The sequence below is a fragment of the Thiobacillus denitrificans ATCC 25259 genome, from assembly GCF_000012745.1.
Classification (GTDB): Bacteria; Pseudomonadota; Gammaproteobacteria; order Burkholderiales; family Thiobacillaceae; genus Thiobacillus; species Thiobacillus denitrificans_B.
Window position 1 is genome coordinate 2,813,737 of the sequence record NC_007404.1, and the last position, 56,794, is coordinate 2,870,530.

58 protein-coding genes (2 of these 58 running past the window's edge) are annotated in these 56,794 nt (G+C 68.8%); 34 read left to right on the forward strand and 24 right to left on the reverse strand.

What is annotated here, in order from left to right; genetic code table 11:
• From TBD_RS14375 to TBD_RS13745, 10 genes are all read right to left on the reverse strand, one after another.
• Window positions 1-509: the 5' portion of a type IV pili methyl-accepting chemotaxis transducer N-terminal domain-containing protein gene (locus tag TBD_RS14375; RefSeq protein ID WP_011313244.1), read on the reverse strand. The gene continues 403 nt to the left of window position 1, outside the view; the window shows 509 of its 912 coding nt (coding positions 1-509); it begins with the start codon at window positions 507-509; the stop codon falls past the left edge of the window.
• 617 nt (window positions 510-1,126) lie between these two features.
• The gene (locus TBD_RS13705; protein ID WP_041432800.1) at window positions 1,127-2,311 is read right to left on the reverse strand and encodes an MFS transporter; all 1,185 of its coding nucleotides are present in this window, start codon (window positions 2,309-2,311) and stop codon (window positions 1,127-1,129) included.
• A gap of 34 nt (window positions 2,312-2,345) precedes the next feature.
• Complete coding sequence (locus tag TBD_RS13710) at window positions 2,346-2,651, reverse strand: hypothetical protein (protein ID WP_148203065.1); 306 nt, start codon at window positions 2,649-2,651, stop codon at window positions 2,346-2,348.
• 11 nt (window positions 2,652-2,662) lie between these two features.
• Complete coding sequence (locus TBD_RS13715; protein ID WP_011313247.1) at window positions 2,663-3,463, reverse strand: sulfite exporter TauE/SafE family protein; 801 nt, start codon at window positions 3,461-3,463, stop codon at window positions 2,663-2,665.
• An 89-nt stretch (window positions 3,464-3,552) separates the two neighbouring features.
• Window positions 3,553-4,236: an ArsR/SmtB family transcription factor gene (locus TBD_RS13720; protein WP_011313248.1), complete on the reverse strand. Its 684-nt coding sequence runs from the start codon at window positions 4,234-4,236 to the stop codon at window positions 3,553-3,555.
• 185 nt (window positions 4,237-4,421) lie between these two features.
• Window positions 4,422-5,729, reverse strand: a complete 1,308-nt coding sequence (locus TBD_RS13725) for an MFS transporter (protein ID WP_011313249.1) — start codon at window positions 5,727-5,729, stop codon at window positions 4,422-4,424.
• A 1-nt stretch (window position 5,730) separates the two neighbouring features.
• Window positions 5,731-6,462, reverse strand: coding sequence for an MBL fold metallo-hydrolase (locus TBD_RS13730; RefSeq protein ID WP_011313250.1), 732 nt, complete (start codon window positions 6,460-6,462; stop codon window positions 5,731-5,733).
• Between the two features lie 40 nt (window positions 6,463-6,502).
• On the reverse strand, window positions 6,503-7,165 hold the full coding sequence (locus TBD_RS13735; protein ID WP_011313251.1) for an ArsR/SmtB family transcription factor: 663 nt from the start codon (window positions 7,163-7,165) through the stop codon (window positions 6,503-6,505).
• A 109-nt stretch (window positions 7,166-7,274) separates the two neighbouring features.
• Complete coding sequence (locus TBD_RS13740) at window positions 7,275-9,344, reverse strand: copper-translocating P-type ATPase (protein ID WP_011313252.1); 2,070 nt, start codon at window positions 9,342-9,344, stop codon at window positions 7,275-7,277.
• Between the two features lie 32 nt (window positions 9,345-9,376).
• Complete coding sequence (locus TBD_RS13745; RefSeq protein WP_011313253.1) at window positions 9,377-9,613, reverse strand: SHOCT domain-containing protein; 237 nt, start codon at window positions 9,611-9,613, stop codon at window positions 9,377-9,379.
• A 273-nt stretch (window positions 9,614-9,886) separates the two neighbouring features.
• Here TBD_RS13745 and TBD_RS13750 point away from each other — a divergent pair, with 273 nt between their 5' ends.
• The 16 genes from TBD_RS13750 (at window position 9,887) to TBD_RS13825 (ending at window position 23,535) form a co-directional block, all read left to right on the forward strand.
• Window positions 9,887-10,213: a four-helix bundle copper-binding protein gene (locus TBD_RS13750; RefSeq protein WP_011313254.1), complete on the forward strand. Its 327-nt coding sequence runs from the start codon at window positions 9,887-9,889 to the stop codon at window positions 10,211-10,213.
• Between the two features lie 84 nt (window positions 10,214-10,297).
• Window positions 10,298-10,906, forward strand: coding sequence for a hypothetical protein (locus TBD_RS13755; protein ID WP_011313255.1), 609 nt, complete (start codon window positions 10,298-10,300; stop codon window positions 10,904-10,906).
• Between the two features lie 84 nt (window positions 10,907-10,990).
• A complete protein-coding gene (locus tag TBD_RS13760; RefSeq protein WP_011313256.1) occupies window positions 10,991-11,260 on the forward strand; it encodes a phosphopantetheine-binding protein in 270 nt (89 codons plus the stop codon).
• A complete protein-coding gene (locus TBD_RS13765) occupies window positions 11,257-11,916 on the forward strand; it encodes a hypothetical protein (RefSeq protein WP_011313257.1) in 660 nt (219 codons plus the stop codon). Before TBD_RS13760 ends, TBD_RS13765 begins: the two co-directional genes overlap by 4 nt.
• 13 nt (window positions 11,917-11,929) lie before the next feature.
• Complete coding sequence (locus TBD_RS13770; protein ID WP_011313258.1) at window positions 11,930-13,261, forward strand: AMP-binding protein; 1,332 nt, start codon at window positions 11,930-11,932, stop codon at window positions 13,259-13,261.
• Entirely contained in the window at window positions 13,258-13,575 is a 318-nt protein-coding gene (locus tag TBD_RS15050) for a hypothetical protein (protein WP_011313259.1), read from the forward strand. Before TBD_RS13770 ends, TBD_RS15050 begins: the two co-directional genes overlap by 4 nt.
• A complete protein-coding gene (locus TBD_RS13780; RefSeq protein WP_011313260.1) occupies window positions 13,572-14,504 on the forward strand; it encodes an acyl-CoA synthetase in 933 nt (310 codons plus the stop codon). Before TBD_RS15050 ends, TBD_RS13780 begins: the two co-directional genes overlap by 4 nt.
• Window positions 14,501-15,085, forward strand: coding sequence for a LolA-related protein (locus TBD_RS13785; RefSeq protein ID WP_011313261.1), 585 nt, complete (start codon window positions 14,501-14,503; stop codon window positions 15,083-15,085). Before TBD_RS13780 ends, TBD_RS13785 begins: the two co-directional genes overlap by 4 nt.
• Window positions 15,082-17,403 (forward strand): MMPL family transporter, encoded by a 2,322-nt coding sequence (locus TBD_RS13790; RefSeq protein ID WP_011313262.1) that lies wholly within the window; start codon window positions 15,082-15,084, stop codon window positions 17,401-17,403. Before TBD_RS13785 ends, TBD_RS13790 begins: the two co-directional genes overlap by 4 nt.
• Before the next feature lie 62 nt (window positions 17,404-17,465).
• Window positions 17,466-18,251 (forward strand): polysaccharide deacetylase family protein, encoded by a 786-nt coding sequence (locus TBD_RS13795; protein ID WP_238376462.1) that lies wholly within the window; start codon window positions 17,466-17,468, stop codon window positions 18,249-18,251.
• Window positions 18,229-18,963, forward strand: a complete 735-nt coding sequence (locus TBD_RS13800) for a class I SAM-dependent methyltransferase (protein ID WP_011313264.1) — start codon at window positions 18,229-18,231, stop codon at window positions 18,961-18,963. Before TBD_RS13795 ends, TBD_RS13800 begins: the two co-directional genes overlap by 23 nt.
• 32 nt (window positions 18,964-18,995) lie before the next feature.
• A complete protein-coding gene (locus TBD_RS13805; protein WP_041432804.1) occupies window positions 18,996-20,192 on the forward strand; it encodes a beta-ketoacyl-[acyl-carrier-protein] synthase family protein in 1,197 nt (398 codons plus the stop codon).
• 1 nt (window position 20,193) lies between these two features.
• Window positions 20,194-21,003, forward strand: coding sequence for a beta-ketoacyl synthase chain length factor (locus TBD_RS13810; protein WP_011313266.1), 810 nt, complete (start codon window positions 20,194-20,196; stop codon window positions 21,001-21,003).
• Window positions 21,000-21,467, forward strand: a complete 468-nt coding sequence (locus tag TBD_RS13815) for a hypothetical protein (protein WP_011313267.1) — start codon at window positions 21,000-21,002, stop codon at window positions 21,465-21,467. The genes TBD_RS13810 and TBD_RS13815 overlap by 4 nt, the downstream gene beginning before the upstream one ends.
• The gene (gene fabG / locus TBD_RS13820; protein ID WP_011313268.1) at window positions 21,464-22,183 is read left to right on the forward strand and encodes a 3-oxoacyl-ACP reductase FabG; all 720 of its coding nucleotides are present in this window, start codon (window positions 21,464-21,466) and stop codon (window positions 22,181-22,183) included. Before TBD_RS13815 ends, fabG begins: the two co-directional genes overlap by 4 nt.
• 23 nt (window positions 22,184-22,206) lie before the next feature.
• Complete coding sequence (locus tag TBD_RS13825; protein WP_011313269.1) at window positions 22,207-23,535, forward strand: cation:proton antiporter; 1,329 nt, start codon at window positions 22,207-22,209, stop codon at window positions 23,533-23,535.
• Between the two features lie 15 nt (window positions 23,536-23,550).
• On the opposite strand, the gene TBD_RS13830 is transcribed toward TBD_RS13825, so the two are convergent.
• The 9 genes from TBD_RS13830 to TBD_RS13870 all read right to left on the reverse strand — a co-directional run bounded on the left by TBD_RS13830 (window position 23,551) and on the right by TBD_RS13870 (window position 31,320).
• Entirely contained in the window at window positions 23,551-24,291 is a 741-nt protein-coding gene (locus TBD_RS13830; protein ID WP_238376463.1) for a class I SAM-dependent methyltransferase, read from the reverse strand.
• Between the two features lie 26 nt (window positions 24,292-24,317).
• A complete protein-coding gene (locus TBD_RS13835; protein WP_011313271.1) occupies window positions 24,318-25,100 on the reverse strand; it encodes a glycosyltransferase family 2 protein in 783 nt (260 codons plus the stop codon).
• Window positions 25,097-25,903, reverse strand: coding sequence for a lysophospholipid acyltransferase family protein (locus tag TBD_RS13840; protein WP_238376464.1), 807 nt, complete (start codon window positions 25,901-25,903; stop codon window positions 25,097-25,099). Before TBD_RS13840 ends, TBD_RS13835 begins: the two co-directional genes overlap by 4 nt.
• Window positions 25,904-25,923: 20 nt before the next feature.
• Window positions 25,924-26,763, reverse strand: coding sequence for a MipA/OmpV family protein (locus TBD_RS14910; RefSeq protein WP_011313273.1), 840 nt, complete (start codon window positions 26,761-26,763; stop codon window positions 25,924-25,926).
• Entirely contained in the window at window positions 26,742-27,803 is a 1,062-nt protein-coding gene (locus TBD_RS14915; RefSeq protein ID WP_011313274.1) for a hypothetical protein, read from the reverse strand. Before TBD_RS14915 ends, TBD_RS14910 begins: the two co-directional genes overlap by 22 nt.
• Window positions 27,804-27,811: 8 nt before the next feature.
• Entirely contained in the window at window positions 27,812-29,149 is a 1,338-nt protein-coding gene (locus TBD_RS13855) for an NAD(P)/FAD-dependent oxidoreductase (protein ID WP_011313275.1), read from the reverse strand.
• Window positions 29,150-29,266: 117 nt separating this feature from the next.
• Window positions 29,267-29,785, reverse strand: a complete 519-nt coding sequence (locus TBD_RS13860; RefSeq protein ID WP_011313276.1) for a DUF421 domain-containing protein — start codon at window positions 29,783-29,785, stop codon at window positions 29,267-29,269.
• A gap of 9 nt (window positions 29,786-29,794) precedes the next feature.
• Window positions 29,795-30,292, reverse strand: coding sequence for a hypothetical protein (locus tag TBD_RS13865; protein ID WP_011313277.1), 498 nt, complete (start codon window positions 30,290-30,292; stop codon window positions 29,795-29,797).
• Between the two features lie 182 nt (window positions 30,293-30,474).
• Window positions 30,475-31,320, reverse strand: a complete 846-nt coding sequence (locus TBD_RS13870; protein WP_011313278.1) for an endonuclease/exonuclease/phosphatase family protein — start codon at window positions 31,318-31,320, stop codon at window positions 30,475-30,477.
• 242 nt (window positions 31,321-31,562) lie between these two features.
• Between TBD_RS13870 and gltB the strand changes: the two genes are divergently transcribed.
• From gltB to TBD_RS13910, 8 genes are all read left to right on the forward strand, one after another.
• Window positions 31,563-36,047, forward strand: coding sequence for a glutamate synthase large subunit (gene gltB, locus TBD_RS13875; RefSeq protein WP_011313279.1), 4,485 nt, complete (start codon window positions 31,563-31,565; stop codon window positions 36,045-36,047).
• On the forward strand, window positions 36,047-37,492 hold the full coding sequence (locus TBD_RS13880) for an FAD-dependent oxidoreductase (RefSeq protein WP_011313280.1): 1,446 nt from the start codon (window positions 36,047-36,049) through the stop codon (window positions 37,490-37,492). Before gltB ends, TBD_RS13880 begins: the two co-directional genes overlap by 1 nt.
• 73 nt (window positions 37,493-37,565) lie before the next feature.
• Entirely contained in the window at window positions 37,566-38,999 is a 1,434-nt protein-coding gene (locus TBD_RS13885) for a sensor histidine kinase (protein ID WP_041432807.1), read from the forward strand.
• On the forward strand, window positions 38,996-39,553 hold the full coding sequence (locus tag TBD_RS13890) for a hypothetical protein (RefSeq protein WP_011313282.1): 558 nt from the start codon (window positions 38,996-38,998) through the stop codon (window positions 39,551-39,553). The genes TBD_RS13885 and TBD_RS13890 overlap by 4 nt, the downstream gene beginning before the upstream one ends.
• Complete coding sequence (locus TBD_RS13895) at window positions 39,550-40,899, forward strand: sigma 54-interacting transcriptional regulator (RefSeq protein WP_011313283.1); 1,350 nt, start codon at window positions 39,550-39,552, stop codon at window positions 40,897-40,899. Before TBD_RS13890 ends, TBD_RS13895 begins: the two co-directional genes overlap by 4 nt.
• A gap of 160 nt (window positions 40,900-41,059) precedes the next feature.
• The gene (locus TBD_RS14680) at window positions 41,060-41,227 is read left to right on the forward strand and encodes a DUF1328 domain-containing protein (RefSeq protein WP_011313284.1); all 168 of its coding nucleotides are present in this window, start codon (window positions 41,060-41,062) and stop codon (window positions 41,225-41,227) included.
• Window positions 41,228-41,533: 306 nt separating this feature from the next.
• Window positions 41,534-41,920 (forward strand): hypothetical protein, encoded by a 387-nt coding sequence (locus tag TBD_RS14380; protein WP_011313286.1) that lies wholly within the window; start codon window positions 41,534-41,536, stop codon window positions 41,918-41,920.
• A gap of 230 nt (window positions 41,921-42,150) precedes the next feature.
• Window positions 42,151-42,471 (forward strand): hypothetical protein, encoded by a 321-nt coding sequence (locus TBD_RS13910; protein ID WP_011313287.1) that lies wholly within the window; start codon window positions 42,151-42,153, stop codon window positions 42,469-42,471.
• Between the two features lie 78 nt (window positions 42,472-42,549).
• Here the strand turns inward: TBD_RS13910 and TBD_RS13915 are convergent, their stop codons facing one another.
• Window positions 42,550-43,704 carry an OmpP1/FadL family transporter gene (locus TBD_RS13915; protein ID WP_011313288.1) on the reverse strand — a complete coding sequence of 385 codons (1,155 nt, stop codon included), beginning with the start codon at window positions 43,702-43,704 and terminating at the stop codon, window positions 42,550-42,552.
• A gap of 245 nt (window positions 43,705-43,949) precedes the next feature.
• On the opposite strand from TBD_RS13915, the gene TBD_RS14385 reads away from it, so the two are divergent.
• From TBD_RS14385 to TBD_RS13965, 10 genes are all read left to right on the forward strand, one after another.
• Complete coding sequence (locus TBD_RS14385) at window positions 43,950-44,345, forward strand: hypothetical protein (RefSeq protein ID WP_011313289.1); 396 nt, start codon at window positions 43,950-43,952, stop codon at window positions 44,343-44,345.
• 27 nt (window positions 44,346-44,372) lie between these two features.
• Window positions 44,373-44,927 carry a glycine zipper 2TM domain-containing protein gene (locus TBD_RS13925; RefSeq protein WP_011313290.1) on the forward strand — a complete coding sequence of 185 codons (555 nt, stop codon included), beginning with the start codon at window positions 44,373-44,375 and terminating at the stop codon, window positions 44,925-44,927.
• 83 nt (window positions 44,928-45,010) lie between these two features.
• Window positions 45,011-46,081 (forward strand): uroporphyrinogen decarboxylase, encoded by a 1,071-nt coding sequence (gene hemE / locus TBD_RS13930; protein ID WP_011313291.1) that lies wholly within the window; start codon window positions 45,011-45,013, stop codon window positions 46,079-46,081.
• A gap of 109 nt (window positions 46,082-46,190) precedes the next feature.
• Complete coding sequence (locus TBD_RS13935) at window positions 46,191-47,012, forward strand: Tim44 domain-containing protein (RefSeq protein WP_011313292.1); 822 nt, start codon at window positions 46,191-46,193, stop codon at window positions 47,010-47,012.
• A 409-nt stretch (window positions 47,013-47,421) separates the two neighbouring features.
• Window positions 47,422-49,581, forward strand: a complete 2,160-nt coding sequence (locus tag TBD_RS13940) for a primosomal protein N' (RefSeq protein ID WP_011313293.1) — start codon at window positions 47,422-47,424, stop codon at window positions 49,579-49,581.
• 110 nt (window positions 49,582-49,691) lie between these two features.
• Complete coding sequence (argS, locus tag TBD_RS13945) at window positions 49,692-51,365, forward strand: arginine--tRNA ligase (protein ID WP_011313294.1); 1,674 nt, start codon at window positions 49,692-49,694, stop codon at window positions 51,363-51,365.
• Between the two features lie 2 nt (window positions 51,366-51,367).
• Entirely contained in the window at window positions 51,368-51,898 is a 531-nt protein-coding gene (locus tag TBD_RS13950) for an SPOR domain-containing protein (protein ID WP_011313295.1), read from the forward strand.
• The gene (locus TBD_RS13955; RefSeq protein ID WP_011313296.1) at window positions 51,898-52,548 is read left to right on the forward strand and encodes a thiol:disulfide interchange protein DsbA/DsbL; all 651 of its coding nucleotides are present in this window, start codon (window positions 51,898-51,900) and stop codon (window positions 52,546-52,548) included. The genes TBD_RS13950 and TBD_RS13955 overlap by 1 nt, the downstream gene beginning before the upstream one ends.
• A gap of 4 nt (window positions 52,549-52,552) precedes the next feature.
• Window positions 52,553-53,317, forward strand: coding sequence for an SDR family oxidoreductase (locus tag TBD_RS13960; RefSeq protein WP_011313297.1), 765 nt, complete (start codon window positions 52,553-52,555; stop codon window positions 53,315-53,317).
• Between the two features lie 55 nt (window positions 53,318-53,372).
• A complete protein-coding gene (locus TBD_RS13965; protein WP_238376465.1) occupies window positions 53,373-53,993 on the forward strand; it encodes a LuxR C-terminal-related transcriptional regulator in 621 nt (206 codons plus the stop codon).
• An 86-nt stretch (window positions 53,994-54,079) separates the two neighbouring features.
• Here TBD_RS13965 and dsbG read toward each other — a convergent pair whose 3' ends face one another.
• The 4 genes in view from dsbG to dsbD are tightly spaced (at most 47 nt apart) and all read right to left on the reverse strand, a layout consistent with a single transcriptional unit that may run on beyond the window.
• Window positions 54,080-54,844 carry a thiol:disulfide interchange protein DsbG gene (gene dsbG, locus TBD_RS13970; protein WP_011313299.1) on the reverse strand — a complete coding sequence of 255 codons (765 nt, stop codon included), beginning with the start codon at window positions 54,842-54,844 and terminating at the stop codon, window positions 54,080-54,082.
• Window positions 54,837-55,373 carry a TlpA family protein disulfide reductase gene (locus tag TBD_RS13975; protein WP_049750263.1) on the reverse strand — a complete coding sequence of 179 codons (537 nt, stop codon included), beginning with the start codon at window positions 55,371-55,373 and terminating at the stop codon, window positions 54,837-54,839. The genes dsbG and TBD_RS13975 overlap by 8 nt, the downstream gene beginning before the upstream one ends.
• A gap of 47 nt (window positions 55,374-55,420) precedes the next feature.
• A complete protein-coding gene (locus TBD_RS13980) occupies window positions 55,421-56,230 on the reverse strand; it encodes a TlpA disulfide reductase family protein (RefSeq protein WP_011313301.1) in 810 nt (269 codons plus the stop codon).
• 2 nt (window positions 56,231-56,232) lie between these two features.
• Window positions 56,233-56,794 carry the end of a protein-disulfide reductase DsbD gene (gene dsbD, locus TBD_RS13985; RefSeq protein WP_011313302.1) on the reverse strand. 1,208 nt of this gene lie beyond the right edge of the window, so 562 of the gene's 1,770 nt are visible here — the last part of the coding sequence; the start codon falls outside the window, past its right edge; it ends in the stop codon at window positions 56,233-56,235.

The window sequence follows — 56,794 nt, forward strand, 5'->3', positions numbered from 1 at the left end:
CTGTGCGCTGCCTCCTGTAGCGCCTCGTTGGCATCGTAGAATTCGACTGCATTCGCCTTGCTCGGTGCAGCCGCCAGCAGCGGCTTGCATTTCGTCCACACGCCTTCCAGCTTAGCGAGTGCGCTCCGCACGCTCGGGGTCGGCTGCTGAAACGCTTTCAGCCTTGCGAGATTGGATTCGAACTCCGTGATCGATTCCCGCAGGATCGTGCGGGCGTCGTCGGCCGCGACGCCCTGGCCCAGCATGAGATATGCCTTGGCCATGCGCTGCGAGAGCATGCGTTGACGTCCCGCCACATTCACAGCCGAGGTAGTTTCTACTCTGGTCGTCGCCGGCGTCGGCGCTTCGGCGTGGGCAGGCGATAGCGGTCCCGCAACGGTCAGCCGTATCGAGGGCGGTCCGGATTCGTCAGAACGACCGCCGACCATGAACAACAGGAGAAAAGCAGCTGCGCCGGTCAACACCCTTCCACCAAGGATTCCAGGGCGATCTTGTCGAGCGAATTCCATGGCTCTCCCCTGCAAAGGACGCGCGGGTGCGTGGGTGATTTCAAAGTAAGGACGTCGGATTAAGTGCTTCTTACGCAGCATCGACCGCGGCAAGCAGCGCCCGACCTCGAAGGCCAGCCGATTGGCAGCGCTTGGCCAAAGCAGCACTGAATACGTGTCTGGCTAAAAGATAGCAAAACACCATAGCGATATGAATCATGGGCCGCTGATCGTGCAAAAAAATCATCGGCTGCACGGGCCGTCCGACGGCCTCCCGAAACGGATTGATGGCCGCTCCCCCGGACGTAATGGATCACCGCGCCGCCCTCGTTTCTTCGTCACGCCTATCGCGCGAGCACTCAGACGCGCCGCCAACGGGTGCAGTGCGGGCTATTCAACCGCCGGTCAGCGTGCAGACGGGGTTCGGATCGACGCCGGCGACGACAGACCGTCGGCGGCCGCGCGGCGGCTGAAGCCGGCCGGTGCCGCAACCGACGTCGAGCAGGATTTGGCCGAGGTTCACATCGAGACCACGGACCGCGAGACGGTATGCGGCTGCCGGTCCAGCGCCCCGTGCGGCGTGGCGAATCAGGCGTCGAGTCGGCCGGGGCGACGACGTCAGCGAACTCGGCTGCCGGTCAGGTGGCGAGGGCCGCGCGCCGGAACTGCCGCTCGATCGCGATCGCCGCGAGCAAGGCCGCGAGCAGAAGCGGAATCACCGCGACGTTGAGCACGGCCCAGCCGAAGCGGTCGTAGAGCCAGCCCGCCGAGAGTGTCGCCAGCGCGGCGAAGCCGAAGACCGCGAACTCGTTGACCGCCTGCACCTTGAGCCGCTCGGCCGGGCGATAGCTCTGGGTCAGCAGCGTGGTGCCGCCGATGAACGCGAAATTCCAGCCGACGCCGAGCAGGACCAAGCCCGACAGGAAGTGCAGGAACTCGACCCCCGAGAGGACCAGGGCGACGTGGCCGAGCAGCAGGACGAAGCCCGCCTGCATGACGCGCGGTGCGCCGAAGCGCGCGATCAGCGCGCCGGTGAAGAAGGACGGCGCGAACATGCCGACGACGTGCCACTGGATCACCGGCGCGACGTCCGACTCGGGCAGGCCGCAGCCCAGGATCGCGAGCGGCGTCGCGGTCATCACCATGATCATGACCGCGTAGCCGATCGCCGCGCCGAAGATCGCGACGCCGAGCACGGGCTGGCGCAGGATGTCGGCGAGCGGGCGCGCGTGGCCGGTGTCCTGCTGCGCCTCCGGGGGCAGGCGCAGCAGCAGCAGCAGCGCGAAGGCGACGAGACTTAAGCCTGCCTGCGCCAGATACGAACCGACGAAGATCTGCCCCGCGACCCAGTCGCGCCCCCACACACCGAGCTGGGGGCCGAGGAAGGCCGCGACGACGCCGCCCGCGACGACCATGGAAATCGCCTTGCCGGCCCGCGCGGGCCCCGCGGCCTCGACGGCGGCGAAGCGGTAGTAGTTGGCGAAGCCCTGGTAGCTGCCGAGCAGGAAATTGCCGCCGACGAACACGGCGAAGTCGCTCTCGTAAAGCCCAAGCGCGCAGAGCAGGCTGCCGCCAATGCCGAGCAGCGCGCCGATCAGGAACCCGGGCCGGCGGCCCATGCGGCGCATGAGCATCGACGCCGGCATCGACGCGAACGCGGTGCCGACGACCATCGCTGCGACCGGCAGCGTCGCGAGCCCCCTGTCGGGCGCGAGCATGGCACCGAGCACCGCCGCGAGCGTCATCGACAGAACGATGGCCGACAGCATCAAGGCCTGGCTCGACGCGAGGATCAGGAGGTTGGCGCGGGAGGGGGTCTGCATGGGGCGACGGGGGTTCGAGGTGGACGGGCGGAGCTTACGCGCCCGCCAGCATGCGTTCCAGCGGCGCGTCGAGCGCATCGGCCAGTCGATCGAGGATCGCGTCGTCGACCCCGAGCGCTGTCAAGCGTGCGCATAGATCGGCGGGCATCAGGATGACCCCGTCGGCCGGCTGCACGGCCTGTCCGTTCATGAGCAGCGAAGGAAAACCCGCACCGTGGGCATCGCGGCGGGTGCTGAAGACCACTTCGGTGCGCGCCGCCAGATGCGTGGCAAGAACCTCCGCGTAGTCGGCGTAGAGCGCGCAGCGTCCGCCCGCCGGCCGCTGTGAGATGACACGCACGTCGAGATCCATCATTGAGCTCCGATCACGCTTTTCAGCAGGATATACGTGGCGACGAACAGCAGGAACACCGAGAAGGTGCGCTTGAGCATGTCCTGCGAAAAGCGGTGAGCGAGTCGCGTGCCGGCAAAGCTCGCGACGACGGTGACCGCGGTAAACCCGGCCATCAAGCCCCAGTTGATCGGAACAGCGCCGGTATAGCCGGCAAAGCCCGCGTAGGACTTCGCGGCGACGATGGCGAGCGAGGTGCCGACCGCGGTCTTCATCGGGATGCGCGAGAGCAGCACCAGCGCCGGAACGATCAGGAAACCGCCGCCGACACCGACCAGGCCGGTGAGTACGCCGACCCCGATGCCGTGCAGGGCCATATGCCCCATACAGGGAGAAAACAGCCCGCTGCAGGGCAGCGCCGCCGCACCGGCCGAGACGGAAAGATCGCCCGACGCGACGGCCGGGAGTCGGGCCGGCTTGAGCATGCGCCAGGCCGCGGCGTACATCACCAGAGCGAACACCGCGAGCTGGATCGCCACCGGCGTGACGACGCCGATCCGCGCCCCGGCATAGGTGCCGAGGACGCCGAACAAACCGAATACGGCGGCGACCGATACGTCCACATTGCCGCGCCGCCAGTTGTCGAGCGCGGCGATCGTCGCGGTCACGGCGACGATGCCGAGGCTCATGGCGATCGCCGACTTCGGTTCGACGTCGAGCAGGTAGAGAAGCGCCGGAGTCGCGATGATCGACCCGCCGCTGCCGAAGAGACCCAATACGATGCCGGTGGCCGCCCCGGCGACGCCCGCGAGGAAGTCCATACCCGCCCCCTTTTTAACTATTCAAACGACTATTTGAATAGTGCCGGCAACCCGGCGTCGCGTCAACCCGATGCGCGATGCCGGGGCGATCAGGGCTCCGCGTCGGGCGTTCCGGTGTCGACGGGGAAGCTCTCGGCCTTCCACTCGGGGAAACCGTCTTCGAGGCGGCGCGCCTGATAGCCGGCCTGACGCAGGGTCGCCACGGCGTCGAAGGCGAGCATGCAATAGGGGCCGCGGCAGTAGGCGACGATTTCCTGGCCCTGCGGCAGGGCCTCGAGGTGATGCGGCAACTCGTCGATCGGGATGTTGACCGCGCCGGGAATGTGTCCCGCCTGGTATTCGGCGGCAGGGCGTACGTCGATGACCATAGCCCCCCCGTCCTTGACCCGCGCCAGCAGTTCGCTGCGTCCGACGGGCGTGAGTGTGTCGCGCACGTCGAAATGCTCGCGCACGATACGGTCCACCTCGGCGAGGTGTTTCTCGGCGATGCGGCTGATGCTGCCCAGCAAGACCGGAATCTGATCGTCCGACAGGCGATAGATCACCTGCAAGCCTTCCTTGCGCGATTCCGCCAAGCCCGAATCGCGCAGGATCTGGAGGTGATGCGAGGTATTGGCGACCGACATGCCGGTCGCCTGCGCGAGGGCATCGACGCTCCGCTCGCCTTGGGCGAGTGCCTCGAGCAGTTCCAGTCGATTCGAACTCGCCAGCGACTTCGCGACGCGAGCGAACTGCTCGAAGAGTTTCTTCTTGGGGGTCATGGATGGAGACATTGGCGCGTGGCGGTAGCCGCGGAGCGGCCAGTGTACTGAACAAGCCGGCGCGGCGGGTCGAAGTTGGAACTGGCCGAACAAGGCGCCGACTCCGCGGGGATTAGCCTGCGTAGAGGCGCCGCCCGCAGCGACCAGACGGGGCGAGCGCGTCGAGGCTTCGTTTCATGGGGTTTCGCCCAGAGGCGTCAGTCAGCAGCAGGATTGAGCCTCGGATGAGTCTCCTCGCACGCCAGCAAGACGATGGCGCCCGAAACGAACATCGCGGCCGCGGTGAACCAGAAGCCCGCCTCGATCCCGCCCGCGAGGGCTGCAACCGCGCCGAGCAGCAGCGCGCCGATGCCGTAGCCGAGGTCGCGCCAGAAGCGGTAGATGCCGATCGCCGAGCCGCGCCAGTTGGGGTGGGCGATGTCGGACACCGCGGCCGAGAGCGTCGGATACAGCAGCGCCATGCCGAAGCCCATGACCGCGGCAGCGAAGGACCACCACAGCTCGCCCTCGCCCAGCAGAACGAGCGCGACGCCCGCGCCGCACAGCCACATGCCGGCGACGATCGGCTTCTTGCGGCCGATGCGGTCGGAGAGATGACCGGTGAGGAATTGCGCAATGCCCCAGACGAAGCCGTAAACGCCGACGACCCAGCCGATGCCGGCGAGCGAAAGGCCCTGCTGGTAGAGATAAACCGGAAAGAACACCCACACCAGCGCGTCGACGAATTTCTCGACCAGGCCGGCCTGGCTCACCGACGCGAGACGCGCGTCGCGCCACGACATCAGCGTGAACACCTCCCAGGTGCCGGGCTTGTCGGAGATGTTGGCCGGATAGCGCGGCTTCGGCCCATTCATCAAGCCGGCCGCGTGCTTCTTGCCTTCGGCCTGCGCCCAGGGCAGTGTGTCCTTGACCCACAAGAGCGTCAGCAGGCCGGCGAGCGCGACCACCGTCAGGCCGAAGAGCATCAGACCGTCGCGCGGTCCGTAGGCAGTCGCGAGGTAGCCGGTGACGATGCCGGCCACCGCGACGCCGAAGTAGCCGGAGAATTCGTTGAGGCCGATCGTCAGACCGCGCTGGTCGGCGCTCGTGAGGTCGAGCTTGGACGTCTGCGTCATCGACCAGGCCAGGCCCTGGTTGACGCCGAGCAGCACGGTCGCCGCGACGATCCAGCTCCACGACGGCGCGTAGAGGATCATGAACGGGATCGGCACCGCAGCGAGCCAGCCGAGGACCAGGACCTTTTTCCGCCCGATGCGCTCGGACAGCCGACCGGCGACGAAATTGAGCGTGCCCTTGACGAAGCCGAAGGCGGTGACGAAGGCCATCAGCATCATGAACGAGCCGCGGGCGACGCCGAACTCGGTCTCGGCGAGCGCCGGCACGACGGTGCGGAACATGCCGATCGTGAGCCCCACGAAGAACACCTGCACCAGCTGGTGGGCGAACTGGGCAAGGTTGTCGCGGATGCCGTAGCGGTAGTCCACGGCGTCGTGAACGGCCAGCATCTCAGCGGCCGAGGTTGAAGGCGACCATGCGATCCATTTCCGCCGGGCGCGGCGGGATCGATTCGGTCAGTGCGGCGACGAAGGCCGCGCGGTCCAGCGCGAGCATCGGATTCCAGCGCTTCTCGAAGCCGATCGTCGACATGGGCTTGCCCGACATGCCGGCGCCGCAGGCGCTGCCCGAGGTGTGACCCGGATAGAGCTCGACTTCGGCAGGCAGGCTCAGCAGGCGTTCGTGCACGGTGTCGTGGATCTGGCCGGCCATCTCGGCTTCCTTGCCGGCGAGGTCCGGACGGCCGGCGCTACCGACGAAGAGCGTGTCGCCGGTGAGCACGAACCACGGCGTTTCGGTACGCCGCTTGTCGGTCACGAGCAGGCAGACCGAGTCGGGCGTGTGGCCTGGGGTGTGGAGCACGTCGACGTAGACGTTGCCGACGTCGATGCGCTGGCCGTCCTTCAGGGGCGTGAACGGATAGGCGACCCGACCGGCATTCGACGCGTGCAGGCAGTAGGACGCGCCGCTCAGTTCGGCGAGCTTGCGGCCGCCCGAGAAATGATCGGCGTGCACGTGGGTGTCGATGACGTGGCTGATCTTCACGTCCTGCTTGGCGGCTTCGTCGAGGAACCACTGCTCGTCGCCGAGCACGGGGTCGACCGCGACGCCGACGTGGCAGGAGCCGCAGCCGAAGAGATACGAGAGCGTGGCGTCCTTGGCCAGCAGTTGACGGAAAAACATGGAGGTCTCCTTGGAATCGGTCTTGGGGACGGGCGAAGGCTCAGGATTCCGCGAGCGGCAGCCCCGCGGCCTGCCATTCGGGAACGCCGTCGGCGATCTTGTGTGCGCGGTAGCCGTGCTCCTTGAGCAAGGCCACGGCCTCCGCCGACATCATGCAGAACGGCCCGCGGCAGTAGGCGACGATGTCGCGGTCGGCGGGCAATTCCTTCAGGCGCTGGCGGATTTCCTCGAGCGGCATCGAACGCGCGAAGGGGAGATGGCCGGTGGCGTATTCGGCCGCGGGGCGCACGTCGATGACGACGACGTCGCCGCGCCGCGCCTTGGCGAGTAGCGAACGCCGCGTCTCGACGTCGAGTTTTTCCGGTGCGGCAAAGATGCGCTCCATCTCGACCTTGAGCTCGACCAGATGCTCCTCGGCGACCGTGCGCAGATCGACCCAGAGCGCGCTGACGTCGTCGCCGCTCAGCCGGTAGGCGACGAAGCGGCCTTCGCGCCGCGTCTCGACCAGGCGCGCTTCCTTGAGCACCTTGAGGTGGGCGCTCGCGAGCTTGACGTCGATCGCGGCCTCGCTCGCGAGCACTTCCACGGTCTTCTCGCCCTGCGCGAGGATTTCGAGCAGCTCGAGGCGCTTCGGGCTCGACACGGCGCGGCCGATGCGGGCCACCTGTTCGTAGAGCAGGTTCTTGAGTTCGCGTTTTTGCATGAATCGGATGTTCTAACGAACATTAGAATGTGTCAAGCAGCGGCTGCGGATCACCCCAACCGAGGTTCCGGCGCCCAGGGCGGAAGCCTTGCGAGCGGCTGTCGGCCCCTCAGGGCCGTAGTAACTTGGCGTTGATCGCGACGATCACGGTGCTCGCCGACATGAACACGGCCCCGACCGCAGGCGTGAGCAGCAGGCCCCAGGCGGCGCCGACCCCGGCCGCGAGCGGAATCGCGAAGCTGTTGTAGCCGGTCGCCCAGAGCAGGTTCTGGATCATCTTCGCGTAGGTCTTGCGCGACAGGCCAAGGATCGCGGCGACGTCGCGCGGGTCGTTGCTCACGAGCACGATGTCCGCGGCCTCGATCGCCACGTCGGTGCCGGCGCCGATCGCGACGCCGAGATCCGATTCGACGAGCGCCGGCGCGTCGTTGACACCATCGCCGACCATCGCGACGGTGAGTCCACGGGCCTTCACCTCGCGGATCTTTTCGGCTTTCTGCTCGGGCAGCACTTCGGCGAAATAGTCGTCGAGGCCGAGCTGCGCGGCGACGGTCTGCGCGACCGCACGCGAGTCGCCGGTCAGCATCATGCATTGCATGCCCATCGCCTTGAGCCGCGCGACCGCCGCCTTCGACTCGGCGCGGACGACGTCGGCGAGTCCGAACGCCGCGACCGCGCTTCCGTCGACGACGAGGAAGACCGTGGTCTTGCCCGCTGCGGCGAGCGCATCGAGCCGCGCATCGCGCGCCGCGATGCCGTGTTCGCGGAGGTAGCCCGGACTCACGACCTTGACGTCGCGGCCCTCGACCGTGGCCTGCGCACCGCGGCCGGTGAGGTTGCGGAAAGCGTCGGCCGGCGGCCATGCGAGCCCGCGCTCCTTCGCCGCGCGCACGATGCCCGCCGCGATCGGGTGCTCGGACTGGCTCTCGAGCGCCGCGGCCAGACGCAGCGCGGCGGCTTCGTCGAGGTCCGCCAGCAGCACTATGTCGGCGACGCCGAAGCGGCCTTCGGTCAGCGTGCCGGTCTTGTCGAAGACGACTGCGTCGAGCTTGCGCGCGCGCTCGAACGCCGCACGGTCCCGGACGAGCAGGCCGTGCGAGGCCGACATGCTCGTGCTCACCGCGACGACGAGCGGCACGGCCAGGCCGAGCGCGTGCGGACAGGCGATCACCATCACCGTGACTGCGCGCTCCATCGCGAAGGCGAAGTCACGGCCGAGCGCGAGCCACGCGAACAGCGTCGCGAGGCCGCCGCCGAGCGCGATCGCGGTCAGCCACTGCGCAGCGCGGTTGGCCAGGTCCTGGGTGCGCGAGCGCGATTCCTGCGCGCGGCGCACCAGGTCCATGACCTGCGACAGATAGGTCTGGCCGCCGGTTTTGCGGACCTCGAGCGTGATCGCACCGGCGCCGTTGACCGAGCCGCCGATCGCTTCGGCGCCATCGCCTTTCTCGACCGGCTTCGACTCGCCCGTCAGCATCGATTCGTCGAGGCTCGTCTCGCCCGCGACGATGATGCCGTCGGTCGGCACGCGTTCGCCGGGCTTGACCAGGATGCGGTCGCCGGGCGCGATGTCGCCGACCGGGATGTCCTCGCTTTGCCCTTCCGGCCCGAGGCGGTGCGCCTGGGCGGGCAGCAACCGCACCAGCGCCTCGAGCGCCCCCGACGCGCCGAGCACCGACTTCATTTCGATCCAGTGGCCGAGCAGCATGATGTCGATCAGGGTCGCGAGCTCCCAATAGAAGCCCATGCCCGGCAGGCCGAAGGTCACCGCGCTCGAATAGAAGTAGGCCGCGCTGATCGCCACCGCGATCAGCGTCATCATGCCGGGCCTGCGTTGCCGCAGTTCGTCGCCGAAGCCGCGGAGGAACGGCCAGCCGCCGTAGAAGTAGACGACGCTGGAAAACAGGAACAGAACGTAGCGATCGCCGCGAAAGCGCAGCGGGGCGGCAAGGCCGAGCATGTCCCAGAGGTCGGCCGACAAGGCCAGAATGGGCAGCGTCAGCACGAGCGCGACCCAGAAGCGGGTCCTGAAGTCGCTGACCATGCGCGCGTGATCGGCGTGGCCGCCATGCGCGACGCCGTGCCCGGCGTGCGCGCCGCCCCCATGCGGCGACGGGTGCACGTGACTCGCGGCCGCGTGCGTGGCAACCGCCCTTGCGTCGTTGGCGTGTTCGTCCATCTGCTTCTCCGGCCGTCGACCGAGGTCGCGCGCTATGCCGTCAGGTCGCGCTTCTTCTTCTCGAATTCCTGCTCGTCGATCTCGCCGCGCGCATAGCGCTCCCGGAGGATGTCGAGCGCGGGATCGCGGCCCGTACTCGAGCCGCGCTGGGGTGCTTTCGTCAACCACAGCACGAGCACGACGATCCCGGCCACCACCAGTACCCACCACAAGATCATGAAGATCCCCCCGAATCCGTAGCCGTGCATGAACCCATAATCGCCCCACATGAGCGTCTCCCGCCGCCGTTTCCTTCGTTCTAGCACCGGGAGCGCGTGACGTGGCTAGCGGTGCAAAAAGCACAGGGCAGCCGTGTAGAACTTGCACGCGTGCGATTCGCACGCGGTCTGCGCGAACGATTCCTGTCGCGCCGGGATCGCGGTGGCGCGCTGCGAGAGCGGTATCGCGGCGAAAGGCGGTCGGTTCGTTGATGCGGCGCGACGAGCCGGAACGCGATTTGCGGTGCGGAAACTCGGCGTCTCGCCGAGCCTCAGGGGAATCCCATGCATACCGAGTTTGCAAGCTGTATCAAGGCCTGTGACGAATGCGCCGCCGCCTGCGACCACTGCGCGACGGCCTGCCTCCAGGAAGCCGACCCCAAACCGATGGCGCGCTGCATCGCGCTCGACATCGACTGCGCCGCGATCTGCCGGCTCGCGTCGGGCTACATGGCGCGCGGCAGCGAATTCGCCCGCCGCATGTGCGCGATCTGCGCCGAGGTCTGCGAGGCCTGCGGCGCCGAATGCGCGAAGCATCAGCACGACCATTGCCAGGAATGCGCGCAGGCCTGCCGGCGCTGCGCCGAGGAGTGCCGCCGGATGGCCGCCTAGGCTGTCGGAAGCGGGCCCCGCAGGTCGCTCGCTTGCCGCGAGCGCGGCCTCCCCCTACCATGGCGCCCTCAAGGGAGGTAAACCATGAAAAAAATCGATACGCTCGTCTCGAGCGTTGCGCTCGCTGCTGCGCTCGCGACCCCGCATGCCCAAGCCTTCGACCTCTTCGGTCGCAAGGACGAAGCGCCGTTGCGCGAAGGCTATACCTGCTGCAACTTCCACTACGAGGACGACTGGATCAGCGACTCGAACTACGGTTCGCTGCCCTTCATCCCCGCGGGCACGCCGGTCAAGCTCAAGAGCTACGGCCGCTACCGCATGCACGTCGACATGGATGGCAAAGCCATGCGCATCGGCCAGGACTACGGCCGCGCCCAGGAGACGCTCGAGCAGTTCGCCGAAAAGATGATCGTCACCGCGGACCCGAAGGCCAAGATCGCCAAATATCCGGCGAACGTCCGCGCGGCGATCCGCCAAGGACAGATTGTGCCGGGCATGACCAAGGAACAGACGATCATCGCAGTCGGCTATCCGCAGACCGACGAGACGGTGTCGCTCGACGCGCCGATCTGGAACTACTGGGCGTCGAGCTTCGCCCCCTACCGCGTCGTCTGGGGCAAGGACGGCCGCATCAAGGCCATCCACACCGACCCGGTCACCGAATCGCGCATGGTCTACGCCAAGCCTGAATAAGGGGACGGGTATGGATGCGCAGCGAATATAATCGGGGGGCGCCCGACCCGTGCGGGCCCTCCCCAAGCAAACCGATGTCCAGTCATGTCTGAAGTCAACCAGGAATTGCAGAACGAGGTAGCCGAGCTGATCGTCTCGGCCCTCAACCTCGACACCCGTCCCGACGAAATCGCAGCCGACGCGCCGCTCTACGGCGAGGGCCTGGGGCTCGATTCGATCGACATCCTGGAAGTGGCGCTGGTCGTTTCCAAACGCTACGGCTTCCAGTTGCGCGCGGACAACGCGGACAACGTCCGCATCTTCAGTTCGCTCGCCAACCTGACCCGGCACATCGCGGCGAATCGCAGCAAATGAGGATCACGCCGGCCCGCGCCGCGCGCGGCGTCGCCATCGCGGGCGCGGTGATCGGCTACCCGGTGGCCGCGCACTACAGCACGACCGTGCCGGCCGCGCCGGCCGCGCTAGGCGTCGCGGTGTCGCTGCTGCCGTCGCTGCTGATTCTCGTGGCCCTCGCGTGGCGTTCGCCGCGGCGCGGTGCGGCGCTGCTCGTCTGCGGAGCGGTCGCGGCGCTGCTGTGGGGCTTCTGGGGCGCGCTCGAGCGCAATTTCAACTGGGTCTATTTCCTGCAGCACGCGGGCACCAACGTCATGCTTGCGCTGGCCTTCGGCGCGACGCTCGCGCGCGGGCGAAAGGCCTTGTGCACCCACTTCGCCGAAGCCGTGCACGGCGGCGCGCTCACGCCCGAGGTGCTGCGCTATACCCGCCAGGTCACCGCGGCCTGGACGCTGTTCTTCGTCGCGCTGAGCGTCGTTTCGAGCGTGCTTTTCTTCTTTTTCAGCATCGAGGCCTGGTCGGTCTTCGCCAACTTCCTGACCCTGCCGCTGGTGTTGCTGATGTTCGCGGCCGAATACGGCGTGCGGGTGCTCAAGCTGCCGAAGGTCGAACGCCACGGCATCCTGGACGGCATCCTCGCTTTCTGGAAAACGCCGCCGGGCACGTCCCCGCGCTGAGCGCCCCGACGCGATGCCGAGCCTGCCGCTTGTCGCCCACCGCCCCGACGCCGTTGTGGCATGGCGCGGCGCCACGCCGGTCACGGCCGCGCAGTTTGCCGGCGAGGTCGCCGCGCTCGCTGCGGCGCTGCCGCCCGGACGGCACGTCCTCAACCTCTGTCGCGACCGCTACCGTTTCGCCGTCGCCTTCGCGGCGTCGATCGTGAGCGCGCGCGTCAGCCTGCTGCCGCCGACCCATACGCCAGAGATGGTGCGCCAGATGCACGCGCGGGCGTCGGACTGCTTCTGCATCGTCGACCACGACGCGGACGTCGGCGCGATGCCGGTCTTCCGCTACCCCGAACTCGCTGCCGCCCCACCCGCCCAGGTTCCCGAAATCGACGTCACACAGGTCGTCGCCGAGGTCTTTACCTCGGGGTCGACCGGCACGCCGCTGCCGCACCCGAAACGCTGGGGCCCCCTCGTCGAGAACGTGCGCGCGGAGGCTGCGCGGCTCGGTGTCGGCCCCGGCCACGCGCTCGTCGGCACGGTCCCGCCGCAGCACATGTACGGGCTCGAGTCGACCGTGCTGATGCCGCTGCAGAGCGGGGCCGCCTTCCACGCCGGCCACCCGTTCTATCCGGCCGACGTCGCTGCCGCGCTCGCCGAATTGCCGCGGCCGCGCGCGCTCGTCACGACGCCTTATCACCTGCGCGCCCTGCTCGCAGCCGACGAGGTACTGCCCGCCGCCGATCTGCTCGTCTCCGCGACCGCGCCGCTGTCGGCGACGGTCGCGGCCGAGGCCGAGGCGCGTTTCGGCGCGCCGCTGTTCGAGATCTACGGCTGCACCGAGACCGGCCAGCTCGCGTCGCGCCGCCCCGCACTCGACGCGGCGTGGCAGACCCTCGGCGCGGTGCGCCTGCGGCGAGACGGCGAGTCGGCGTGGGCCGAGGGCGGTCACGTCGAACGCCCGACCCGTCTCGGCGACGTCGTCGAACTCGCGGACGAAGACGGGCGCCGTTTCCTGCTCCACGGCCGCCACGCCGACCTCGTCAACATCGCCGGCAAGCGCACGTCGCTCGCCTACCTGAATCACCAGCTTCACGCGATTCCGGGCGTGCGCGACGGCGCCTTCGTGCTGCCGCCGGACGACGCCGAGGCCAACCCCGAACGCGTACGACGCCTGAGCGCGCTCGTCGTCGCCCCCGACCTCACCCCGGCGGCGCTGATGCAAGCCTTGCGCGCGCGCATCGACCCGCTCTTTCTGCCGCGCCCGCTCGTCTTCGTCGACGCGCTGCCGCGCAACACCACGGGCAAGCTCGCGGCCGCCGCCGCACAAGCCCTGGTCGCGGAGGCCGGCGCGTGAGCGAGCACTCACTACCGCTGGCGATCGCGGCCGACCACGCGGCCTACGCCGGGCATTTCCCGGGCCGTCCGATCCTGCCCGGCGTCGTGCTGCTCGACGAGGCGCTGCACGCGCTCGCCGTGGCCGACGGGCGCAAGGCTGCGACCGGCCAGATCCGTGCGGCCAAATTCCTCAGCCCGGTCACGCCGGGCGAGGGCTTGCGTCTCGATTACGCCGAGACCGCGCCGGGCGTTTTCCGCTTCACGGTCGCGGCCGGCACGCGCACGGTCGCGAGCGGCGTCTTCGCGTTCGACGACCCCGGGAGCGCGGCATGAGCACGCCGGATCTGGCCGCTCGCGTCGAGTGGGCGCGACGTGGCGAGCGCAGCAACATGGCGATGCTGCGGATCATGACGTGGATTTCGCTGCGCCTCGGGCGACGCGTCGCGCGCGTCGTGCTGCGCGGCATCAGCGTTTATTTTCTGCTCTTCGCGCACGCCGCGCGGCGCGCGTCGCGCATCTATCTGGCACGCGCGCTCGGCCGGCCGCCGACGCTGCGTGACGTGTTCCGCCATTTCCACAGCTTTGCCGCGTGCATCCACGACCGCGTCTACCTCCTCAACGACCGCTTCGATCTGTTCGAGATCGAAATCCACGGCCGCGAGGCGATCGACGCCGTGCTCGCGCAGGGGCGCGGCGCCTTCCTGATGGGTGCACACCTCGGCAGCTTCGAGGTCCTGCGCGCGGCCGGCCGCCACCAGGCCGGGCTGCGCGTCGCGATGGTCATGTACGAAGACAACGCCCGCAAGATCAACCGCGCGCTCGCGGCGATCAACCCGGCCGCAGTGCGGGATGTGATCCCGCTCGGCCGGCTCGACTCGATGTTGCAGGTCGAAGCCGCGCTCGACGCCGGTGGCGTGCTCGGCATGCTCGGCGACCGCTCGCTCGACGCCGGCGCGACGCTCGCGCTGCCGTTTCTCGGACACAGCGCCGAATTCCCGCTCGGCGCGATGCGGCTCGCCGCGGTGCTCAAGCGTCCGGTCCTGCTCATGGCCGGGCTTTATCTGGGCGGCAACCGCTACGCGATCCATTTCGAGCCGCTCGCCGATTTCACCGCGCTCGCACGCGCCGACCGCGAGCGCGCCGTGAACCGGGCGGTCGCCGACTACGCCGCCTGCCTCGAGCGGCACTGCCGCGCGGCGCCCTACAACTGGTTCAATTTCTTCGATTTCTGGCGGCCGCCCGCCGAGCGAGGCCGCGCATGAAACTTTCCCGCCAGGCCCGGCGTCTGCTCGCCGCGGCCGTACTGGCCCTCGGCTGCGTCGGCGAGGTCGCGGCGCTCGACGTCGGCGAGCTCATGACGACGCTCGCGCACAGCACGCACGGCGCAGCGACCTTCACGGAAAAGAAATATCTCGCGATCCTCGACGCCCCGGTCGAGTCGTCGGGCGAACTGCGGTTCGTTCCGCCGGCGCGCCTCGAAAAGCTGACGTTGAAACCGAGCCGCGAACGCCTCGTGCTCGACGGCGACGTGCTTACGGTCGAACGCGGGCGGCGCACGCACGTGCTCGCGCTCAAGGACTACCCCGAGGTCGCGGGCATGATCGAAAGCATCCGCGCGACGCTCGCCGGCGACCGCAGCGCGCTCGAGCGCGTCTACCGGCTGAGCGTCTCCGGCAGCCGTGCGCGCTGGTCGCTCGCGCTCGTTCCGCTCGACGTCCGGATAGCCCGCGTCGTCGCGCGTATCCGCATCGACGGCGCCGAGGGTGAGGTCCGCACGGTCGAGATCGTGCAGGCCGACGGCGACCGCTCGGTCATGACGGTCGAGAAGGCGGCCGCCCCTTGAGCCGCAGCGGGCGACTCGCGCTTGCCGTGTGGCTCGTTTTCCTCGCGGCCTGCGGCTGGCTCGCGACCCGCGCCGACTACACGGCCGACCTCTCGGCCTTCCTGCCGCGCGCGCCGACGCCCGAACAGCAATTGCTCGTCGACCAGCTGAAGTCGGGCGTCGCCTCGCGCCTGATCCTGATCGGCATCGAAGGCGGCGACAGCACCGCGCGCGCGCGCGCCTCGCGCGAACTCGCGGCGAGGCTGCGCGCCGACCCGCGTTTCCTGCACATCGCGAACGGCGAGACGCCGGCACTGCAACGCGATCGCGAAATCCTGTTCGCGCATCGCTACGTGCTGAGCCCGGCGGTGGACGCCGGGCGCTTCACGGCCGAAGGGCTGCGCGCCGGCGTCGAGGACAGCCTCGGCCTGCTCGCAACCTCGACCGGGCTCGTCAGCAAGGCCTTGTTGCCGCGCGACCCGACCGGCGAATTCCTCCAGGTGCTCGACGCGCTCGAAGACGGACAGCAGCCCCGCCTTGTCGACGGGACGTGGGCCTCGCGCGACGGCACGCGCGCGCTGCTCCTCGCACGCACCCGCGCCGAAGGCGCCGACACCGATGGACAGGAGCAGGCTGTCGACGCCATCCGCAGCGCATTCGCGGCCGTAGGCGCGCCGCCGCTGCGCCTCGCGATGACCGGCCCCGGACCGTTCTCGGTAACCGCGCGCGCGACGATCAAGGACGAGGTCACGCTGCTCTCGGGCCTCGGCGCCCTTGCGATCGTCAGCCTGCTGCTCGCGGTGTATCGCTCGCCGCACGCGCTGCTGCTGAGTCTCGTGCCCGTGGTCTCGGGGGCGCTCGCCGGGGTCGCCGCGGTGAGCCTCGGCTTCGGCGTCGTGCACGGCGTCACGCTCGGCTTCGGCACGGCGCTGATCGGCGAAGCGGTCGACTATGCGATCTACCTGCTCATGCAATCGCGGCAGGCAGCGGCAGACCCGCGCGCGTCGACGAAGGCATTCTGGCCGACGGTGCGGATCGGCGTGCTGACCTCGGTCTTCGGCTTCGCCTCGCTGCTTTTCTCCGGCTTTCCCGGCCTCGCCCAGCTCGGCCTTTACGCGATCGCAGGGCTCGCCGCGGCCGCACTCGTCACGCGCTTCGTGCTGCCTCATCTGGTACCGGCGACGCTCGAGCCGCCCGCCGTCGATCGGCTCGGGCAGCGCCTGCTCGGCTGGAGCGAACGGGCACCACGGCTGCGCGGCATCGTGCTCGCTCTCTTCGTCGCCGCCTGTGGCGTCATCGCATTCGAGCACGGCGGTATGTGGAACCGCGAGCTCGCGGCCCTGAGCCCGGTTCCGGCCGCCGACCAGGCGCTCGATGCAGCGATGCGGGCCGACCTCGGTGCCCCCGACGTCGCCCACCTCGTGATCGTGAGCGCGCCGAGCGCGGAGGCCGCGCTCGCGGCGAGCGAACGCGCGGCGCGCGCGCTCGACGCGCTCGTCGCCGCCGGCACGATCGCGGGCTACGAAAGCCCGGCGCGCTACCTGCCGAGCGCGGCGACGCAGCGCGCGCGGCTGGCCGCGCTGCCGGACGACGCACAATTGCGCCAGCGCTTCGCCGCCGCGGCGGCCGGCCTGCCGCTGCGCGCCGAGCGTTTCGAGCCTTTCTTCGCGGACGTCGCGGCTGCGCGGCACGCGGCGTCCTTGACCCGTAGCGATCTCGAAGGCAGCGCGCTGGCCGCAGGCGTCGACGCCCTCCTGGTGCGCTCGTCCGGCGGCTGGACCGCCCTCATGCCCCTGCGCGCCGCGAACGGCGCGCTCGACGCAGCCGCGGTCAAGGCCGCGCTCGCCGCGGCCGGCGCCCACGACGCCCATTTCGTCGATCTCAAGCGCGAGTCCGATCGCCTGCACAGCGGCTATCTGCGCGAAGCGAGCCTGCTGTCGCTCGCTGGCCTCGCGGCGATCCTCGCGCTGCTCGGGGTCGTCACGCGTTCGCCGCGCCGCGTGTTCCATATCGTCGCGCCGCTCGCGGCGGCCGTCGCCGTCGTCGTCGCCGGCCTCGTGCTTGCCGGGCGGCCGCTCATCATCCTGCACCTGGTCGGCATGCTGCTGGTGGTCGCGGTCGGCTCGAACTACGCCCTGTTCTTCGACCAGGGTGCCGCCGCGGGCGGTGTCCAGGCGCGCACGCTGGTTTCGCTCTTGCTCGCCAGCGCGACGACGGTCGCGGGCTTCGGCGTGCTGGCGTTTTCGAGCGTGCCGGTGCTCAACGCGATCGGCACGACGGTCGGCCCCGGGGTGGTCCTCGCCCTGGTCTTTTCCGCGATCCTCGCGCGCCGCCCATGAACCCGCCGCCGCTCCATGCTCCACGTTCCTGGCGCCCGGCGCCGCTTCTGTGGACGACTTTCATGCTGCACGGCGGCGTCATCGGCTGGCTGCTCGCGGCGCCGCAGCATTGGCCCTGGGCGCTCGGTACGCTCGCGGTCAACCATCTGGCCTTGACCCTCGCCGGGTTGCTGCCGCGCAACGGCGCGCTCGGCCTCAACTGGTGGCGCCTGCCGCGCGCCGCATCCGCCGGACACGTCGCACTCACGATCGACGACGGTCCCGATCCCGAGGTCACCCCGCAGATCCTCGACCTGCTCGACCGCTACGCGGCGCGCGCGAGCTTTTTCTGCATCGGCGAAAAGGCGCTGCGCCACCCGGAGCTGTGCCGCGAGATCGTGCGCCGCGGCCACGCGATCGAGAACCACAGCCAGCACCACCGTCATCATTTTTCGCTGTTCGGCCCGCGGCGCATGGCGCGTGAAGTCGACGACGGCCAGGAGACCCTCGCCGCGCTGACCGGCGAGCGCCCGCTGTTCTTCCGTCCGACCGCCGGCCTGCGCAACCCCTTCCTCGAGCCCATCCTCGCGCGCTTGGGCCTGCGCCTCGCAAGCTGGACGCGCCGCGGCTACGACACGCGCAACCGCGACGCCGACGACGTGGCCCGCCGGCTGACCGCGACGCTCGCGGCGGGCGACATACTCCTGCTGCACGACGGCAACGCCGCGCGCACCGCAGCCGGAGAGCCCGTCATCCTCGCCGTGCTGCCGTGCGTCCTCGACGCGATCGCGGCCGCCGGCCTGCATTCCATCACCCTGCGCGCCGCGCTCGAACTCACCACTCGCCATGCCGACCGACATTCTGCGTAAACAGCTGATCGACCACGCCAGCGAACCCTACCGCCGCGCCGGCCGGTTCGCCTACCACTTCGCCCGCGGCAAGCTCGGCGGCGACCCGATGTTCTTCGCCTTGCTGCAGCGCAACCTGATTCCCGACCAGGCCCGCATCCTCGACCTAGGCTGCGGCCAGGGCCTGCTCGCCGCCTGGCTGTTCGCCGCGCGGACGCTGTTCGCGATGGGCAAATGGCCGCGCAACTGGTCGACGCCGCCGCAACCCGGCGAGATCCGCGGCATCGACCTGCTCGCCGCCGACGTCAGGCGCGCGCAGACCGCGCTCCCGGCGCCGGCGCGCTTCGAGCAGGGCGACATGCGCTACGCCGACTTCGGCCAGGCCGACGTCGTCGTCATCATGGACGTCCTGCACTACGTCGACCCCGCCGCCCAGGACGACGTATTGCGCCGCGTTCGCGCCGCGCTCGCGCCCGGCGGCCTGCTGCTGACGCGGGTCGGCGACGCCAGCGCGGGGCTCGCGTTCCGCCTCAGCAACTGGGTCGACCGCACGGTCGCCTTCTTCCGCGGGACCCGGCTGCCGCCGCTGCACTGCCGGCCGCTGCACGAGTGGGTGGCGGCGCTCGAAGCGCTCGGCTTCGCGGTCGAAACGGCGTCGATGAACGGCGACCTGCCCTTCGCTAACGTCATGCTGGTCGCCCGCCTGGGCGCGGCGGACGGGCCCGCGATCTAAGTTAGAATTTGCGCCCCGATCGAAGGCCGGCCGTGATTCCCCTCCATCTGTCCCACTTCACCGCGAGCAGTTGCCTCGGCGCCGGGCTCGACCCGACGCTCGCCGCGCTGCGCGCGGGACGCAGCGGCCTGGCGCCGTGCCGCTTCGAGACCGTGCACGACCTCGATACGCACATCGGCGAAGTCGCCGGCGTCGACGAAACGCCGCTGCCGGCGGACTTCGCCGAGCACGACTGCCGCAACAACCGCCTCGCCTGGCTCGGCCTGCAACAGGACGGCTTCGACGCTGCCGTGCGCGCCGCAATCGCGCGCCACGGCCGGCGCCGCGTCGGCGTCTTCCTCGGCACGAGCACGGCCGGCATCCTGCAGACCGAGCAGGCCTACCGCCGGCGCGACGCGGCGAGCGGCGCGCTGCCCGCGGACTTCGTCTACCGCACGACCCACAACACCTATTCGCTCGCCGGTTTCGTGCGCGCGCTCTACGGCATCGAAGGCCCGGCCGCCGTCGCCTCGACCGCGTGCTCGTCGGGCGCCAAGGTGTTCGCGAGCGCGCAACGCATGATCGCGACGGGCCTCATCGACGCGGCGATCGTCGGCGGCGTCGATTCGCTCTGCCTGACGACGCTCTACGGCTTCAATTCGCTCGAGCTGCTCTCGCCCGAGCCGTGCCGGCCCTTCGACGCCGGCCGCCGCGGCCTGTCGATCGGCGAGGCTGCTGCCTTCGCGCTGCTGGAAGCCGTGCCGGCGAGCCTCGACGCCGACGCCGTGCTGCTGCTCGGCGCGGGCGAAAGCTCGGACGCGCATCACATGTCCTCGCCGCATCCCGAAGGCGCGGGGGCGCGCCAGGCGATGGCGGCCACGCTGGCGGCAGCCGGCCTTGCCCCCGACCAGATCGACTACGTCAATCTCCACGGTACCGCAACGCCGAGCAACGACGCGGCCGAAGGCCGCGCGGTCGCTGCCTTGTTCGGCGACCGGGTCGCCTGCAGTTCGACCAAGGGCGCGACCGGCCACACGCTCGGCGCGGCTGGCGGCCTCGAGGCCGTGATCGCGGCGCTCGCGCTGCAGCACGGCTTCATGCCCGGCGGCGTCAATACCCGCACGCCCGACCCCGCGATTCCGGTCCGCTATCTGCGCACCAACACCGACGTCGCCCCGCGCCGCGTGCTGAGCAATTCCTTCGGCTTCGGCGGCACCAATTGCAGCCTCGTTCTGGGGCGGGCAGGCTGAGATGGCGGCGAGACTCAGCGTCTGGATCGAGGGCGTCGGCCTGCTCGGCCCCGGATTCGAGGACTGGGCCGGCGCACTGCCGGTTCTCGACGGGTCCTCGCCGTATGTCGCGCGCCCATTGAGCGCGCCTGTGCCGGCGTCCCTGCCGCCCGCCGAGCGCCGGCGTGTCGGCTTGAGCGTCAAGGTCGCGCTTGGCGTCGCCCACGCCGCGCTCGCCGCGGCCGACACGCCCGCCGCAGCAGTCGCAAGCGTATTCACCTCGTCGGGGGCCGACGGCGACAACTGCGACGCGATCTGCCAAGTCCTTGCCTCCGACGACCGGCACATTTCGCCGACCCGTTTCCACAATTCGGTCCACAACGCAGCGGCGGGCTACTGGGGCATCGCCTCGGGCGCGATGACACCGGCGTCGGTGCTCTGTGCCTACGACGCGAGCTTCGGCGCGGGCCTCATCGAGGCGCTCACGCTCGTCGCGAACGACGGCGCCGGCGTGCTGCTCGTCGCCTACGACGCGCCCTATCCCGAGCCGCTCAACGCCGCACGGCCGCTCCCTGCTGCCTTCGGCGTCGCACTCGCGCTCGCGCCGCAGCCCAGCGAACGTTCGCTCGCGCGGATCGAACTCGAACTGACCGACGCGCCCGCCGACATGCTGGCCGATCCCGCGCTCGAGGCGCTGCGCCGCGCGATCCCGGCCGCGCGCAGCCTGCCGCTGCTGCAAGCGCTCGCGGCGCGCCGGCGTGCCCGCGTCGTGCTCGACTATCTCGCGCCCCTAAGCCTCGCGCTTTCGCTCGAACCGGGGCCGCGCGCTTGAGCACGGCAGACGACACGGTCCTCGACCGCGGCTGGTTGCTGGCGCATATCCCGCACCAGGGCAGCATGTGTCTGCTCGAGCGCATCGACGCCTGGGACGCGACAAGCATCCGCTGCAGCGCGGGGAGCCACCGCGCGCCGGACAATCCCCTGCGCGCCCATGGCCGCCTCGGCGCGGCGAGCGGGATCGAGTACGCCGCGCAGGCAATGGCCGCGCACGGCGCGCTGCTCGCCGCGGCCGAGGCGGCGCCGCGCGCCGGCTATCTGGCGAGCGTGCGCGAAGTCGAGCTCAAGGTCGCGCGGCTCGACGACGTCGCAGGCGATCTCACGGTCCAGGCCGGGCGTGTCTCCGGCGACGACAACACGATCCTTTACCGTTTCAGCGTCGCCGGGCCGACCGGCCTGCTCGTGAGCGGACGCGCGATCGTCATGCTCGACGCTGAAAAAACCCGGAGTCCCCTATGAAACGCGCACTCGTGACCGGCGGCAGCGGCGGCATCGGCGCCGCGATCTGCCGGCGACTCGCCGCCGACAGCTGCCACGTCTACGTCCACGCCAACCGGAATCTCGCCAGGGCGAGCGCGCTCGCCGACGAAATCCGCGCGGCCGGCGGCGCGGCCGAAGCCGTCAGTTTCGACGTCACCGATGTCGCGGCATGCCGCGCGACGCTCGAGGCGCTGGTCGAGAGCGAGCCGATCCAGATCCTCGTCAACAATGCCGGCATCCACGACGACGCGGTATTCCCGGGGATGCGCGCCGAACAGTGGCATCGCGTGCTCGACGTCTCGCTCAACGGCTTCTTCAACGTGACCCAGCCGCTGACGCTGCCGATGATCCGCAGCCGCTGGGGGCGCATCGTCAACATCACCTCGGTCGCCGGGCTCACCGGCAACCGCGGGCAGGCCAACTACGCCGCGGCCAAGGGCGCGCTGCACGCCGCGACCAAATCGCTTTCGCTCGAACTCGCGAGCCGCGGCGTGACCGTCAACGCGGTCGCGCCGGGCGTGATCCGCACCGCGATGAGCGACGGCGTCTTCGACGACGCGTCCATCGCGGCGCTGGTGCCGATGAAGCGCGCCGGGCAGCCCGAAGACGTCGCCAGCGCCGTCGCATTCCTCGCCTCGGACCAGGCGAGCTACATCAGCGGGCAGGTGCTGTCGGTCAACGGAGGCATGATCTGAACGACGCCACCCGCGCGCTCGCCGTGCATCAGAGCGAAGCGCTGCTGTTCTTCACCCTGCTTCAACTGACCGTAATCGTGCTCGCCGCGCGCGCCGGCGGCGCGCTCGCACGGCGCGTCGGCCAATCGCCGGCGGTCGGCGAAATCATCGTCGGCATCCTGCTCGGACCCTCGCTGTTCGGCTGGCTCGCGCCGGATCTCTTCCGCACCGTCTTTCAGGCGTCGTCGCCTGAGCCGATGCAGGTCGTGTCGCAGATCGGTCTGGTGCTGCTGATGTTCCAGATCGGCCTCGAATTCGATTTCGCGCATCTCGCCGCGCGCAACAACCGGCGCGCCGTGCGCTACGTCGCGACGGCGAGCATGATCGCGCCCTTCGCGCTCGGCTTCGGTTTCGGCTACCTCAGCGCGCCGCTGCTGTCGCCGGGCGCCGACGTCCTCGGCTCGGCGCTGTTCGTCGGCACGGCATTTTCGATCACGGCGCTGCCGATCCTTGGCCGCATCATGATCGAGCTCGAGATCACGCGGCACCCGCTCGCGGTGATCGCGATCAGCGCGGCGGCGATCAACGACGTCGTCGGCTGGCTGCTGCTCGCCTTGGTCACCGCACTGACGCTCGCGCAGTTCAGCGCGGCGGGCTTCGCCCTCAAGCTGCTGCTCGTCGTCGGCTTCTTCGCCTGCTGGTGGTTCGTCGTCCGCCCGCTCATGAAACGCGTGATCCACGCGAGCCAGCGGGCGTCGGCAACGGTCAGCAAGGATAAAGGGCGCGACGGACTCAGCCACAATCTGCTGGGGGTCCTGTTCGCGGCGATCTTCCTGTCGGCGATCGCGACCTACCAGCTCGGCATTTTCGCGATCTTCGGCGGTTTCATGATGGGCGTCGTGCTCCACGACGAGCATGAACTCATCGCGGCGTGGCGCGAGCGCGTCGGCCATTTCGTGACGGTGTTCTTCCTGCCGGTGTTCTTCACCTACACCGGGCTGCGCACCGACATCGTCGGCCTCGATTCGGCCGAAGCCTGGGGCTGGTGCGCGCTGCTGATCGCGCTCGCCAGCCTCGGCAAGTTCGGCGCGAGCTATCTCGCCGCGCGCTGGGCGGGCCTGTCGCGCGACGAGAGCAAGGTGATCGGCATCATGATGAACACGCGGGCGCTGATGGAGCTCATCGTCATCAACGTCGGCTACGACCTCGGCGTGATTTCGCAGCAGCTCTTCACGATGCTCGTGCTGATGGCGATCTTCAGCACCGTCATCACGATGCCCGGCCTGCGGCGCTGGTTGCCGCGCATTGGCGTCGGCCTGCCCGCCGGCGCGTCGCCGCTGCCGCAGGCGGCCGCCCAGTCTTCGACGTCCTGAGCGCCGGCGGCCGGTTCAACCCGGCTTCACCGCCTGATATTCGGCGAGTATGGAAAGCGCGCGCGTCTCGACGTGCCGGCGCACGGCGAGGAAACCCGCGTCCTCGAGCGTCGCGATGACCCCGGCGGGCGGCACGCAGGCCTCGATCGTGTCCCAGTAGTAACGCCACAGCCGGGCCGATTCGGCGCTGCCGCCGACCAGGCGCGCGAGTACCGGCACGGCGCCCCGCATATAGGCCTTGAGCAGCGCGCGGCTCCAGGCGCGCTCGGGCTTGGTGATCTCGAGCAGGCACAGTCGGCCGCCCGGCCGGAGGACGCGGTGGAATTCGGCGAAGGCAGCCGACAGATCGCCGATGTGGCGCAGCGCGTAGCCCATGCTGAGGAAATCGAAGCTCGCGTCGGGAAACGGTATCGACTCGGCCCGGCCTTCGACCAGGCGGACGCCAGGCAGGTCCGCGGCCGCCATCATGCCGAGGCTCGGGTCGACGCCGACGACGAGCGCGGCATCGCCGACGCGCTTCACGGCTTCGCGCGCGACCAGACCGGTGCCGACGCCGACGTCGACGACGCGCATGCCCGGGGCGAGACCGGCGCGCTGCAGCGCCTGGCCGCGGTACCACGGCCCGCTGCCGAGGGCGAGCAGGCGGTCGATGCGGTCGTAGTCGGACGCCGTGCGATCGAACAGCGCGCCGACGAAACGTCGTCGCGCGTCTTCGTCGGCGTAGTAGTCGGTAAGCGGCGGGTGTGGCGCGCGCACGGGGGGGGCGGGATCGGACGGAGCGTTCATCGGGGGGCGGGACCTCGCGCCGTGAGGCGGCGCAACACGAGCAGCGGAAGACGCATGACGAAGCCTGCCATCAGGCGGATGTGCATCCACGTCAGCAAGGCGTTGTCGCGCAGGTAGTTGAAATGCGAGACGCCGCCTTCGGCGGCCGCGGGATACTTGACCGGGGCGGCCAGGTTGACCGGGCGTACGCCGCGCCAGCACAGCCGCACGACGGCTTCCGGGTCGAAATCGAAGCGCCGCATCCAGCGCTGCCCGCGCATGACGCGGCGCAGGGGTTCGATCGGATAGACGCGAAAGCCGTAGAGCGAGTCGCCGATTCCCATCCACAGCGTCTCGAGATTCGCCCACCCGTTCGAGACCTTGCGCCCGTGCACGCGCAGGGCCGGCGCGTCCGCGTCGAACACGGGAACGCCGAGCACCATGACGTCGGGCGCGGCCGCCGAGGCCGCCATGAAGGCCGGAATCAGTTGCGCGGGATGCTGGCCGTCCGAATCCATCGTCAGCACGTGGGTGTAGCCCGCCGCAGCGGCGCGATCGAGGCCGTGGAGCACGGCCGCGCCTTTGCCCTGATTACGCGACAGCCGCAGTACGTTCAAGCCCGGGTCGGCCGCGGCCATCTCCTGCAGTCGCTCGGCGCTGCCGTCGGTGCTGCCGTCGACGACGACCCACACCGGCGACCAGACCGCGCGCGCCGCGCGCACCGTTTCGTAGACGCGCGGGCCCGGGTTGTAGCTCGGGATGAGGACGAGATGGCTGGCCGAAGCCGCGGGCGGCGTCACGTCAGACGCGGACGCACGGGTTCGCTCGCCGGCGGCGCGTCGGGCAACAGGAAATGCGGCGCTTCGCGCAGCGCGTCGACGAAATAGCGCTCGAGCTCTTCGGTGAACGGCCCGGCTTTCTCCGGTGGCTCGAAGCGGCGGCCGAGGCGGACGCGATAGGTGATCGGCATGGCCGGCCGCCGGAACAGCGGCCAGCCTTTGCTAAGGTAGGCGGAGTCGGTCTCGATCAGCACGGTCTGGACCGGCACCCGGGCGCGCGCGGCGATCAACCCGGTCGTGCCGGTGCAAGGGTTGACCGGCCAGCGCCGCGTGCGCGTGCCTTCGGGGAAGAGCAGCAGATGACTGCCGTTCTGCAGCTCGGCGACGGCCTGACGGATCATGCTGAGCTGGGCGTCGTTGCGGATGTAGCCGGCGAGCCGCGCGCCCGCGCCGAGAAAGACGTTGTCGACGATGTCGGCCTTCATGATGCACGCCATCCTGGGCAAACGCGACAGCACCATCAGCGCGTCGAGCAGACAGGGATGGTTCGGCGCGATGATGAGCGGCCCTTCGTCGCGCAGCGCGTCGAGCGCGGAGAGATCGAAGCGGCAGGCGCCGATCGCCGACAAGGCGCCGAGGTAGATACGGAAACCGCTCGCGATCGCCCAGCGCCCGAGCGGGGTGGCCCAGCGCCGGGGCAGGACGTGGTAAAGCGGCACCGACAGCGTCGACCAGGTCAGCGAGATCGCACCGAGCAGCGCGAGACCGAACCACAGCGCGAAGTATTCGTAGAGCCGGTGCAGCACCGACTTCAACAGTCCCAACAGGGATGCCGCACCTGTCCTCACTCGTCCGCCTCGACCCGCGTCGACGATTCGCCGAGTATGAAGGCGACGCCGACGCCGGCGGCGAAATAGCTGTCGCGGCGCACCAGCGGGCTGTCGATGAAACCCGCGCCCTTGAGACTATCCCAGCGCGCGAACGCGCCGACCCAGTATTTCGGGTAACGCTTCGACAGCGCGGCGAGAAACTGCGTGCCGGCGTAGCCGCCCTCGGCGTCGAAGGCCGGGCGGTCGGCGGTCGCATACTGCGGCGCGACCGAATAGAAATAGTCGTGGTTGCGCTCGGAGCCGAACATCGGCCCTGCGAGGAGGCCGAGTTTCCAGCCGGCAAGCCCGGCCGGATCGGCGAGGTCGAGATTGACGCGCGGCGAGAACACCCAGCCGACGTCGTCCACGCCGCCCGCCACCGTGAGCGCCGCACGCAGCGGCAGCCGCAGGTCGAGCCGCCTGCGGCGGTCGGCACTGCGCCACAGCTTGAATTCGAGCGAAGGCCCGAGTTCGACCGTCGGCTGCAGATCGGGCATGCCCGCGCGCGCCTCGCTGTCGTCGCTGTTGACCGGCAGCGACGCGCCGACGCTGACGTTGAGCTCGACGTGTTCGCTGTCGAAAAAGGTACCGCGGATGCCGTCCCGGTCGGCCTTGAGAAAGGTGCCGCGATAGACGAAATACGGAAACGGAATCCCGTACAGGCTCGATTCGTCCGAACCCCGATAATCGGGGAAGGCCAGCGCGCTCATTCCGACACCGGCTTCCCAGAGCGGCTTGTCCGCCGCCCACGCGAAACCCGGTACGGCGGCCGCGACCAGGGCGGCCGCGGCGATCAAACGGATACGGCAGCGCACGGCGGTCTCCTCGTCAAAAATGCCTGCGCCCCGGGACCGAGCGCGTGGCCACCCGAGGCCTCGATCTCGACCAGAAGGTCGGCCCGGCAGACGTCGGCGAGCAGGAACACCGCGGTCACATCGGCGCCGACCGTACGGGCGAAGACGTCGCGCACGGTCGCGAGGTCTTCCACGCGGCGCACGTAGACCTTGTACGCGAGCGCATCGAGGCCGAAGCGCGCGGACGGCGTCCGGCGCGCGGCCTCGGCGGCCACGGCCGCGATGTTGCACAGCGATTCGCGCGTCTGCGCCGCGACGTCGCCGCGGTGCAGCGTCTCGTGGCCGACGATGCTCGCGGTGCCGGAAACGAACAGCATGTCCTGTCCGTCGAGCCGGACCAGACCGGCCCGCGAGAAGGTCGGGCTGCGCGGGCCGTAGGCGTCCGGATAATGATAGGCGCTGACCTGGCGCGGATTCTCGACGCTGGCGAGCGGCGCGCGCGCGGCGAGAAACGCGAGATGCAGCGGCCCGCCCGCCGAGCCGAGCGCGCAGGCGGCAGGCACCGTGCCGATGACCGCATGGCCGTGGGCGAGGAAGGCGTCCTGCCGGCCGACGTTGAACTGGCGATAGCGTTCGCTCGCGTGGTGCTCGGCATTGATCGCTGGGAAGTAGTTCCAGAAGCGCAACACGTCTCGGTAGCCCCGCGCTTCGAGCAGCGCGAACACCGACCCGTAGGCGGCCTCGGTCGCGGCCTGCAGCGGCGTCTTGCCGTCGTCGCCGGCGGCTTCGTCGAGTTCGACGCAGCCGAACAGCAGATTCGCGCCTTCGCGGTAGCGTATCGCCCCCGCGCGGCCCGGCTCGAGCGGCTCGCTGCAGCGCCAGATCTCGCATACCGGCGCCTGCCCGGGCGGCGACGCGATGTCGACGGCGAGTAGCGGCAGGTCCGGCAGCACGGGTGCGGCGGCGCGCGGCGCAAAGCAGATGCCACCGAGCACGTCCGCCAGCTCGCCGGGGCGGGCGTGCGCGAGACGCGAAGCCGGGAGGTAATCCAGTTGCAGCATGGTCGCGGTCAGCGCGCGCCCTCGACGTCTTCGACGTAGCGGATGTTGAAGCGCCGGCGCTTCCACGCCGCGAGCGTGCGCTTCAGTTGCCGCAGCGACGCGAGGTAGTAGATCGCCTTGAACATCCACAGCGAGGGCCAGATCGGCGTCTTGCCGAAAATGTCGCCCGCGAGCACCGAGAGCAGGGCTTCCTTAACGCGGAAAACGTTGTGCGGCGACATGAAGAGCTCGCGCATGGTCGGATTGGTCACGCGGTAGATGAACCACGAAAACTCGCGCGGCCCGTGCGTCATCACGCGGTCGAAACGCTTGAGCGCGCGGGCCGCACGGCGCGGTTCGCACAGGCACACGTCGATCGCGTCGGCGCCGGCGAAGGCGCTGTTCATCGCGAGCATCACGCCCGACGAAAACACCGGATCGACGAAGGCGTACGCGTCGCCGAGCAGCAGATAGGCCGCGCCGTGGCTGTGGTCGCAGGCGTAGGAAAAGTTACCGGTCGCCTCGACGTCGGAGACGAGCTCGGCGTCCTCGAGCCGCTCGGCGAGCGCCGGGCACAGCGCGATCTGATCGAGGAAGAACTCGCGCACCGGTTTGTCGCGCGCCTTGACGCGGTGCGGCCAGGTCACCGCGCCGACGCTCGTCGTGCCGTCGGCGAGCGGAATGAACCAGAACCAGCCGTGCTCGAACCAGAAGATCGTGATGTGGCCGGCCATCCTGCCGGGATTGCGCGTGGCGCCGCGGAAGTGCGCGTACAGGGCCGAACTGTTGTGTTTCGGGTTGCGCTGTTTCGCCTTCAGGCGATTGCCGAGCACGGTGTCGCGGCCGGTCGCATCGACCAGGAAGCGGCAGCGCCAGGTCTCGCGGCGGCCGTCCTCGTGTTCGGCAGCGACGACCGCGCCGGCGGCGCCGGGCAGCAGTTCGACTTCGCGAACGCGACACGCCTCGACCACCTCGGCGCCCCGCCGTGCCGCGTTGCGGATCAGGATCTCGTCGAACTCCGAACGGCGCACCTGATACGCGCTCGGCATCGTCTTGTTCCACGCGTCGGCGAACTCGAACGCCTGCCGATGTGTATGCCAGGGTGAGACGAACTCGGCCCCGTACTTGACCATGCCGATGGCTTCGACCTCGTTGCGCACGCCGAGCCGGTCGAGCAGCGGGAGGTTGGCGGGCAGGAGCGATTCGCCGATATGGAAACGCGGGTGGCGCGCCTTTTCGAGCAGCGTGACGCGATGGCCTTTTTCTGCCAGCAGCGCGGCGGCGGTCGACCCTGCAGGGCCGCCGCCCATGACGAGCACGTCGCAATGATGATCGGCGGTGTCGGGCAAGCGGGGGCCGTGGGACAAGAAGTTTCTCCGGTCGGCGACGGCTCCGGACGGCGGCCGCGGACGTTTTTATTTGAACGCGCGGATTTTACCGAAACGGGGTGACGAACGTTAGCCGGCGCCACCTCGCCGGCGCGGCTATGGTTCGGCGTCGCCGGACGCCCGCCGCGCGAGCGCGGCCTCGATGCGCGCTTCGAGCAGCGTCTCGATTTCGGGCTCGACGGGTATGACCGAGATGCCGCCGCTCGTCTCGAGCACGGCGTACTTGATCTGGTCCATGCGCTCGATGCCTTGGTGCTGGCGTGCGCTCTGCAGGATGTCGTCGCGCGAGACGTGGGTCTTCGTCAGGTGTTCCTCGATGACCTTGCCGCGGTCGACGAGCATGACCGGCATGCCTTCCATGGCCTTTTCCACCGATTTGAAACGCTTCTTGAGATACGACATCGCGACTTCGAGCATCACCAGCGTGAGGATGACCGCCATCCCGGTCGTCAGCGATTTGTCGTCGCCGACCAGCGCATTCTGCGTGGCCTCGCTGATGATCAGCAGGAGGATGAAGTCAAAGGTCGACAGCTCGCTCAGCATGCGCTTGCCGGTGAGTCGGAAAAGCACGAGCAGGAACAGGTAAATGACGAAGGCGCGGACGACGAATTCCATGGCGGCCCGCTACGGGTAGACAAACTGTCGGAACGCGACGCGCGCGCCGTCGCCCGCGGCGATCGAGCCACGCAGCGTGCCGACGCGTTCGGGCTGATAGTCGAAACTGAGCCGCAGCCGGGCGCCGCGACGCGCGTTGAAGACGAAGGTCGTCGCGCCGTCGGCGACGACCACGCGCTCGGGCTCGGGCGTGATCTCCTCGAGCCGGATGTCGCTCAGATAGGCACTGTCCAGGTGGATCTCGACCGTATCGGCGGCGGCCGTCGCGGCAACGCGCAACTGGTCGGGCGCGTGGCGGCGCGCGAATTTTTCGTACTCGAGCTGCAGCGAGCCGTCGTCCGGCGCGACCGCGGTCGTGCTGACCGGCCCCCCGCCGAGCACGCCGAAAAGGATCGCGGCCAGCGCGACGTAGAGCAGCGCCCAGGCGACACGCTTGACCCGCCACTCGCGCCGCTGGCGCTCGGGGTCGATGTCGATCTCGAGAGCGGGGTACTCCGTCCGTTCCATCGCGGATCCTCAAGACCAGGTTCCCGCAGTGACGCAAGCGCTGTGCCTGGCTTGGCATCCTTGCGGCCGGCGCGGCGGAACGAAAGCCCGCCGGCCGCGGCGCGTCCGCTGTAATGCGGGGAAACGCTTTGTAAGGATTGCAAGCACGCGACGGCCGGGCTTGAAGCGGCGGCCAGCGGATGTCAGTCGAGCGCGACCCAGACCGGCTGATGATCCGACGCCTCGGTTTCGGCGTCGACGCCGTAGTCGCTGAGCGCCGCGCTTAGCCCTTCGGTCGCGAAGACGAAGTCGAAACATTCGGGATGGTCGACGAAGTCGACCGGATGGATGCCGACGCTCGGCGGGTGCGGCACGCCCGGATGCAGCGCCGTCCAGGCGTCGACCCAGGCCGGCGTCGCGTCGGCGAACGGAGCGAGCAGCCGCGCGCGCTCGGCTGCCGACGGGGAAAAATTCATGTCGCCGCAGAGGATCGCCTGCGCCGGCCGCCCCTGGCTCGCGAACGGCCCGCCGCGCTCCTCCTCGGGCGCCGCCCATCGCGTCATTGCGCAGGCCTCGGCGTGCAGGTTCCGGATCGCCTCGATCTGCAGTTGGCGCTGGCCCTGCGAGTAGTACTCGAGGTGCGTCGTGAGCACGCGCAGCGGCCCCGCCTCGCGCAGGATCACCGCTTCGAGCAGCGCGCGCTGCATGCTCGGCACTCCGGCTTCGGGGCGCCAGGGCAGCGCGTGGCGCCACACCTGGCCGACCGGCAGGCGCGAGAAGATCGCGTTGCCGAACCGGCTGCGGCCGGACGCGCCCGGCACGTCGGTTGCGGCGACGTAGAGCGCCGTGTAGCCCGGCAGCGCCGCCGCGAGTTGCGCGAACTGGTCCTCGCCACGGCTGCCGGGCAGCGCCGGAAAGTTGACGGCGACCTCCTGCAGGCAGATGACGTCGAAGGCGCCCAGGTGTTCGATGGCCCGGACGAGGCGCGCGAGGTCGACCCGGCCGTCCATGCCCCGGCCCCACTGGATGTTCCAGCTCAGAAGCTTCATCGCACTTCGCCCCGCCCTGGGCGGTATGAGGACAGACGTTCTGAGCATAGGCATTCCGAGGCCGGGCTGGCCGACCGTGCCCGGCCGCGCCGAGGCCCTTGTTCGGGCAAGGTTTTCGGGGCCCGGCGCATTGCCCGGAGCGGCGGACAGGATTAAAATGTCGCACTTTTCGCCTGAATTTTTCGCGGCTTGCCCGATCCGATTGTGACGGGCAGGCCGCTGTTGCCTGAGCACACGGAACCATGGAACGACAAGCTTGGCTGGACGGGACGCTCTACTCGCCCGATTTCGAACAGGATAGCTGCGGCTTCGGCCTCATCGCGCAGATCGACAACCAGCCCAGTCACACGCTGGTGCAGAACGCGATCGGCTCGCTCGCCTGCATGACGCACCGCGGCGCGATCGCGGCCGACGGCCTGTCGGGCGATGGCTGCGGCCTGCTGTTCAAGAAACCCGACGCCTTCCTGCGCGCGGTCGCCGGTGACGCCGGATTCACGCTCGGCGAACTGTACGCCGCCGGCCTCGTCTTCCTGTCGCGCGACGCCGGCCCGCAGGCCCACGCGCGTGCCACGCTGAAGTCGGCGCTCGAAGCGCAGGGCCTCGTCGTCGCTGGCTTCCGCCTGGTGCCGACCGACCCGTCGGTGTGCGGCGAATCGGCGCTCGAGTCGCTGCCGCACTTCGAGCAGGTGTTCGTCAACGCGCCGACGGGACTTTCCGAGGACGACTTCGAGCGCAAGCTCTACATCGCCCGTCGCCAGGCCGAAAAAGCGCTCGACGCCGTCGATCCGGTGTTCTACCTGCCGACGCTGTCGTGCCGCGTCATCAGCTACAAGGGCCTCGTGATGCCGGCCAACCTGCCGGTCTTCTACCCCGATCTCAACGACGCGCGCTTCGCTTCGGCGCTCGTCGTCTTCCACCAGCGCTTCTCGACCAACACCTGGCCACAGTGGCGCCTCGCGCAACCCTTCCGCTACCTCGCGCACAACGGCGAGATCAACACCGTGCAGGGCAACCGCAACTGGAGCCGTGCGCGCGAGCAGAAGTTCGAGACGCCGCTGATCCCGGACATGGACGCGATCCGACCGATCGTCGGCACCAAGGGTTCTGACTCGATGAGCCTCGACAACATGGTCGAGGGTCTGGTCATGGGCGGCGCGGGGCTGTTCCGCGCGCTGCGCCTCGTGATCCCGCCGGCCTGGCAGAACGTCGAGGCGATGGATGCCGACATCCGCGCCTTCTACGAATACAACTCGATGCACATGGAGCCGTGGGACGGCCCCGCCGGGATTGTTTTGACGGACGGTCGTTACGCGGTCTGTACGCTCGACCGCAACGGCCTGCGGCCCGCGCGCTGGGTGCTGACCAAGGACCGCATCCTGACGATCGCGTCCGAAGTCGGCGTGTGGCAGGTCGATCCGGCCAACGTCGAGATGAAGGGGCGCGTGAAGCCCGGGCAGATGGTCGCCGCCGACCTCGAGACCGGCCGTCTCCTGATGCCCGAAGACATCGACAACGAATTGAAGGGCGCCCAGCCCTACCGCGAATGGCTCAAGGCGAGCGCGGTCAAGCTCGACCTGTCGATCGGCCAGGACGCCGACCTCGCGATCATGGACGCCGCGAGCCTGCTGACCCACCAGAAGCTCTTCAACGTGAGCTTCGAGGAGCGCGACCAGATCATCCGCGTGCTCGCCGAGGACGGCGCCGAGGCGATCGGCTCGATGGGCGACGATACGCCGATGGCCGTGTTGAGCCAGAAGGTGCGTTCGCCGTTCGACTACCTGCGCCAGCAGTTCGCGCAGGTCACCAATCCGCCGATCGACCCGATCCGCGAGGCGATCGTGATGTCGCTCGACACCGCCTTCGGCCCCGAGCGCAACCTGTTCAAGGAAAGCCCCGCGCACGCGCACCGCGTCGAGGTCCATTCGCCGCTGCTGTCGAAGGAAGCCTTCGACAAGCTCTTGAACCTGAACGACCCGGCGTTTGCCGCGACCACGCTCGATCTCCACTACGACCCGGCCTCGACCACGCTCGAAGCCGGGCTGCAGGCGCTCACCGCACGCGCGATCGAAGCGGTCAAGGGCGGCAAGGTCATTCTCGTGCTGTCCGACCGCAACATCGCGAAGAACCGCCTGCCGATCCACGCGCTGTTCGCGACCGGCGCCGTGCATCACGCGCTGATCAACGCCGGCCTGCGCTGCGACGCGAACATCGTCGTCGAGACCGGCACGGTCCGCGACCCGCACCACTACGCCTGCCTGATCGGCTACGGCGCGACCGCGGTCTACCCCTATCTGGCCTACCAGGTCATCGGCGAATTCGTGAAGAGCGGCGAAATCAAGCCCGGGCTCGAGAAGGCCCTCGCGAACTTCCGCAAGGGCATAGACAAGGGGCTCTACAAGGTGCTCTCGAAGATGGGCATCTCGCTCGTCGCGAGCTACCGCGGCGCGCAGTTGTTCGAGGCCATCGGGCTCCATGAAAGTGTGGTCGCGCTATGCCTGAAGGGCACGGTGTCGCGCATCTCGGGCGCCAACTTCGAGGACTTCGAGTCCGACCAGAAGCTCCTGCACAAGACCGCGTTCAACCCGCTGCGCCCGCTGTCGGCCGGCGGCCTGCTGAAATTCATGTTCGGCGAGGAGTTCCACGCCTACAATCCCGACGTCGTGCAGCAGCTGCAGAAGGCGGTGAAGACCGGCGACTACGCGGAATTCAAGAAATATTCCGAGATCGTCAACACGCGCCCGGTCGCGATGGTGCGCGACCTCATGAAGCTGAAGACCGGTTCGACGCCGATCCCGCTCGAGGAAGTCGAGCCGCTCGAGACGATCCTCAAGCGCTTCGACTCCGCCGGCATGTCCTTGGGCGCCTTGTCGCCCGAAGCGCACGAGGCGCTCGCCGAAGGCATGAACCGGATCGGCGGCCGCTCGAACTCGGGCGAAGGCGGCGAGGACCCCAGGCGCTACGGCACGGTCAAGACGTCCAAGATCAAGCAGGTCGCGTCGGGCCGCTTCGGCGTCACCGCGACCTACCTCGTCAACGCCGAGGTGCTGCAGATCAAGATCGCGCAGGGCGCCAAGCCCGGCGAGGGCGGCCAGCTCCCGGGCGACAAGGTGTCGCCGATGATCGCCAGCTTGCGTCACTGCAAGCCCGGGACCACGCTGATCTCGCCGCCGCCGCACCACGACATCTATTCGATCGAGGACCTCGCGCAGCTGATCTTCGACCTCAAGCAGGTCAATCCTGATGCGCTCGTGTCCGTCAAGCTCGTCGCCGAACCGGGTGTCGGCACGATCGCCGCGGGGGTGGCCAAGGCCTACGCCGACCTCATCACGATCTCGGGCTACGACGGCGGCACCGGCGCAAGCCCGCTGACCAGCGTGAAATATGCCGGCACGCCGTGGGAACTGGGTCTGTCGGAGGCGCAGCAGGTGCTGCGCGCAAATGGTTTGAGGGGAAGGGTGCGCGTGCAGACCGACGGCGGCCTGAAAACCGGCCTCGACGTCATCAAGGCCGCGATCCTCGGTGCCGAGTCGTTCGGCTTCGGCACCGGCCCGATGGTCGCGCTCGGCTGCAAGTACCTGCGCATCTGCCACCTCAACAACTGCGCGACCGGCATCGCAACGCAGAACGACACGCTCAGGAAGGAGCACTTCATCGGCCTGCCCGGGATGGTCGTGAACTACTTCAAGTTCGTCGCCGAGGAGACGCGCGAACTGATGGCCCAGCTCGGCGTTCGCTCGCTGACCGACCTCATCGGCCGTACCGACCTCCTGGAGCTCTCGCCCGGCGAAACGCCGCGCCAGGGCCGGCTCAAGCTCGACGTGCTGCTCTCGCAGGGTGACATTCCCGCCGACGCGCCGCGCTTCGCCCAGCAGGAACGCAATCCCTCGTTCGACAAGGGCGAGCTCGCCGAGAAGATGGTCGCCGACGCGATCGGCGCGATCAAGGCCGGGACACGGATCGAACTCGACTACGCGATTCGCAACATCAACCGCTCGATCGGCGCGCGCCTGTCGGGCGAAATCGCCAAGGCGCACGGCGCGAAGGGCCTGCCCGACGACACCATCCGCATCGGTCTCGCCGGCTCGGCCGGGCAGAGTTTCGGCGTGTGGAACCACAAGGGCCTGACCCTGACGCTCGAAGGCGACGCCAACGACTACGTCGGCAAGGGCATGGGCGGCGGCCGCCTCGTGATCTATCCGCCGTGCACGGCGACCTTCGAGGCCCACCGCAACACGCTGATCGGCAACACCTGCCTGTACGGCGCGACCGGCGGCGAACTCTACGCCGCGGGCATGGGCGGTGAGCGCTTCGGCGTGCGCAACTCCGGCGCGCTCGCGGTCGTCGAAGGCATCGGCGACCACGGCTGCGAATACATGACCGGCGGCACCGTGATCGTGCTCGGCGACACCGGGCTCAACTTCGGCGCCGGCATGTCGGGCGGCATGGCCTTCGTGATCGACGAGGCCGGCGACTTCATGTCCAAGGCGAACAAGGAAATGATCGAACTGACGCGCATCACGAGCGTCGAGACCGAGCCTTACCGCATCTTCCTCAGGGGCCAGGTCGAGCGCCACCTCGCGCTGACTGGCAGCGCGCGCGCGCGCGAAATCCTCGCCGACTTCGACGCGGCCCTGGCGAAGGCCTGGCTGGTCAAGCCGAAGCGCATTTCGATCGAAGACCTGGTCGAGGATCTGCCCGGCCAGCAACGTGAAGTATTGGAAGCATAATGGGTGACGTATTCCAGTTCCTGAAGCAGTCGCGCCGCGACGGCGCGAAGACGCCTGCCGACGTGCGCAAGCATGAATTCCGCGAGATCTACGCGCTGATGGACCCGGCGCACGCGCAGGAGCAGGCCGACCGCTGCCTCGGCTGCGGCAACCCCTACTGCGAGTGGAAGTGCCCGGTGCACAACTACATCCCGAACTGGCTCAAGCTCGTGAACGAAGGCCGCCTGTTCGAGGCGGCCGAACTCTCGCACCAGACCAATTCGCTGCCCGAGGTGTGCGGCCGCGTGTGTCCGCAGGACCGGCTCTGCGAAGGCGCCTGCACGCTCAACACCGACGGCTTCGGTGAAGCGGTCGGCGGCGGCCCGAACACGGGCGGCTTCGGCGCGGTCACGATCGGCCAGATCGAGCGCTACATTTCCGAGGAGGCATTCAAGGCCGGCTGGCGGCCCGACCTCTCGAACGTCGTGCCGAGCGGCAGGAGGGTCGCCGTGATCGGCGCAGGCCCGGCCGGCCTCGCCTGCGCCGACGTGCTTGCGCGCAACGGCGTGCAAGCGGTGGTCTACGACCGCTACGACGCGATCGGCGGCCTGCTGACCTTCGGCATCCCCGAGTTCAAGATGGAAAAGACCGTCATGACCCGCCGCCGCGAGGTATTCGAGGGCATGGGCATCGAATTCCGTCTCAACACCGAGGTCGGCCGCGACGTCTCGATGCAGACCTTGCTCGACGAATACGACGCCGTATTCATGGGCATGGGCACCTACACCTACATGAAGGGCGGCTTCCCGGGCGAGGACCTGCCGGGCGTGCTCGAAGCGCTGCCCTTCCTGATTTCCAACGTCCGCCAATGCCTCGAACTCGCCGGTCCGGACGAGGCCTTCCACGACATGAAGGGCAAGCGCGTCGTCGTCCTCGGCGGCGGCGACACGGCGATGGACTGCAACCGCACGAGCATCCGCCAGGGCGCGGCGTCCGTCGTCTGCGCCTACCGGCGCGACGAGAAGAACATGCCCGGCTCCAAGCGCGAAGTCGCCAACGCCAAGGAAGAAGGCGTGCAATTCCTGTGGAACCGCCAGCCGGTCGAGATCGTAGGCAACGGCCGCGTCGAGGGCGTCAAGCTCGTCACGACCGAACTCGGCCCGCCCGACGCGCGCGGCCGCCGCACGCCGGTCGTCATTCCGGGTTCTGAGGAAATCATCGCAGCCGACCACGTCATAGTCGCCTTCGGCTTCCGCCCGAACCCGCAGCCCTGGTTCGCCGAGCACGCGATCGCGACCGACCCCGCCGGGCGTGTCATCGCGAGCGGCCAGGCGCACCCCTACCAGACCGCCAACCCCAAGGTCTTCGCCGGCGGCGACATGGTCCGCGGTTCCGACCTCGTCGTGACCGCGGTGTGGGAAGGCCGCGAGGCCGCCAAGGGTATCCTCGCCTACCTCGAGATCTAGCATCGCCCGCGCGCCGGCGGCTGCCGGCGCGCGAACCGGGTATGCTGCGACAATGTCCGCGCCTTCAGCCCGCATGCTTTCCGGTCCCTATTACCCGCGCTCGTTCACGATCCTCGTGATCGCCGCCATGGGCGTGCTCATCGTGCCGCTCGCGAGCGGGCTCATCAACGCAGTGCACGTGCTGCAGGGCGTGCTCGACACCCAGCGGCAGTTCACGCGCGACAGCCTCGCGGTCACGCGCGACGTGCGCCAGGTCGTCGACTCGGTCAGCCAGCTGCAGCGCGCGGCCGGGCAGTACCACCTGCTCCAGGACAAGGAGTTCGGTCCGGCGCTGCACGCGCGCTTCGACGCGCTGCAGAAGCAGCTCGCCGAACTCGAGCCGCGCCTGAGCGACCCGCTCGCGCGCAGCACGCTGGCGACGCTGCGCACGCGCAGCCTCGCGCTCTACCGCACGCTGCAGCCCGGCCGCTTTCTCGACAGCGAGCGTTTCCACGCGCTCGACCCGGCCTTCGACGATCTGCACGTCGGCGCCGAAAACCTGCTGCACGAGGCCGACACCGCGGTCGAGGGAGAACTGCAAGTACTCGAGGCAACCGTGCAAGCGACGCAACAACGCCTGATTGCGCTCGGGCTCGCGCTGATCCCGCTGACGCTGCTCCTCGCGGCCGTGTTTTCCTGGCTCATCAACCGCCCGATCAAGCAGCTCAAGGCCTCGATCCAGCAGCTCGGACAGGCCGATCTCGGCCCGCTGCCCGCGATCAGCGGGCCGCAGGACATCGTCGAACTCGGGCGCGAGATGGACTGGCTGCGCCAGCGCCTGCAGGCGCTCGAGGAACAGAAACTGCAGTTCCTGCGCCAGGTCTCGCACGAACTCAAGACCCCGCTGGCCTCGCTGCGCGAAGGCGTCGCCCTGCTCGGCGACGAACTCGCCGGCAGCCTCAATCCGCGTCAGCGCGCGATCGTGACGATCATGGATACCGGCAGCCGCGACCTGCAGCAGCGCATCGAGGATCTGCTCCGCTACGGCAACCTCCAGGATGCGCGCCCGCCCGCGGTGCCGGTGGCGCTAGCCGAGGCGCTCGCGAGCGTGCTCGAACGCCAGCGCCTCGCGCTCGAGGCGCGCCGCATCGTGGTCGAGACCGAATTCGCGGCGCCCGCCGTGCTCGCCGATCGCGCACTGCTCGAAACCGTGCTCGACAACCTGCTCTCGAATGCGGTCAAATTCAGCCCGGACGAGGGACGCATCCTGGTCAGGAGCGAAGTCGCCGACGACGCCGTCGTGCTCTGGTTCTGCGACCAGGGCGAAGGCATCCCCGAAGCCTTGCGCGCCCGCGTCTTCGAGCCCTTCTTCCAGGGTCCGCGCCAGCCCGCGAGCACGGTCAAGGGCAGCGGGCTCGGCCTGTCGATCGTGCGCGAATCGGTGCTCGCCGCCGGCGGCGCGATCGGCATCGTCGACGCACCGCCCTGGTCCACCTGTTTCCGTCTAAGCCTGCCGCTCCCACCATGAAGCTGAAATTCCTCTCCATCGCCATGCTCTCGCTGCTGCTCGCGGCCTGCGCCGCGACCCGTCCGCCCGAACGTGCGCCCGCACGGGACTGTCCGCCGGCGAACGACTGGCTGATCGTCGACGACGCGGCGCGAAGCGCGGCGCGCACGACGCCGCCGGCCGACGCGGCCGCGCGGGTCGGCTCGCGCGGCGCCCAACTCCTCGACGAATTGTTCCGCGTCGCGAGCCTCTCGCCCGAACAACGCCGGCGCGACCTCGGTGCGCTCGAGGCGCAGCGGCGGCTCGACGACACCCGGCGCTTCCAGCTTGCCGCGCTGCTCGAGCGCGAGGACAGCATCGAGGCGCTCGACCGCAGCCTGAAGACGCTGAACTCGCTCGTGGAAATCGATGTCCATGCGCAAATCCTGGTCGAGCTGATGAAGAAATCCCTCAAGGCCCGCATCGAACTCAAGCAGCAGAACGCACGCGTCCACGAACTGCAGGAGAAACTCGAGCAGATCAAGGCGCTCGAGAAATCGCTGCAGCAGCGCGGCGTCGTGCCGAAAGCGCCATGAAGAAGCTGACCATCCTCGTCGTCGACGATGACGCCGCGCTGCGCGAGCTGATCACGCTGCGGCTCGAAGCGAACGGGTTTCGCGTGGTCGCCGTCGACAGCGGCGAGGCCGCGCTCGCGCAGCTCGCGCTGGCGCGGCCGGACGCCGTGCTGACCGACCTGCAGATGGCCGGCATGGACGGCATGGCGCTGTTCCGCGCGATACAGGCGCGCGATCCTGCGCTGCCCGTCGTCGTGCTGACCGCGCACGGAACCATTCCCGACGCGGTCGCGGCGACCCAGCAAGGGCTGTTCGGCTATCTGACCAAGCCCTACGACGCGCCGACGCTGATCGAACTCCTGAAGCGCGCGACCCGCCTGGGCGTAAGCGCCGCGGAGGTCGCGGACGACTGGCGCGCCGAAATCATCACCGCCAGCCCGGCGATGGAAGCCTTGCTGGCCGAGGCGCGGCTCGCCGCGCAGAGCGAAGCCTCGCTGCTGATCCAGGGCGAATCCGGCACCGGCAAGGAGTTGCTCGCGCGGGCCATCCACCGCGCCAGCCCGCGCCGCGCCAAGCCATTCGTCGCGATCAACTGCGGCGCGATCCCGGCCGAACTGCTCGAATCCGAGCTCTTCGGCCACCTCAAGGGCGCCTTCACGGGCGCGGCGCGCGACAATCCGGGCCTCTTCATGAGCGCGCAGGGCGGCACGGTGTTTCTCGACGAGATCGGCGACATGCCGCTGCCGCTGCAGGTCAAGCTCCTGCGCGTCCTGCAGGAAGGCGAGGTGCGTCCGGTGGGGGCGACCGAGACGCGCCCGGTCGACGTGCGCATCCTCTCGGCGACACACAGGAACCTCGAGGATGCCATCGGCAGCGGCGAATTCCGCGAGGACCTCTACTACCGTCTCAACGTCGTCAACCTCATGCTGCCGCCGCTGCGCGAGCGGCGCGAGGACATTCCGCTGCTGGCGCAGCATTTCCTCGCCGAGCTGACCGAGAAATACGACCGTCGTGTACGCGGCTTCGCCCCCGACGCGCTCGACATGCTGGCCGCCGCCGATTGGCCGGGCAACATCCGCCAGCTGCGCAACGTGCTCGAACAGTGCGTCGCCCTCTGTACGACGCCGACGATCCCCGGCAGCCTCGTCGCGCGCGCACTGCGCGAGAAACCGGCGGAGATTCAGCCGCTCGCCGAAGCCCGCGCCGCCTTCGAGCGCGACTATCTCATCTCCCTGCTCAAGCTCACGCGCGGCCAGGTCAGCGAAGTCGCGCGGCTCGCCGGACGCAACCGCACCGAGGTCTACCGGCTGCTGCAGCGTCACGGCCTGACGCCCGCGCTGTTCAAGGATCGCGACGACGCGCCCTGAGCGTCTTCGCCGGGCGACAGCGCCGGGCGGCCTTAGCGCTAACGGCTCGACCCGTCACGGCACAATGGATTGATTCTCAAGGGGAAAACGGCCCTGGCACGTCCTCTGCATCGGAACGACGCATCCCTTCGGGGCTCAGTCATTTTGAAAGGAGAACGCCATGTTCGGATGGGCTATCACGTTTCTGGTCATTGCCATTGCGGCAGGCATCTTCGGCTTCGCCGGCCTCGCCGGGACGGCTGCCTGGATCGCAAAGGTCCTGTTCGTCGTGGGTCTGGCGGCCGTCCTCATCATGCTGGTGATGGGTCGCCGGCCGCCCACGGTCTAGTCAATTCGTAACATCCCGGGGAGCTGCGGCTCCCCTTTTTTTCGTCCCGAAGCCGCGCTCGCCGCGCTTGTCGCAAAACGCAGACAAAAAACCGCCGTACAAACAAGCGCTTGGGGCATCGCGCAGCGGGGTGTCACCGCAGCGCGACAGATCACCTGTGGCGGCCGGTGCCGTTTTCGCCGGCGGTCGGGGCAGATCGCCGCAAGCCATTGAATATAAATTGAAAAAGCCGCCTGGCACGGTTGTCGCTGTATCCCACCCCGAGTGCATTTTGCATTCACTCAACTCGTTACACAGGAGATAGCTATGAAATCGCTTAATCAGCGCGTAATGACTATGGCATTCGTCGGTCTGTTCTCGGCCGTTTCGGGCTCGGTCCTGGCCGCCGGCGCCTCGTCGGCGTTCAAGAGCTATGACGCGAACAGCGACGGCAAGGTCAGCATGGACGAATACGAGGCTCAAGGCGGAACCAAGAGCACGTTCGGCACGATCGACGCGGACGGCAGCAAGAGCCTGAGCAAGGACGAGTTCGCCAAGATCGAATCGGGCTCGGGCTACTCGGGTTCGACCGGCAGCTCGGGCGCGGACGACAGCATGTCCGCTCCGACTGACGACGGCACCGCCGGCGGCTCGTCCACCACCCCGGCGGTTCCCGCCACCCCCGCCTCGCCCAGCTCGGGCGGCGGCATGTAAGCAGTACCTCTATCGCCCCACCAGCGATCGATCCGACTTGTGAGTTCGACACCCGCCGTCTGCCCGGCGCACCCACACCGGGCAGCCGCGGCGGGCCAATTGGCGCAGTCGCGCAGAGACCCATAAAGACATACCTTGCAACACCCTTCGCTCCGGTCGCGGACGCGAAGCGATTATCCGTGCGTCCCGGGCGCTCATTTGCCCGGACGACATCAACGATGAGGAATGACATGCATTTGATCAGCAGACATCTCAACGATGAACATATGCGGCTGTACGAATGGAGCGGCGCCGGGACCGGCATGTCCCACCAGGTCGATTTTCGTCCGAAGCGCAGTCATTCGTGGCATGCGTCCTACGCCGTGCTGGCCGTGCTGACCAGCCTATTGATCCTGAATGGTTGCAACGACACCGGGCCCACTCAGGAAGCGAGCGAGCAGGCCGAGCGTGCCGTGCGCGAAATGGAAGAGACCGCGGCCCTCGCGGCCGTCCCGCCTGAGGGGCGCGATCGGACGGACGCCCCGTCGCCGACCAGGGAGCCCGGCGAATAGAGGGGCCGCCCTGATAGCGTGCAGAAAGAAAAAGGCCGGCGAATGCCGGCCTTTTTCATGGTGACACGCCTGCGGCGATCAGAAGCTGTAGCTGTACATCAACTGCCAATTGATCTGGCTGTGCTCGATCACCATGCCGCCGTTGCCACCCATCAAGGGCGAAGGCCCCGTGCCCGTCACGGTCACTTCGGGCACGTAGCTGACCGCAAAATTGACCTGCGAGTGCTGATCGAAGACGTAGCCGAAGCCGGCCGTGTAGTGGCGTTCGGTCGTCGCCGGCCAGAGGTAGTTCACGAGGTCGCTGGGGATCGGGTTCTCGCCGTAGTTGTAGCCGATGCGCCCCGTGAAGGCGTCGGTGAAGCGGTAGGCGAGACCGAGCGAGACGACGAGCTGGTCTTCCCAGTCCTGCCGGAACGGCACGTCGCCGCCCGGCGTGTGGATGGTGACCGTGTTCATGCTCGCGCCCCACAGCAATTCCTTGACGTCGGCGGCGACCAGCAGCCGGTCGTTCGCCTGCCAGGCCAGGCCGAGTCCGACGACGGCGGGCATGTCGAAGCCCTCGACTTCGTAGCCGCCGTCCTCGAGATCGGGAAGATTGCCGGCGGTCTGATAGACACCGCCCAGCGTCAGCCCGGGGTTCAGCTTGTAGGTAAAGCCGAGCTTGCCCGCGACGCCGTAACCTTTGGCCTGACCGCTGAAGTCGCTCGTGTCCTTGAAGTTGATGTTCGCCATTTGCGCGACAAGATCCATGCCGCCCCAGACGAGGTCGACGCTGCCGCCGATGTTGAAGCGCTCGTTCACGCTGTAGGTCAGCGGAAAGATCACGCGGCCGACGCTGACCTGGGCGAGGTCGCCGTTCGCGTACTCGGTCCCCATGCCGCCCTGGCCGTAGATACCGAAGCCGTAAGCAAACTTGCCCTCTTTCTTGACGTAGCCGAAGGCCGGCATGTAGAAGGCGTCGGCCTCGGATTTGCCCATGCCCATCGAGGTTTCGACGTCCGGACCGACGAAACCGAGCATCAGATCGATGCGGCTGCCGTCGGCCATGAGGCCAAGCGTGGCGGGATTGTTGGCCAGCGCCGCCGTGCCGTTGTCGTAGGCCATGGCGGCGCCGCCCATGCCGGTCGCGACCGGGCCGTAGCCATCCATGAGCATGCCGTTGGTGGCGAGCGCCGATCCGGGCAAAGCGAATACCGCCGCGGCGACGCCGGCCGCGAGTTTACTGAGTTGCATGAAGTCTCCTGAGGTGTGGTTCTAGACGCGCAAAGCCAAAAATTCTAAAGGATTAACGGTGCCGGAGTCGCGCGCTGAAGGCCTTTTTGACGCCAAAGCCGGGTATTTCGCGCGACGTGTTGCGCCGTAACATCGCGTTACCGAGCGTTACGCGCGCCACACACGCCCCTTACACCGTGTTTTTAGAGTGGGAAACGTCGGGACCTGTCCGACTTTCGCTGAACTTTCCCTGAAAGGAACACGCCATGAAACCCAGCTTCACCAAAACCTCCCTTGGTCTCATCACCCTCGCCACGCTCGCCCTGGGGGCCGGCAGCGCCGCCGCCGGGTGGCAGACGCCCCGCGCCCAGCCCCACTTGCACGCGGTCGAGGCCCGTCAGGACCGGCAGCACCAGCGCATCCACGCCGGCCGCGAGAACGGCGAGCTGACGCGCGGCGAATTCCGCCGCCTGCAGCGGGAGCAACGCGAGATCCACGGGCTGGCCCGCCATTTCGCGGCCGACGGCGCTATCGACGCGCGCGAGCAGCGCCGTCTCGACCGTAGGCTCGACCGCGCGAGCCACCACATCCGCAGCGCACGGCACGACCACGACCGGCTCGCAAGCGGCACGCCCTACAGTCGGCACGCCTGGGGTCGTTAAGCTCTTAGTCCCGACCAAGGAGATGCAATGAAATATCCTCTCGCGCTGTCCCTCGCCACCCTGCTCGTGACGCCGGCCTGGGCCGATCCGCCCGCCCACGCACCGGCCCATGGCTACCATAAAAAATCGTACGACAAGCCGGCAAAGGCCAAGCACTATCAGGGCCGCAGCGGCGCCGTCTACGCGCACGACTACGGCATCTCGGCCGGACGCTGCAACAGCGACGAAATCGGCACCGTCATCGGCGGCGTCTCGGGCGCCGTCATCGGGGGCCAGGTCGCCGGCGGCGACGACCGCGTGGTCGGCATGGTCGTCGGCGGGGTGCTCGGCGCCGTCCTCGGCCACGCGATCGGCGAAAGCATCGACGCGCGCGACCGTGCCTGCATGGGCCACGCGCTCGAACTCGGCCGTCCGGGCGTCCCCGTCGTGTGGCACACCGACGGCCACCGCTACCACTTCACGCCGGGGGCGCTGGCGGGCGACGGCTGCCGCCGGGCCACGGTGAGCGTCGACGGCGGCAGACCGCGCGCCATGCTCGCCTGCCCGGCAGGCCGCGGCCAGTGGACCTTCCGCCGTAGTTGAGGGGGCCGGCGCGGCCCGGCCAGCGGCGCCAAGCCTGTTAGAATTCAGGCTTTGCGTCCTGGCCCTTTTTCCGGGCTACAGCCATGTCCGCCCTCAAGAACGATACCTTCCTGCGCGCGCTGCTGCGCCAGCCGACCGAGTACACGCCGCTGTGGCTGATGCGCCAGGCGGGGCGCTATCTGCCCGAGTACAACGCGACGCGCGCGCGGGCCGGCGATTTCCTGACGCTCTGCAAAACGCCCGACCTCGCGACCGAGGTCACCCTGCAGCCGCTCGCGCGCTACCCGCTCGACGCCGCGATCCTGTTCTCCGACATTCTGACGGTCCCCGACGCGATGGGCCTGGGCCTGTACTTCTCGCAAGGCGAGGGGCCGCGCTTCGAGCGCCCGCTGCGCGACGAATGGGAAATCCGCGATCTCTCGGCGCCCGATCCGACCGACCACCTGGGCTACGTGATGGACGCCGTGCGCTCGATCCGCCGCGCCCTCGATGGCGCCGTGCCGCTGATCGGCTTTTCCGGCAGCCCCTACACGCTCGCCTGCTACATGATCGAAGGCGGCAGTTCGGACGACTACCGCCACATCAAGACCATGCTCTACCGCCGCCCCGACCTCTTACATCGCGTCCTCGAGGTCAACACACGTGCGGTCACCGATTACCTCAACGCCCAGATCGAAGCCGGCGCCCAGGCCGTGATGATCTTCGACTCCTGGGGCGGCAGCCTCACGCCGCACGGCTACCGCGAGTTCTCGCTCGACTACATGGAACGCATCGTCAGTGGGCTGATCAAGGAGCGCGAAGGCCGCCGCATTCCGAGCATCATCTTCACCAAGGGCGGGGGCAACTGGCTCGAAGCGATGGCGGGCGCCGGTGCCGACGCGGTCGGGCTCGACTGGACGCTCGACATCGGCGAGGCGCGCCGCCGCGTCGGCGACCGCGTCGCGCTGCAGGGCAACCTCGACCCCTGCGCGCTCCACGGCACGCCCGAGAGCATCCGCGCCGAGGCCGAACGCATCGTCGACGCCTACGGCAACCATCCGGGGCACGTGTTCAATCTCGGGCACGGCATTTCGCAGTTCACCGATCCCGCCAACGTCGCAGTACTGGTCGACGCCGTCCACAGCCGCAGCCGCGCAATCCGCGCCGGCGCGTGAGCGGCCCGACGATCGAAAATTTCGAATGGTCCGCGTATAAAAAACGACTTTCCAATACGCCGGGCAGGTCCCACCATACCGGGTCTCGTCGACCCCACGGAGTCTCCTCGTGAAAACCTTTCTCGTCAGCTTGTTCGCGGTATTTCTGACCTTCGCTCTCGGCGCCCACGACGCCGAGGCCAAACGCCTCGGTGGCGGCAAATCCTTCGGCATGCAGCGCACGGCGCCGACCAAGCAGGAAGCCGCACCGCAACGCCAGCAGCCCGCCGGCAGCCCGCCCCAGGCCGCGCCGCAGAAGCGTAGCTGGATGGGGCCGATCGCCGGTCTCGCCGCAGGCCTCGGCCTCGCTGCGCTCGCTTCGCATCTCGGCTTCGGCGAGGAAATGGCCAACTTCCTGATGCTGGCGCTGCTGGCGATGGCGGCTTTCATGCTGTTCCGTTTCTTCATGCGTCGCAACGCGCCGCAACCCGCGATGCAGTACGCGGGGGTCCCGCCCGGCCACAACCCGCGCCTCCACGACGCGACCCCGGCTGGCGCGACCGCCGGCCCCGCGACCGGCTTCCCGCCGGGTTTCGACGCGGCGGGTTTCGCGCGCGAAGCGAAGCTCAATTTCATCCGCCTGCAGGCGGCCTTCGACGCGGGCAACCTCGACGACCTGCGCGCCTTCACCTCGCCCGAGATCTTCGCCGAGCTGTCGATGCAGATGGCCGAGCGCGGCGACGTCCAACAGACCACCGACGTGATGATGCTGGACGCCGAAGTGCTCGAGGCCAGCGACGAGGACAACCGCCACGTCGTCAGCGTGCGCTTCACCGGTCAGGTGCGCGAGAATGAAGGCGCTGCGCCGGTCGCGCTCGACGAGGTCTGGCACCTCACCAAGCCCATTCACGGCGGTGGCGGCTGGGTGATCGCCGGCATACAGCAGGGGTGAGAAAGCGCCGGGGCAGCCGGCCCGGCGCGGCAACCGCTTCGCAGGCCGCCCCGCGCGGAATAGAAGCGGCGACTTATGCACATTTTCCGGGCACCGCCGTTTTTTTGATGTCAGCCCCTTGACAGGGAAGCTGTCTTTGTAAGTGTTTGATCGACAATAAATACTTTGCTTGCCTGATTTTTAGCCGTTCCGGCGCAAGCCCGTCAGCACGCCCGCCGGACCGGATCGTCACAAATAACGCACACAATTATCCACAGGTTCCGTGGACAAGCCAAAAAAGGCTTTATGAACAGGGCGTTAGCATATCGGCCCCCAGTGTCAACCAAGGACCGGCATGAATGACCCCCAAACCGGGCAAACGCGTCGACCTTGCGTCCCGAGCCCCGACTCTCAGCAAGGGGCGGACTGAATGACTCCGATCGTCCAGGTTGGACTCGACACGCCGCTTGACCGTCTGTTCGATTACAGCGCGGGCGAAGCCGCGGCGGACCTCGCCCCCGGCCGCCTCGTCGAAGTACCCTTCGGCCGCACCCGGCAGGTCGGCGTGGTGCTCGGCAGCCTTGCTGAGACGGCCGTCGACGGGATCAAGCTGAGGACAATCCTTCGCGTCCTCGACGACCGCCCCGCGCTCGCGCCGGAAGTGCTGCGCTTGGCACGGTTCTGCGCCGACTACTACCACTATCCGCTGGGGGCGGTCCTGCTCGCGACCCTTCCCCCCCGCCTGAAGAACGCGACCCCCTACCTCGCCGACACGCCGTGGCTCGTCGTCACCGCGCTTGGCCGCGCCGAGGGACCCGCGCCGAGGGCCCGCGCGCAGCATGCCCTGCTCGAAGCCTTGCGCGAGGCGCCGCAGGCGCGTGCATACCTGCGCGCCATCAAGCAGGGACGCCACGCGGCCGCGCTCGTCGCCGCGGGCTGGGCCGAATGGACCCGCCTGCCGCCCGAGGCCGAACCCCCGCCGGAAGGCCCTCGCCCGGCACCGGCAACGGCCGAGCAGCAGGCCGCGCTCGATGTGTTGCTGCCGACGCTCGGCGAATTCGCCGTGCATCTCGTGCACGGCGTGACCGGCAGCGGCAAGACCGAACTCTATCTGCGCGTCATCGACGCCGTGCTCGCCGCCGGTCGGCAGGCGCTGGTACTGATTCCGGAAATCGCGCTGACGCCCCAGCTCGAAGGACACTTCCGCGCCCGCTTTCCGGGCCGGCGCTTCGCGACCCTGCACAGCGGGCTTGCCGAGGCCGCGCGCACCGAAAACTGGCTCGCCGCAGCCGACTGCGACGTCCTGCTCGGCACCCGCCTCGCCGTATTCGCGCCGCTGCCGCGGCTGGGCCTGATCGTCGTCGACGAAGAACACGACACCTCATTCAAGCAGCAGGACGGCTTGCGCTATTCGGCGCGCGACGTCGCGATCGCCCGCGGCAAGCAGGCCGGCGTTCCGGTGCTGCTCGGGTCGGCCACGCCATCGCTCGAAAGCTACGCGCAGGCCCGCAGCGGCCGCTACCGGCTGCTCGAACTCAGGCAGCGCGCGATCGCCGCCGCGCGCCTGCCCGAGATCGAGCTCGTCGACCTGCGTCACGTTCCGCAGGAAAACGGCCTGACCGCGCCGGCCCTCGCGGCCCTGCACGCGACGCTCGCACGCGGCGAGCAGAGCCTGGTCTTCCTCAATCGCCGCGGCTATGCGCCCGCGCTGTACTGTCCGAGCTGCGCCTGGGTCTCGCCCTGCCCGCACTGCTCGGCACGGCTGGTCCTGCACCGCGGCGCGCAGCGGCTGAAATGCCATCACTGCGGCTTCGAGACACGGATCCCGAGCGCATGCCCGGACTGCGGCGAGCCCGACCTGAAGCCGCTCGGGCAGGGCACTCAGCGCGTCGAGGAAACGCTCGCGACGCACCTGCCGGGTGCGCGCATCCGCCGCATCGACCGCGACACGATGCGCCCGCGCGCCTGGGCCGAGCTCGGCACGGCCGTGCACGGCGGCGAAGTCGACGTGCTCGTCGGCACGCAGATGCTGGCCAAGGGCCACGACTTCCCGAACGTGACGCTGGCGCTGATACTCGACACCGACGGCGCGCTCTACAGCCCCGACTTTCGGGCGACGGAACGGCTTTTCGCCCAACTCATGCAGGTCGCCGGGCGCGCGGGCCGCGCGGAAAAACCCGGCCGCGTGCTGATCCAGACGGCGTTTCCCGACCACCCGCTGTTCCGTCACCTGCAGCGACACGACTACGCGGCCTACGCACGCGAACTGCTCGCCGAACGCAAACAGCTCGAACTGCCCCCGTACACGCGGCAGATCCTCGTGCGCGCCGAAGCGACCACGATGGACGCCGCGCTCGCCTTCCTGCGGCGCGCGGCGGCGCTCGCCCCCGATGCGCCCGGGGTCAGCGTGTTCGCTGCGACGCCCGCGCCGATGGCCCGCGTTGCCAAGCTCGAACGCGCGCAACTTCTGATCCAGTCGCCCTCACGCGCGGCGCTGCAGGCCTTCGTGCGGGACTGGCGGCCGCGTCTCGAAACGATCCGGCCGCGCCCCGCGCGCTGGTCGCTCGACGTCGACCCGCTCGTGTTTTGAGTCCGGCGCGGCGCGCGGTTTTGAGGCCTCGCGGGCGGCCCTTATAATCGCCGGCTTGCCATCCGAACGCCGAATTCGACGAGTTCAGGGCCCACACGCCGCCCCCCACCATGTCCAGCACGCATCCCCTCAAAGACCAACTCGCCCTCCTGATCGAAGCCGCGCTCGAAGCGCTGGCGCCGGACGCGCCGGTCAGTCTCGAGATCGAGCGGCCGAAAAATCCGACGCACGGCGACTTCTCGAGCAACGCGGCGATGCAGCTGGCGCGGCCGCTGAAAAGAAACCCGCGCGAACTCGCGCAGTTGATCGTCACCGAACTGCCGGCGTCGACGCTCGTCGCCAAGGCCGACATCGCCGGCGCCGGTTTCATCAACTTCCACCTCACGCCGGCCGCCTGGCACGGCATCGTGCGGCAGGTCCGCACCGCCGGCGCGCAATTCGGGCGCGCGCAACGCGAGACCCCGCAGCGCGTGCTGATCGAGTTCGTGTCGGCCAACCCGACCGGCCCGCTGCACGTCGGCCACGGCCGCCAGGCGGCGCTTGGCGACGCGCTGTGCAACCTCTACGCCGCGCAGGGCTGGGACGTGTACCGCGAGTTCTACTACAACGACGCAGGGGTGCAGATCGCCACGCTCGCGGCGAGCGTGCAGGCCCGCGCGAGGGGCCTGCAGCCCGGTGACGCGACGTGGCCCGAAGCGGCGTACAACGGCGACTACATCGCAGACATCGCGCGCGACTTCCTCGCCGGCAAGACTGTGAAATCCGACGATCGCGAATTCACGGCGTCGGGCGACGTCGACGACCTCGATTCGATCCGCCAGTTCGCGGTCGCCTATCTGCGCCACGAGCAGGATCTCGACCTGCGCGCCTTCGCGGTTCACTTCGACAACTACTATCTCGAATCGAGCCTCTATACCGACGGACGCGTCGACGCCACGGTGCAGCGCCTCGTCGCCGCCGGCAAGACCTACGAGCAGGACGGCGCGCTGTGGCTGCGCACGACCGAGTACGGCGACGACAAGGACCGCGTGATGAAGAAGTCCGACGGCACCTACACCTACTTCGTGCCCGACGTCGCCTACCACATCGCCAAGTGGGAGCGCGGCTTCGCGCGCGCGATCAACATCCAGGGCACCGACCACCACGGCACGATCGCGCGCGTGCGTGCCGGCCTGCAGGCCGCGAGCGTCGGCATTCCCGAGGGCTATCCCGACTACCTGCTGCACACGATGGTGCGCGTCATGCGCGGCGGCGAAGAGGTCAAGATTTCCAAGCGCGCGGGCAGCTATGTCACGCTGCGCGATCTCATCGAGTGGACGAGCAAGGACGCGGTGCGCTTCTTCCTGCTCTCGCGCAAGGCCGACACCGAATACGTTTTCGACATCGACCTCGCGCTCGCGCGCAATAACGACAACCCGGTGTACTACGTGCAGTACGCGCATGCACGCATCTGCCGGGTCTTCGAGGAGTGGAGCGGCGACGTGGCGACGCTCGCCGACGCCGACCTCGCGCCGCTCGAAGCTGCGCACGAGCTCGCGCTGATGCAGCGCCTCGCCGAGTATCCCGAAACGGTGGCGAGCGCGGCACGCGACCTCGCGCCACATCTGCTGGTGCACTACCTGCAGATGCTCGCCGGCGACTTCCACGCCTGGTACAACGCCGAGAAATTCCTCGTCGCCGACGAAGCGACCAAGCGGGCGCGGCTCGCGCTCGCCGACGCAACGCGCATCGTGATCGTCAACGGCCTCGCCTTGCTCGGCGTGGACGCACCGGAGAAAATGTAAGCATGGCAAAACCTGCGAGCCGTTCCGCAAAGCGCGGCGGCAGTTCGATCTTCACCGGCGTGCTGATCGGCTTGATCGTCGGCGCCGTGCTCGCCGTCGCCGTGGCGGTCTGGGTCACGGGCAGCATCCCGTTCAAGAACGACGGCGAGGCCGTGCGACGCACGCCGGCGCCGGCGGCGCCTGCCACCCCGGAGCCCGCGCCGAGCTTCGACTTCTACAAGGTCTTGCCGGGCGGCGCGCCGGACGAGTTGCCGTCCGCCGAGCCCGCCGCCGTGCGGCCGATCTACTATCTGCAAGCCGGCGCCTTCCAGAATCCTGCGGACGCCGACAACCTGAAGGCCCAGCTCGCACTACTCGGCGTCGAAGCCGTGATCCAGACCAGCGACGTCGCCGACAAGGGCGTGTTCCACCGCGTCCGCGTCGGTCCGTTCGACGCGCCGGCAGACGCCGAGCGGACGCGCGCCCTGCTCGCGGAGAACGATATTTCCGCGACGCTGGTCAAAGAACTTCCCACTCAACAGGAGACGCCTTGATGTTTGCCCGCGCACTGACGCTGTTTGTCGCCGCCGTTTTCTCCGTGTCGAGCCTTGCCGCGTCGGGGGACGCGTTCGAAGGCCACGACTACGCGCGGGTGAAGAATCCGCAAGCGGTCGCGACCGGCAAGAAGGTCGAAGTCCTCGAGTTCTTCTGGTACCGCTGTCCGCACTGTTTCCAGCTCGAGCCGAGTCTCGCCAAATGGATCAAGGCCCTGCCGAAGGACGCCCAGATCCGCCGCGTTCCCGCGGTGTTCCGCGAGGACTGGATGCCGGGCGCCAAGCTCTACTACACGCTCGAGCAGATGGGCCTGCTCGAGCGCCTGCACGCCAAGGTCTTCGACGCCTACCACCTGCAGAACCTCGATCTCAACGACCCCGCCGTGCTCGGCAAGTGGATCGCCAAACAGGGCGTCGACCGCAAGAAGTTCGAGAGCACCTACAAATCCTTCTCGACCCAGTCGAAGGCGACCCAGGGCGCGCGCCTCGCGATGACCTACGGCATCACCGGCGTGCCGGCCTTCATCGTCGACGGCAAATACATGACGTCGGTCGGCATGACCGGCAGCGAGGCGCGGCTGTTCGAAGTACTCGACGAACTGATCGCCAAGGCACGGGCCGAGCGGGCCGGTAAGAAAGCCGCGCCCTAAGCCCTTGCCCGCCGCGCCGCTCAAGGTTTTCATCACCGGCGCGAGCTCCGGTCTCGGCGCGGCGCTCGCCCGCCATTACGGCGCACGCGGTGCGCAACTCGGCCTCGTCGGCCGCCGCATCGAGGGCTTGCACGCCACGGCTGCGGGCCTCGACGCCCGCGTCTACTGCGCCGACGTCCGCGACGCCGCCGCGCTGCAGAAGGCTGCCGCCGCGTTTCTCGAGGCGGTCGGCGCCCCGGACGTCGTCATCGCCGCGGCCGGCATCAGCGTCGGAACCCTGACCGAGACCGCCGCCGACGCTCCGGTGTTTCGCGCCGTCATGGACGCCAACGTGCTCGGCCTCGTGCACACCTTCCAGCCCTTCATCGCATCGATGCAAAAAGGCGGCGTGCTGTGTGGCATTTCGAGCGTCGCCGGCGTGCGCGGGCTCCCCGGGGGCGGCGCGTATTCGGCTTCGAAGGCCGCGGCGACGGTCTATCTCGAGGCGCTGCGCCTCGAACTGAAGGCACGCGGCATCGCCGTCGTCACGGTCGCGCCGGGCTATATCGACACGCCGATGACACGCGTGAACCCCTACGCGATGCCGTTCAGGATGAGCGCCGAAACCGCGGGCGCACGCGTCGCCCGATGCATCGCCCGGCGCCGCGCCTATGCGGTCATTCCGTGGCAGATGGCGTGGGTCGCTGCGGCGCTCAAATGGCTGCCGAACCCGCTCTATGATTTATTATTCGAGAAAGCCCCCCGCAAGCCGCGTGGCTTGCCGACGTGACATCCCGCGGGTCGGCCGCGACGTGACCCCCTCCGGAGCAGCGATGACAGCGCCCTTGAACATCATTCTTATCGACGATCATCCCTTGCTGCGCATGGGCGTCGCCGGCTACATCCAGCAGGAGCCCGACCTCGAACTGACCGCACAATTCGCCAACGCCGCCGAACTGCGCGCCTGGATGGCGGCGGGCAACCGCGCCGACGCCGCGCTGCTCGACCGCTCGCTGCCCGACGCCGACGGCCTCGATCTCGTGTCGGACCTGCGCGATCTCGGCATCAAGGTCATCATGCTGACGATCGCCGACTCGGACGAGGAGATCTCCGAAGCGATCGCCTCGGGCGTCGACGGCTACGTGGTCAAGTCGAGCGAACCCGACCAGGTGCTCGCCGCGATCCGCAGCGTCTGCGACGGGCAGAGCAGCTTCCCGCTCAACATCATGCAGAAGATGGCGCGCGGCGAACTCAACAACAGCGCCCTGTCGGCGCTGACCGCGCGCGAAATGGAGATCGTCGACCACGTCAAGGAAGGCCTTTCCAACAAGGCGATCGCGTACAAGATGACGCTGTCGGAAAACACCGTGCGCAACCATCTGCGCAACATCATGGAAAAGCTCGGGCTGCGCAACCGCGTACAGGTCGCGACGCTGGCGCTGAAGGAAGACCGCAAGCGGCATTGACGTCCGCGCAACGCGTTGCCGTTGGCGGAACCCCCTGTTTCATCGTTCGCTTCAGCACGTCGTCTCGACGCGCCGGAGCCTTCCCTTCATCGCGGACCGAGAACCTCCGTCAGCAGATCGGTCGACGGCGCGCCCTGTATCTTCCGCACCTTGCCGCTGGCGTCCTTGTAGAAGATGGTCGGGGTAGCCGACGAACCCAGTTGTTGCATCAGTTTCTGGTTGGCTTCGAGCTGGGCCGCGGTTTTCTGCGGGATCCGGCCCAGCGGTTTGACGCCACCGGTGGCATGCGCCTGTTCGTGCCGGGTCAGGGCCGCCTCGGGATCCTTGGCCGCGAGGATGGCGGCCGCCTTGCCCGGACTGGTCGGGCCGAGGATGGCGACCATGACGTGACGCAGCTGCACTTTTCCGGACTTCACCCAGGGCCGCGCGTCATTCCAGAACTTGTTGCAGTAGGGGCAGTTCGGATCGGTGAAGGCATAGACGACGCGCGGCGCGGTGGGCTTGCCGTCGCCGACCCAGGTACTTTGGCCGAGCTGTTGCCAGACCTGCTCGGTCATCGGCTTGTTGACCAGGTCCGCGACCGGTTTCTCGCTCAGGTTGTTGCCTTTGCCGTCGATCATCGTCCCGACGATCGCGTATTTGCCATCACTCGTGAGGTAGATCGCCAGCGGCTGCTGACCGACCCGGCCGGCATAGCCGGTCAGTCCGCCGGGCGCCTTGAACGTTCCGACCACCTCGACGCCCTCGGTTTGGAGGGCCATGATCGGCGCGGGCCAGTTTTTCGCCTCGGCGGCCAGTGCCTGGGCAGGCAATGCCAGCAGGATGGCGAGAACGTAGGGGGGTTTACTCATGGATGGTTTGCTCCGGGGTTGAGGATTCTTGGGTGGCGCGCAATTGCTTCAATTTGGCCGCCAGCGCGGCGGTCGTGAGTCCGCCCATGTGGGTGTCGAGCAGGCGGCCCTGCGCGTCGTAGAAGAGCGTGAGCGGCAAGGCCGTCGAGCCCGCCATGTAGCCGAGCCGCGTGTCGGGGTCGAGCGTGACGTTCGCGAGGTCAAGTTGGCCCGCTGCGAGGTAAGTCCGCACCGTCGCCGCGCTCTCGCCCTGGTTGGCGAAGACGAAGCTCGCCCAGGTCGCCTGTTGCTGCGCCGCGGCGAGCACCGGCATCTCGCGCCGGCACGGCGGGCACCAGCTCGCCCACAGATTGACGACCAGCGGCTTGCCCGCAGCGAGCGCGGCGAGGTCGGTCGGCTCGCCGTCTAGCATACGGACCTGCACCTCCGACAAAGTCGGGTCCTGTAACGCCCGCAGGCCGATCAACGCGCCCTGCGCCGCCAGCACCCACGCGAGCAACGCGAGAACGGTCCGCGTGCGTTTCGACAAACGGTTCCAGCCTCGCCGCGTTGCGCCCATAAATGACGGGGAAAGGCTCATCGCGTCTCGCTCAGTTGTTTTAGCTTGCTGGACAGCGAAGCCGCCGACAGCTCGCCCAGGTGGGTGCCGACCAGTCGTCCGCGGGCGTCGTAGAACAGCGTGGTCGGCAGGGCGCCAGAGCCCGCCGCGCGGGCCAGTTCCCCGCCGGGATCGAGCAGCATGTTGGCAAGACCGAGCCGACCCGCGTCGAGGTAGCGCCGGACCGTCGCCGCGTCCTCGCCCTGGTTGACGAAGACGAAGCTAACGCCGGTTTCGCGTTGCTGCGCGGCCGCCAGCACCGGCATTTCGCGCCGGCAGGGCGGGCACCAGCTCGCCCACAGGTTGACGACCAGCGGTTTGCCGCCGGCCAGTGTCGCGAGATCGGTCGGCGCGCCAGCGAGCGTCGTCAAGGCGACGGCTGGCAGTTGCGGCTTTTCCGTCAGGCGCAGCGCGCCGGAAAGCGCGGCCCAGACCACCGCCCCGGTCGCGAGCCCGACGGCGAGCGGTCGGCGCAGCGCCGGTTGGCGCACCCCGCGCCAGAGCGCGACCGCGAGCGCCGCCAGGCTTCCGGCCCAGATCGTGAATCCGCCGTCGCGGATGTCGAGCATCGACCAGGGGGCGTCGCGGTAGGTGTCGAACCAGAGAATGACGAAGACGATGCGCGCGACGACGACGCCGGCAAGCAGCATCTCGCTCAGGGTGTCGACAATGCCGACCTTACAGCGCCGCCCGGCGAGGTGGCCTGCGCCCGCGGCAGCGAGACCCGCTGCCAACAGCACCGCCATGCCGATGGGCAGCGCAAGGGGGCCGAGGTTCACGGAAAGCATGTTCAGGATTTCCTCGCCTGCGCCAGGCGGACAAGGAACGCGTCCGCAGTCAGTTCGCCGACGATGCGCTGGGCGCGCCGCTCCTCGCCGTCGGGGCCGATCAGCAGCAGGGTCGGCGGGCCGAGCACCTGGTGCGCGCGCATCAGCGCGCGGTCTGCCGCGTCGTTGGCCGTGACGTCCGGCCGCAGGAGCTGCATGTCGGCGAGCGCAGCCTGCACCCGCGGGTCGGCGAACACCTCGTGCTCGATCGTCTTGCACGACACGCACCAGTCGGCGTAGTAGTCCACCAGCGTCCACTGTCCGCGCCGTCCGGCATCGGCGACGCGCGCGGCGAGGTCCTGTTCGGTCTTGGCCGGCGTGAAGCGCGCCATGAAGCCGTCCGCCGCCGCGGCCTGCGCCGGCGCCGCGGTAGCCGCGACGAAAGCGAGCGGCCGTAGCGGATCCGTCGCACCCCCGGCGGCGCCGAGCACCATCGCGCCGCCCCACAGGCCGACCAGCAGCGCCAGATAACGCGACATCAGGCGGCCTTTTTCGCTGGCGATCTTCTGGATCAGCGCGAACAGG

Coding starts and splice junctions, on each gene's coding strand:
- TBD_RS13705 (WP_041432800.1), bottom strand. CDS start 2,311: ATGCAGACCCCCTCCCGCGCCAACCTCCTGATCCTCGCGTCGAGCCAG.
- TBD_RS13715 (WP_011313247.1), bottom strand. CDS start 3,463: ATGGACTTCCTCGCGGGCGTCGCCGGGGCGGCCACCGGCATCGTATTG.
- TBD_RS13720 (WP_011313248.1), bottom strand. CDS start 4,236: ATGTCTCCATCCATGACCCCCAAGAAGAAACTCTTCGAGCAGTTCGCT.
- TBD_RS13725 (WP_011313249.1), bottom strand. CDS start 5,729: ATGCTGGCCGTTCACGACGCCGTGGACTACCGCTACGGCATCCGCGAC.
- TBD_RS13730 (WP_011313250.1), bottom strand. CDS start 6,462: ATGTTTTTCCGTCAACTGCTGGCCAAGGACGCCACGCTCTCGTATCTC.
- TBD_RS13735 (WP_011313251.1), bottom strand. CDS start 7,165: ATGCAAAAACGCGAACTCAAGAACCTGCTCTACGAACAGGTGGCCCGC.
- TBD_RS13740 (WP_011313252.1), bottom strand. CDS start 9,344: ATGGACGAACACGCCAACGACGCAAGGGCGGTTGCCACGCACGCGGCC.
- TBD_RS13745 (WP_011313253.1), bottom strand. CDS start 9,613: ATGTGGGGCGATTATGGGTTCATGCACGGCTACGGATTCGGGGGGATC.
- TBD_RS13750 (WP_011313254.1), top strand. CDS start 9,887: ATGCATACCGAGTTTGCAAGCTGTATCAAGGCCTGTGACGAATGCGCC.
- TBD_RS13755 (WP_011313255.1), top strand. CDS start 10,298: ATGAAAAAAATCGATACGCTCGTCTCGAGCGTTGCGCTCGCTGCTGCG.
- TBD_RS13760 (WP_011313256.1), top strand. CDS start 10,991: ATGTCTGAAGTCAACCAGGAATTGCAGAACGAGGTAGCCGAGCTGATC.
- TBD_RS13765 (WP_011313257.1), top strand. CDS start 11,257: ATGAGGATCACGCCGGCCCGCGCCGCGCGCGGCGTCGCCATCGCGGGC.
- TBD_RS13770 (WP_011313258.1), top strand. CDS start 11,930: ATGCCGAGCCTGCCGCTTGTCGCCCACCGCCCCGACGCCGTTGTGGCA.
- TBD_RS13780 (WP_011313260.1), top strand. CDS start 13,572: ATGAGCACGCCGGATCTGGCCGCTCGCGTCGAGTGGGCGCGACGTGGC.
- TBD_RS13785 (WP_011313261.1), top strand. CDS start 14,501: ATGAAACTTTCCCGCCAGGCCCGGCGTCTGCTCGCCGCGGCCGTACTG.
- TBD_RS13795 (WP_238376462.1), top strand. CDS start 17,466: ATGCTGCACGGCGGCGTCATCGGCTGGCTGCTCGCGGCGCCGCAGCAT.
- TBD_RS13800 (WP_011313264.1), top strand. CDS start 18,229: ATGCCGACCGACATTCTGCGTAAACAGCTGATCGACCACGCCAGCGAA.
- TBD_RS13810 (WP_011313266.1), top strand. CDS start 20,194: ATGGCGGCGAGACTCAGCGTCTGGATCGAGGGCGTCGGCCTGCTCGGC.
- fabG (WP_011313268.1), top strand. CDS start 21,464: ATGAAACGCGCACTCGTGACCGGCGGCAGCGGCGGCATCGGCGCCGCG.
- TBD_RS14915 (WP_011313274.1), bottom strand. CDS start 27,803: ATGCTGCAACTGGATTACCTCCCGGCTTCGCGTCTCGCGCACGCCCGC.
- TBD_RS13860 (WP_011313276.1), bottom strand. CDS start 29,785: ATGGAATTCGTCGTCCGCGCCTTCGTCATTTACCTGTTCCTGCTCGTG.
- TBD_RS13865 (WP_011313277.1), bottom strand. CDS start 30,292: ATGGAACGGACGGAGTACCCCGCTCTCGAGATCGACATCGACCCCGAG.
- TBD_RS13870 (WP_011313278.1), bottom strand. CDS start 31,320: ATGAAGCTTCTGAGCTGGAACATCCAGTGGGGCCGGGGCATGGACGGC.
- gltB (WP_011313279.1), top strand. CDS start 31,563: ATGGAACGACAAGCTTGGCTGGACGGGACGCTCTACTCGCCCGATTTC.
- TBD_RS13880 (WP_011313280.1), top strand. CDS start 36,047: ATGGGTGACGTATTCCAGTTCCTGAAGCAGTCGCGCCGCGACGGCGCG.
- TBD_RS13885 (WP_041432807.1), top strand. CDS start 37,566: ATGCTTTCCGGTCCCTATTACCCGCGCTCGTTCACGATCCTCGTGATC.
- TBD_RS13890 (WP_011313282.1), top strand. CDS start 38,996: ATGAAGCTGAAATTCCTCTCCATCGCCATGCTCTCGCTGCTGCTCGCG.
- TBD_RS13895 (WP_011313283.1), top strand. CDS start 39,550: ATGAAGAAGCTGACCATCCTCGTCGTCGACGATGACGCCGCGCTGCGC.
- TBD_RS14680 (WP_011313284.1), top strand. CDS start 41,060: ATGTTCGGATGGGCTATCACGTTTCTGGTCATTGCCATTGCGGCAGGC.
- TBD_RS14380 (WP_011313286.1), top strand. CDS start 41,534: ATGAAATCGCTTAATCAGCGCGTAATGACTATGGCATTCGTCGGTCTG.
- TBD_RS13910 (WP_011313287.1), top strand. CDS start 42,151: ATGCATTTGATCAGCAGACATCTCAACGATGAACATATGCGGCTGTAC.
- TBD_RS13915 (WP_011313288.1), bottom strand. CDS start 43,704: ATGCAACTCAGTAAACTCGCGGCCGGCGTCGCCGCGGCGGTATTCGCT.
- TBD_RS14385 (WP_011313289.1), top strand. CDS start 43,950: ATGAAACCCAGCTTCACCAAAACCTCCCTTGGTCTCATCACCCTCGCC.
- TBD_RS13925 (WP_011313290.1), top strand. CDS start 44,373: ATGAAATATCCTCTCGCGCTGTCCCTCGCCACCCTGCTCGTGACGCCG.
- hemE (WP_011313291.1), top strand. CDS start 45,011: ATGTCCGCCCTCAAGAACGATACCTTCCTGCGCGCGCTGCTGCGCCAG.
- TBD_RS13940 (WP_011313293.1), top strand. CDS start 47,422: ATGACTCCGATCGTCCAGGTTGGACTCGACACGCCGCTTGACCGTCTG.
- argS (WP_011313294.1), top strand. CDS start 49,692: ATGTCCAGCACGCATCCCCTCAAAGACCAACTCGCCCTCCTGATCGAA.
- TBD_RS13950 (WP_011313295.1), top strand. CDS start 51,368: ATGGCAAAACCTGCGAGCCGTTCCGCAAAGCGCGGCGGCAGTTCGATC.
- TBD_RS13955 (WP_011313296.1), top strand. CDS start 51,898: ATGTTTGCCCGCGCACTGACGCTGTTTGTCGCCGCCGTTTTCTCCGTG.
- dsbG (WP_011313299.1), bottom strand. CDS start 54,844: ATGAGTAAACCCCCCTACGTTCTCGCCATCCTGCTGGCATTGCCTGCC.
- TBD_RS13980 (WP_011313301.1), bottom strand. CDS start 56,230: ATGCTTTCCGTGAACCTCGGCCCCCTTGCGCTGCCCATCGGCATGGCG.